Consider the following 57,671-nt stretch of genomic DNA (forward strand, 5'->3'; position numbering starts at 1 on the left):
TTGAAAACGAAATTAAAAAGATTTTTAGAAGAAATTTCAGTTCATTTTAATGAAGCAAATTCAGAACTTCTAGATGCTTTTGTACATTCTATTGATTTCGTTTTTGAAGAAAATGATAACATTTATATATACTTCGAAAGTCCATACTTTTTTAACGAATTTAAAAATAAATTAAACCATCTAATAAATGTTGAAAATGCCGTTGTTTTTAACGATTATTTATCTTTAGAATGAAAAAAAATCATTAAAGAAAATAAAAGGGTCAATTTATTAAATAAAAAGGAAGCTGATACTTTAAAAGAAAAGTTAGCAACTTTAAAGAAGCAAGAAAAGTATAAGATTAATCCCTTATCAAAAGGTATTAAGGAAAAATACAATTTTGGTAATTACCTAGTTTTTGAATTTAATAAAGAAGCAGTTTATTTAGCTAAACAGATTGCAAATAAGACAACTCATTCAAATTGAAACCCAATAATAATAGAAGGTAAACCTGGTTACGGGAAAAGCCACTTATTACAAGCTATAGCTAACGAGCGTCAAAAATTATTCCCAGAAGAAAAGATTTGTGTGCTATCTTCAGATGATTTTGGCTCAGAGTTTTTAAAATCAGTTATTGCTCCTGATCCGACCCATATCGAGAGCTTTAAATCTAAATATAAGGATTACGATCTGTTAATGATCGACGACGTTCAGATCATTTCAAATCGACCTAAAACTAACGAAACTTTTTTTACGATCTTTAATTCCTTAGTTGATCAAAAGAAAACAATTGTTATAACTTTAGACTGCAAAATTGAAGAAATTCAAGATAAATTAACTGCAAGAATGATTTCAAGATTCCAAAAAGGAATAAATGTAAGAATTAATCAGCCTAACAAAAACGAAATCATTCAAATTTTTAAACAAAAATTTAAAGAAAATAATCTGGAAAAATACATGGACGACCATGTAATCGAAGAGATTTCAGATTTTGATGAAGGCGATATTCGTAAAATTGAAGGATCTGTATCTACCCTTGTTTTTATGAACCAAATGTATGGTTCAACTAAAACTAAAGATCAAATTTTAAAAAGTTTTATTGAAAAAGTAACGAACCGAAAAAATTTAATCTTATCAAAAGACCCTAAATACGTGTTTGATAAGATTAAATACCACTTTAACGTTAGTGAAGATGTCCTAAAATCTTCTAAAAGAAAAAAAGAAATTGTCCAAGCCAGACATATTTGTATGTACGTTCTCAAAAATGTTTACAACAAAAACCTTAGTCAGATTGGAAAACTTTTAAGAAAAGATCACACAACCGTTAGACACGGAATAGATAAGGTTGAAGAAGAGTTAGAAAACGATCCAAACTTAAAGAGCTTTCTTGATCTTTTCAAGAACTAAATACACAAAATATCTTTAATAAATAAAAAATAGATTACTAAAATTAATTAGATATTTCAAATAATTAATTAGTTGTTTAATTAATTTATCTTACTAAGTATAATTTCTAATTAGACTTTAAGACATGCTTAAAATTCTATTTTATAACACTACTAAATCCTTTAGACTGCACATGTCCATTGTGCCAATCTTTCTATTAATAGAAAGCTTGATCACTGTATTAGTGCCCTACTTTATTTCGGATTAATTAACTTTGGAATTATTGGAAGAGATAAAAACGCACTAACCCAATATTCACTAATCTTATTAGGTGTTGCAGCTGTTGGTTTCACGTTTGGTTATCTAGGAGGTAGATCAATCATAATTGCCTCTGTAGAATTCGCTAAACAATTGCGTGTTAACATCTTTGAAAGATACCAAAGTTTCTCAGTTAAAAACACTGATAAATTTGAAAAAGCAAGCGTTCTAACAAGAATGACAACTGACATTAACTTTATTCATCAGAGTATCCAATCTGGTCGAACGGCAATAAGAGGAATGTCAGTTTTTTTATTTTCACTTGTATTAATGTTTGTTACTAGTTAAAACTAGGAATTGCTTCAGTAGCAATTATGCCAGTAATCATTGGTGGGATCTTACTGGTTTATCGCTTTGTGATTGGTAACTATAAAAAACTATTTAAACAATACGATCAATTAAATAATTTAGCCAAAGAATCAATTGCTGGAGCTAGAGTAGTTAAGTCTTATCACCAACAAGATAATGAGATTCAAAAGTTTAATCGTGTTGCTGGTTTTATTTATAAAAATTTCACCAAGATTGAAAGAATTACTGCACTAATCTCACCAATTGTTTTATTCTGTATTTATGCTTTAGCAATAGCGATTGCTTGAATCGGCACCAACAATATTGTTGATGGTAAATTAGATATCGGAAGCTTAGCTTCGGTATTTGCTTATGCGTTTCAAATGTTAATAAACTTATTGTTATTATCTGTTGTTTACGTAACGATTATTACTGCCAAACCTTCAAAAGATCGGATCATTGAAGTGTTAACTGAAAAGATCGATATTAAAGATAAGAAATATGCAATTGATACTGTAAGTGATTATGAAGTTGAATATAAAGATGTCTCTTTTAAATATGTTGATACGAACCCACACCACAATTTAGAAAAGATCAACATTAAGATTAAAAAAGGTCAAACGATCGGCATTATTGGATCCACAGGTTCTGGTAAAACTAGTATCGTTAATTTACTTACTAGGTTATATGAATGTAATGAAGGCCAAGTATTACTAAATAATATTCAACTTAATAATTACAGTATTAAAGCATTAAGAGATGCAATCGCAATCGTTCCTCAAAAAAGTATTCTTTATTCAGGAACGATTAAAGATAATATTCTAATGGGTGGGAACTATTCTGATGAAGAAGTTGAAAAAGCAATTACCCAAGCTCAAGCAGCTGAATTCATCAATAAATTACCTAATAAATTAGATTCTATTGTAGAGCAAAAATGGAACTAATTTTTCTGGTGGTCAACGCCAAAGAATTTGCATTGCTAGAGCAATAATTCGTAAACCTAAGATCTTGATCTTTGATGATTCCACCTAAGCCCTGGATACGAAAACTGATGCTTTAATCCAATCTAGTTTTAACAACGACTTTAAAGAATCAAGCAAAATCTTAATCTCCCAACGAGTTTCGTCTATTAAAAACGCTGATCTGATCTATGTGTTAAACAACGGTCAGATTGTTGCTAGCGGAAACCATGATTATTTAATAGAACACTCAGAACTATATCGTGAAATTAACCAATCACAAACAGAGCAATAAAATTTATGAGTCACAAAAAAGAAAGAAACGCTCAAAAGAAAAAATATTTCAAAGAGCTATTAAGATTTATTTGAAAAAATAAAAAGTGACACTTACTTATTGCTTTTTTCTTGATCATCATCTCTTCAATAACCTTAGTATTAGTTAACAACTTTATTAAAGACTTAATTGATGATTATATCGCCCCACTATTAAGAGAAAAAAGTACAGGTAAACCCCTTGATTTTAGTGGTTTAATCAAATATTTATCGATCATTGGTTTGATCTTCATCTTAGGGGTGTTATCAAATATTATTTCTGGTCAGATTATGGCTAAAGCTACACATGCAACATTATTTAAACTTCGAAATAATATGTATGTTCATATGCAAGGGTTGCCAATCAAATATTTTGATACAACCAAACACGGTGATATCATGAGTTATTATACGAACGATGTTGATACCGTGCGTAATTTGATTGTGCAAATTATTCCCCAATCATTCCAAGCATTAGTCCAGATCGTTGTTATCTTCGTCTTTATGTTGCAAATCAGCATCGTCTTAACACTTATTACTGTATTGTTATTATTGCCGATGCTGATCTTCTTTGGTTTCTTTGGTAAGAAAACCAGAGTTAACTTTGTGGCTAACCAAGTTGAGATTGCTAACCTAAATGGTGTAATTCAAGAATATATAGAAACCCAAATGATCTCAAACTTGTTTAATTACTCAGATCAAGTTATTCACAAGTTTAAGCTAGCTAACAATAAGCAAGCTGCGATTATGAAGAAAGCTAATGTTCTAGCTTCAATCGTTTTCCCTGTGATATTTAACTACTCGAACGTAATGTACATCGTTGTTGCGATAGCCAGCGTCTTTTTATTTGAATCTTACCAAAATAAACCAATACTAGGTCAACAGATTACTTTAAGAGTAATTGTTTCATTTGTTGCTTTAGTTCGGGCATTTGTTGGGCCGTTAGCTAATATCTCTGAAAACGTTAATTTCTTTGCTAGATCAAAAGCTGGGGCTGAAAGAATTTACACGATGTTAGATGAAAAGCTTGAAGAAAACAAAGGTAAGATCATCCTTGATTACATTGAAAAATATGAAAATGGCAATTGAAGAATTGCTAACAAATGAACTAAGCAGATCGGTTGAGTAATCAATGGTGAGATCAAACCATTCCAAGGTAAAGTTGAGTTTAAAAACGTTAACTTTTCTTACGATGGTAAGAAACAAGTTTTAAAAAATATTAATATTAGTGGTTATCCAGGAGAAAAGATCGCTTTAATTGGTAAAACCGGTTCAGGTAAAACCACAATAGCCAACCTAATTAGTCGTTTTTATAATGTTAGTGATGGTGAAATTTATTTTGATGATATCCCGATCTCATCAGTAGATATTAATTCAATCCGTAAAACCGTGGGAATGGTTTTACAATCAACAGAACTATTCTCAGGTTCAATCCGTGATAATATTGCTTATGGTAATAAGGAAGCCAAGCTTGAAGATATTATTGAAGCAGCTAAATTAGCTAACGCTCATGATTTTATCATGGCCTTACCTAATGAATATGATACGTATATTACCAATAATGGTGAGGGATTATCCCAAGGTCAAAAACAATTATTAACGATTGCTCGTGTGAGTTCAATGAATCCAACAATCATGGTGTTAGATGAAGCAACCTCAAACATTGATAGTAGAACTGAAAAAGTGATTAAAGAATCAATGGATAAATTGATGCAAAATCAAACAACATTTGCAATTGCTCATAGATTGTCAACGATTAAGAATTTTAACCAGATTTTAGTAATCCAAGAAGGTGAGATCGTTGAGCGTGGTAACCATGAGCAATTGATGGCTAAAAAAGGTTTATACGAATCGTTCTATCATTCTTCGTTTAGCGATGAGATGAGTTAACAAAAAATTTATTTTTGGTTATAATTCGTTATAATAATTGAGATAATGTCAAGCCCGGCTTGGCGTTTTTGTTAATGTGTATTTGTAAATAGTTATGAAAAGAACATACCAACCTAATAAAAGAAAAAGAGCTAAAACCCATGGTTTTAGAGCAAGAATGGCAACCGCTTCAGGAAGAGCTGTATTAGCTGCTAGAAAAAGAAAAGGTAGACACATTCTAACCGTTTCAGACGAAGCGAGATAGTTTTTAACTTAATGAAACGAGAAAATAGTTTAAAAAAAATAACTAATTTTCTAGAGTTAGTTAAGTCTAAAAATAAATATTATTCTAATAATTACGTCATCTATGCTGAGAAAAACAGGGAGAACAAAATTAAGATTGGGATCTCTGTGTCAAAAAAACTCTTTGCTAAAGCAGTAATCAGAAACAAGATCAAACGCGAGGTTCGTAGTTTCTTTGACGATTTTACTGATTGAAGCAAGAGTTTAAACATATTAATTAAGATTAATAATGTTAACTATCTAACCAATAGTTATTTAGCTAAAAAAAAAGAATTTTTTGACACCTATAAAAAGGTAGTTCAGAAGTTCAAAACCATTTAAATCAATGAATAAAGTACATTCTGAGATTAAGACTCAGTCGTTTAATCCCTTCTGGAACGCAGCCACCCTAAAAGAAAAGTCTAGAATCGATTCAAATCTAAAAAAAGCTTTATCATACCTATGAAAGTTTTTAAAGATTTGTGTCTTTTTATTTCTAACTGTAATCGGTTTATGAGGCTGTACCCAAACTTACTCTGAACCATGAACAGTATCTAACCCTAGAATTGGTGTTGGTTTAGAGATCGGTTATAACTATGGAGTTACTGGTGACTATCGTTATGATTTAACATCAAGCAACATAGGTCCTTACTTTAGTTTTGCAAACTACCAATTATCTTATGGACCGTTTTTAGCTTGGTTTGTTTGACCAGCAAGTCAGATTATCTTACCAATCTTATACCAAACTAGAGTTCCTTTAACCCAAGGGATTGACTATGGTTTAAATACGATCTTAGCAATTTTAATCTTATTGTTCATTATTAGATTAATCACGATTGGAATTACCTTAAATTCGACTCTAAATACCGAACGGATGGGTGAGGTCCAAGGTAAGATTGCTGAAATTAATGCCAAATACAAGAATGCTACTGACACGCAATCTAAGAAGATGAAGCAGATCGAAGTAATGCACATCTATAAAAAACACAAGATTAAACCAGCTGCATTATTTGTACAAAGTTTTGTAACAATCCCGATCTTCTTGATCGTTTATAAGATGGTTTCTTTAACAAGACCAATTAAAGCTACAATCTTATTTGGAATCTGAGACCTATCAGTTACCCCAGGGACAGAAATCATCTCAGATATTAGTCGCAACTGAGTTTATATCTTCTTTGTTCTATTAGTTGTGCCAATGCAAATTGTTTCGCAATGATTACCTCAGTTCTGAGCAACTAGACGTAACCGTAATGCTAAAACAACATCACAAAAAGGATTAGAACAATTAAAGAAAACAAGAAGAATTCAATGAATCTTAATCTTCGTTTTCGCCCTATTCCCAGTGATCACTCCATCAGCTGTAGGTCTTTATTGGTTCTTAAACTCAATCTTCACAATCTTGCAATCTTACATAACTCACGTGTTCATTGTTAAACGTAGACAAAGAACAAAAACAATCTCGCGTTTAGACCAGATTCTTAACCGCGAACTTGATTAATGATCAACAAGATTAATAAGTTTTTTAAAAACAACGAATTTTCGCCTTCTAAACAAAGAGGGCAAAATTTTTTAATTGACCAAAATATTATTAATAATGTTGTTGAAGCAGTAAGCAAGATTAACCCTTCCAAAGTCTTAGAGATTGGCCCTGGGCTAGGTGCTATTAGCGAACAATTAATTAAAAGGTTTGCTGATAATTATTACGCCATTGAGTTAGATAAGAAGTTATTTCATCACCTAAATGAAAGGTTATTAAAAGATCATATTTTACATGCTGATGCTTTAGAGATTGATTGAAAATCAATCTTTGATAATTTAGGTGATAATCCCACAATGGTGGGAAACTTACCTTATAATATCTCATCTAAGTTGATTAAGAAGTTTATCTTATCAACTTATCGTTGTGCAATTATTATGGTGCAAAAAGAGATGGGATTAAGGTTGTTAGCTAAGATTAATTCCAAAGATTATTCAGCATTTAGTGCTCTGTGTCAATACTCTTTAAGTGTTAGCAAGATTATTGAGATTAATGAAACTGCTTTCATTCCCCAACCAAAAGTAAGATCTACTTTGTTGTTTTTAGAAAAAAAAGACATAGCTTTTAATGAAGGATATGAGAAGTTTTTAAAATTGATCTTTTTATCTAGAAGAAAAACAATCTTAAATAATCTTAAAAATAATTATGATCCCAAGCTAATAATACAAAGTTTAGTCAGTCTTGGTTTTAAAAAAACATCCAGAGCTCAAGAGTTATCACCTACCCAACTGTTTAGCTTATATGAATCATTATCGAAGTTATGCTAAAGTTAATTTTTATCTAAAAATTAAGGAATACTGTCCAAAAGTTAAAAAGCATAAACTTGAGTCCAAGTTAGTTCTTGTTAAAGATCTTTATGATGATCTTTATTTAGAAAAATGGAACCAAACTAAGATTAAGTATTTTGATCAAAATAACAACTCTTTAACTTTTAGTGATGATATTTTAGTTAGGACTAAAAAATTTTTAGAAGATAAGTTAAATCAAACTTTTGAATTTAAAGCGAAGGTGATTAAAAGAATTCCGACCCTTTCTGGACTTGGCTCAGCTCCAAGTAATGCTGCTGTTTTGATTAATTGAATTTACCAAGAATTTGGAATCCTTAACCCGGTTAGTTATTATGAAATAGCTACTGAACTAGGTAGTGATATTCCCTTTTTCTTATCCTTACACGATTGTGCAATTATTAAGAATTTTGGGGATCAAGTAGAGCAATCTATTTTGGATGGGTATGAAACAGAAAAGATCATTTTTAACAAACAAAAACCTAGCACAAAAAAGATCTTTGAACTCTTAGATTATTCTCAAATTAAAAAAGAAAATCTTAATGATTTAGAACAACCGTTTTTTAGTTTATTTCCCGAATTATTACCTTCTTTTAACCAATTAAAAAATGACAGCAATCACGTTGTGTTAGCAGGAGCTGGAAGCTGCTTTGTCGTATTTAGAAAGCTAAATGAAATATAATCAAATATAACTATGGTTTTTAAAAAAATTAAAACGCAGATTGATCACGCCTTAAAGCAACTAAATTTACCAACTGATGTTGAATATTTAATTCAACAAACTAAGAATATACAGTTTGGTGATTTTAGCTCTAACGTCGCTATGGTTCTGTCAAAACGTCAGAACAAAAATCCTCAAGAGATCGCTAAACAAATAATTGAACAACTAAATCCTAATGAATTTGAAAAAATCACTTTTTCAAAACCAGGATTTATTAATTTTTTCTTAAGTAATCAAGATAAACTGGTAGTTCTTAAACGATTACAAGAAACTAATTATTCAGTCGAAAAACTACCTAAAGAAGAACAAGAATCAATTAACATTGAGTTTGTTTCAGCTAACCCAACAGGTTTCTTACACTTAGGTCACGTAAGAAATGCTTATACTGGTGATGTTTTAAGTAATATTTTAAGGGCAGTAGGTCATAATGTAACTAAAGAATATTGAATTAATGATCTAGGTAACCAAGTTTCTTTATTTGCTCTATCAACAATAATTAGATATTTACAAGAATTAGGGATTAATAAATACGAATTACCAGATGATTCATATCATGGTAAAGAACCAATTTTTGTTGCTGAAGAAATGATTAAAGATTTTGGTAACAAATACCAAGATATTAAGATTGAAGATAACAAAATTGTTGATTCAAAGATTGCTAACGAATTAACCCAATATTGTACTAATAAAATGCTTCATTTTATTAAGCAAGATCTTGAATCAATTGGGGTTAAGATGGATGTTTGAACTAGTGAAAAAGTAGTTTATCAATCTAATACTTTAACTGAATTGTTAAATAATCAATTAAAAGATCATATTTATGAACAAGATGGTGCTGTTTGATTAAGAACTACTGACGGCGGGGATGATAAAGATCGGGTAATTATTAAAGAAAACAAACAGCCGACTTATTATGGGACTGATATTGCCAATCACTACCTAAAACATAAACGTGGTTTTGATCGCCTAATTAACGTTTGAGGAGCTGATCACTTCGGCCACATTTTAAGAACTGCGTATGCAGCTGAACTAACTGGGATTAAAAAAGGTAAGTTTGTCGTAGTTCTAATTGAGATGGTTAAACTACTTAAGGACAACAAAGAGATAAAATTCTCTAAACGTTTAGGTAATGCGATTAGTATCCCTGATATGTTAGAGTTTTTATCTAAAGATGCTTCTAGGTGGTTTATGCTTAATCAATCTTGAACTAGCGGAATCAGGATTGATGTTGATTTAACGAATAAAAAAGATAGTTCTAACCCAGTTTATTATGTGCAGTATGCACATGCTAGAATTCATAAGTTGTTAACAAAAGCTGAACATATTGATCTAAATAAAGTTAATTTATCGTTACTAAACTCTGATGTGGAAAGAACGATGGTTAATTATCTAGCCAGCTTTGAACATTATGTTCATAATGTTGCAACAACTTATGAAGTTAATAAACTTTTAAATTTTGTTTATACCTTAACCCAGAGTTTTCACAGTTGGTATAACTCTCATGAGATCTTAAATCAAAAAGATGAGATCAAGCAAACAAGATTGTTATTGGCTAAAGCAATTAAAAATCTAATTAACTACTTACTTAGTTTATTTGGTATAGAAGCTGTAGAACAGATGTAATTTTAGATATGAGAAATAGAGTTAGAGACAAACAAAATCAAAACACTAGAAAAAAACAGGTTAATAATAAAAGATTAATTATGTGAGTTCTCTTGCTATTATTAATCATTTTAGGGGTGAGTGCTTACTTTGTAATTAACAAATTTCCCCCACCTAAAAATGATGTTCCAGATAGTGAAAGAACCAATGATTCGCAAGTAACTACTCCCGGTACACGAAATGAAACTATTCCACTAAATGAACAATATAAAAAAGTTGGGGATTTAAGATTAATGAGTTGAAACACCCTTAATTTTGGGAGTAGATCTGAACCAACTAGTAACAAGTTTATGAACATCATCAGAACGATTCAACTTTCTGATGCTGACGTTGTTGGTTTAAGTGAAATCAATTATGATGATCAACTTCTTGCTCAAAGACTAAACGACGCACTAGGTAGTTCTTGAAGTTACACATTTAGTGGTAAAAACTTTAACGAGAATTATCCTAGATCAAAAGAATCAATTTTAATCTTATATAAAAATCAGGTAGTTCAACCAGAAGTATCTAAAGCTATCAATCCTAATAATATTTATACAAGACCACTTTGATACACAAAATTCAAAATCATTGGTTTTGATTATAGCTTTATCACTTTCTTTGGTCACTTTGATGCGCCTGGGGTGAATGCTAATAATGGTGAAACAAGTGCTGCTGGTTTTAGCCGACAAGGTTCGCAAGAGATTAAAGAAGCACAAGCAATTGCTACAGTTTTTAGCGATCTTAAAACTCAATACCCTGATACTGATATCATAGGTGCAGCTGACACAAACATAAGAGAAACTAATAATAGAGTCTTCACTTCAGATCAATATTCTTTAAACTATATTAACTTTGATAATAATCGACCATATTATCGAACAACTCTAAGTGAACGAAATGGTTATGCTAATTCATATGACAAATGATTCATCTATGATGCAGATAGCCAAAACATCTTAAAAAAGAGCGATATCCCTTATAAGATTGATATCATCAATGCTTTTACAGATAAAATTTGGGATAAACAAAAAAGCTTAGCAGCTTGATTAGCATCACGTAGCGGGATGAAAAATCCTAATCCAAGTGATTTCCAATTAATCAGTAATGTATCAGATCACGCACCAATTCTTTTAGATATCGATTACAAACTTAAATAAAAAATAATATTAGGGTGATTCCCTAATATTATTTTTCTTATCTGTTTTTATCAATTATTGATTAATTAATAATGAGAAACCACCCATAATTAATCCCGCAGCAATTGGCGCTAATAATGGAACTAAACCATATCTAAAATCAGCTGACACTGGATTTTGTAATTTTTTATTAAACGCTTTAGCTGTTAAGAAGTAAATAACTCTTGGACCAAAATCTCTAGCAGGGTTAATTGCACATCCAGTTACAGAACCTAAGCTCATTACAATAGCCATAACAAAGAAGACACCTGTTAGTTTGTGATAGTCTCCAGCCATTACACCAGCTAAAAGAATCATAGTGCCTAACATTTCATATGAAATGTTTCTAAATCAAGCTTTACGGTGAGAAGGACCTGTACAAGAAGAGGCTTTTAGCATTTCAGCATCATTTTCAATGATGTGTTTTCAGTTAAGTGAATTAAGGATTATTTGCGCTATCATTGCCCCTAATAATTGCATTGCAATCATGGCAAATAATAAACCAATGTTAGCACCTTTTTGGTTAATCATGAAATAAACTGTCACTGCTGGGTTTAAGTTTGCATTACCTTTTAAAACTTGGATACTAATAACCACACCACAGAATACGGCAAACCCCCAACCCAAAGCAATTAACAACCAGTTAGCACCAACTTGTTTAGCAAACATATTCTTGTAGTTGACACTAGCACACACACCATTACCAAGAATAATTAATACCATGGTACCAATTAGTTCACCAAGGAGAATATTAACTGTTGTATTCATTATTTAAGATCCACCTCTTTCATTCAATTAAATGTTCTTTTTACCGCAACATTCAGCCATGAACTAATTTTTCGACTTTTTCTTTATCTAGTTTTGGTTTGAACTCTTTATCGACTTTAACTAGTTTTTCAAGCTCTTTTAGATCTTTTCAATAACCAACAGCTAAACCAGCTAAGAAGGTTGCCCCTAATGCGGTTGATTCAATATTCTTAGGTCTAATTACATTAACCCCTGAGATTGATGATTGGAACTGCATGATGTATTCAGATCTAGTTGCACCACCATCAACTTTAACAACTTCGATCTTTTTACCAACATCAGAAGACATAGCTTTAATCAGATCATTAGTTTGGAACACGATCGATTCAAGTGTTGCTTTAATAATATGTTCTTTTTTAGTTCCACGTTCAAGACCAAAGATTGCTCCACGTGAATAAGAGTCCCAATAAGGAGCACCTAATCCAGTAAATGAAGGAACTAAATAAACTTGGTGAGTATCTTGTTTAGAAGCTAAATTAGCATAAAAATCAGATTCAGCTGCATCATAAATTAATCTTAGTCCGTCACGTATTCATTGGACAGCAGCTCCAGCAATAAACACAGAACCTTCAAGGGCATAAACTGGTTTTTTCTTACCTAGTTTCCAAGCAACTGTTGTTAACAGTTTGTTCTTAGACATAATTGGTTTTTCACCAATGTTCATTAAGGTGAAGCAACCTGTTCCATAGGTGTTTTTAACCATTCCAGGTTTAAGACACAACTGACCAAATAAAGCAGATTGTTGGTCACCAGCAACACCTGTAATCGGAACTTTAGCAGTAGCTCGTTGAGATCACAAACTAGGTTCTACATAACCATAAACTTCAGAAGAAGATTTAACTTCTGGAAGAATCGACCGAGGGATTTCAAATAAATCTAATAATTCTTGATCCCAATCCATGGTGTGAATATTAAATAATAATGTTCTTGATGCGTTTGAGACATCAGTTGCGTGTACCTTACCACCAGTTAGTTTTCAAATTAATCATGAATCAATTGTTCCTGCTAGTAACTTGCCAGCTTTTAAAGTTTTTTGCGCTAAAGGAACATTTTTTAAGATTCAACGAATCTTAGTACCTGAGAAATAAGGATTAATGATTAAACCAGTTTTTTCTCTAACTTTATCAACGTGTTTAGTTAGGGTTTCGCAATATTCACTTGTTCTACGGTCTTGTCATACAATTGCATTATAAACCGGAAGTCCCGTTTCTTTATTTCATAAAACAACAGTTTCACGTTGATTAGTAATACCAACAGCCTCAACGTTTACTGATTTAATTTGAGCTTTGTTTTTAACCGATTGCATTGTAGATAGTTGGGTATTCCAAATTTCTAATGGATCATGCTCAACTCATCCACTTTGTGGAAAGTATTGCGTAAATTCGTTTTGTGCAACACTTACGATCTTAGCTTGTTTATCAAAAACGATTGAACGACAAGATGTAGTTCCTTCGTCTAATGTAATAATGTATTTCTTCTTGTCCATAATTTGTTTTTTTAAATATTAATTAATAGGTTTAGTTATTAGAAAATATCAATCTTGTAATCAGGTTTGAAGTTTTCACGTGGAGTTAATTTTAGGTTTAATAAGTTAGCAATTTCAGATGCGATTGCTGGAGCTGATGATAAAGCGGGTGATTGCATTCCGGCTGCTAAAATAAAGTTTGGATTTTTCTTGCTTTTTCTAATCACGAAATCATTTGTTTCCACATCGATTGGTCGTGATCCAGCAATCGTTTTAATTGTTCTTTCAATCTTTAATGAAGGAACAATATCTTTACCAATCTTGCCGATTAGATCGTATTTTTCTTTAGTTACTAAAGAAATATCTTCTTTTGGTACACCATCTTGTGCAGTTGGTCCAACTAGATAATGTCCATCTAAGGTTGGCGCAATAATTATTCCCTTACCGTGGATGGTGGGAACTTTAAATAAAACAGAGTTTATTAGGTTCTTATCGTAGTTATCTAAGATTCGATATTCCCCACGACGAGTAGTTTGTTTGAAGTTATCAAAACCAAACTTATTAGCCAATTTATCAGCATAATGCCCAGCGGCATTAATTACTTTTCTCGCATAGATCTTGTCTTTATTATTGATTGTAAGAGCAAACCGATCGCCTTCATATTTAATGTTGGTTACTTCAGAGTTAACTCTTAATCGTGTGTCATTTTGCTTAGCAGCACCCAATAAAGCTCTAGTTGCTTCTACTGGATGAATTGCCACTGAAGAGGTGCACAACAAACCACCTTTAACAGCTGGGTTAACATTTGGTTCTTTTTTAAGAACTTCTTGTGTAGTTAAGACTTTTAAGTCTTTTTTATTTAACCCGTTTGTTAACCCCCTTTCATATAACATGTGAACATGTTTCATCTCTTCTTCGTTGAAAGCAAGAATTAATGAATCTATTTCAACTCTAGGGAATTCTAAGTGCTTAAATCACTCTCTTCACTTCAAGTTACCTTGAAGATTTAATTTAGCCTCAAGTTTGTGAGGCTCAGGATCAAAACCACCATGAATTAAACCTGAATTACCCAATGAAGTTTCGTTTGCTACTTTTGGGTTTTTTTCTAAAACTACAACTTCTAAGTTGTATCTAGATAATTCGTATGCTATTGAAGCGCCGATAATTCCTGCGCCAATAATAGCCACATCAAAATGTGTTTTTAATATACTCATATTTTGTAATTTAATGGTTTGTCTATACCGACACATAACTATTATAAATTCAAGGTTTTTATAAATTTATGGAGATGAAAACAAGGAGTTGATTTCTGTTACTAAATTTTGCATTTTTGATCAAAATTTTTGGAAAACTTTTTTTGACATTTTTTAAGAAGATTAAAGAAAAAATGGTCTAGTTAAGACCCTGGTAAAAGGCAAAAAAATAACACCTTTTTGAGCTAAAGAAGGTGTTATAAATTTCGTTTTAAAAGTTTGTAATTTTCTAAATAAAATTAGAAACCGTTAGGGAAAATTGCTGTTACTTTAGAGTTACTTTGAGTAGGTGTACCAGATGTTGAAGGTCAGGTAAATCCGTTAGGGTAGAACAGACTTAAGTTACTTCGGTATGATCTAGTTTGGTGCGGGAAACCTTTATTGTCAATTAAGTTGTAAGCATAATTAGTAATGTTTTCATCAGATTGAACTTTAATGTTAGCAGCTTGTACTAAAGGTGCAAATGTTCCAAGATTTGAAACGTCACCAAAATTTGTGCTACTAGCAACCCCATCATAGATACCAACAATTTGACCAAAGTCATTGTAAGCTACAGAACCAGAAGCTCCATAGTATAGTGATGAGAATTTAGTGAAGTAATTAAATCCGTATCTGTCAATGAACGGTCTGTTTCAAAGTTTTGTATAAATTTGAATATTATTTATATCAGATCAAGTTTTTGATGTTGCCGAGTCTGTAGAACGAGTATAGCTTGGTACGTTAAATAGATCTTTATTAGGTAGTCAAGCTTGTTGAGGAATACGTAGTTGATTATTAACACTACCCTGTGTTATATCTTGATATCTTTCTGCTGGATTATTCTGCATTCAGAAAGTTTGACTTTGTAGGTCTTTAGGATAACCGGCTATATAGATATCTTTTGCATTATCAATACCATATGCATAAGAAGGTTTACAAGATGCTAATCCTAGATTTTTAGAGATGTAATCTAAAGTAGGGAAATAATTACCTGTTTCTGGATTATAGTTAGGTAAGTGTTGTGTAGTTTTTATTCTATTTACGTAAGAATCTACAGCTTTGGTTGAATTATTTATTCATTCCTTAAGTTTTTCATCTGCTTTTGATAGATCAACGTCTAATTCTAAAATCCCAAAGTCAGTATAGAATGAAATCTTACCATTGTATTCGGTTAATTTCTTTAATCTAGCTTTTTCTTCATCAGCAAATACAGTACCGTCACTTGAATTAGATCCGTTAATAGAACTTAAGGTTTTAGCTTTTCATTCTTTTCATTTTTCATCTATTTTAGATTTATATTGGTTTAAAGCGTGATCATCTAAATAGTCAACTGCAGCAAACACAATTTTAGGAGTGCTGAAAGCTTCAGTAGTTTTAACCTCTTCTATACCAATTTTGCCCCCTCCTTCTTTATATGAATAATAAAGCATGGTGCCTGCATTTTGTTTTAGTTGATCAACACTTTGATTGTTAGGTTGAGGAGTAAACGATGGAGTTTTATTAGATTTACCAAGAGCAAATCCGCTTGGTTTAACACCTGTTGGGTCTGAATAAGATAATAAATCGTCTAACTCTTTAGAGTTAGTATTTCCATAATTTCCAATAACGTGTAGGTTAGTTGCAATGAATAATTTTAGTTGATTGTTGTTTGACGAGTTCTTAGCGTAATCTAAAACTCATCCTGTACCTTGGTCAACTATTGGATGAGCTGTTCCGTTATCACTGGTAAAAGTCCCTGGCCTTATAGAGAAAGTACGGTCTCATATTTCTTTATATATTAGTTGTTTGTCTACAGTTTTGTATCTACTCGCTACATAGTCTGGATAACTATTTTGTTTTTGAACAAATTTCTTAGTAATATTTGATCCAGGGAATCCTGGAAACCCATTAGGAAAACTAGGTGGTTTACTACTATCACGAGGTTGTCTTTGGCTTTCAGTTGGTATAGTTGTATTAACTGTTTTTTCACTACTTGAAGTTTTATTAGCCTTACTAGTATCTGGTGGACAGTCATTTGGATCGTGCTCAGGTTGAGTTGTAGTTGACCCACTATTACCTGAACCTGATCCGCTACTAGCAGAACTTGACCCACTACCACTACTAGCTCCACTACCTGTCATCAGACCATCGATTCTAAAATCGAAATTTTTAATATCTTTAGGTCTGTCAACAACTGATACATCTAGATCAAATGATAAAGTACCCGATTGGTTATTAGGAACAAAGTTCTTCGCATCAAAATTAATGTGATCTAATTCTTTTTGGTCAACACTCTGACTAATTTGAAAGTAGAAATAATTAAAATAGTTCTTCTCATTAATTGCACTGGGAAGAATCTTGGTTTTATCCTGATTTTTATTAAATGCGATCGTAATATCGCCTTTAGTTAAAGTGCGAAATATCTCCTCTGCACTTTTTGTTGCTGGAGCTTGCATTTTCTGACATGAAGCAGATACAAAACTCACAGAACTTAATCCACATAACAAATTAAATCAGGCGCTTTTCTTAATCATTTGTAGTAACCTCTGATTTAATAATACTTAATTATAAAACATCTGGCAAAACATATGTAAATAACGTTCTTGCTTTTTAAAATTTTAGTTAAACACTTATTACGTTAAATTAAAAATTTTACCTAAAATCCGTTTTCACACCCCAAACAAAAAAATAAAAACGAAGTAAAGATTCAAGTAAAAATGACCTAAATCTCAACTTCATTGTTTATCTTTTATTAACTAGGTTTATTTATGACTTTTAGTGATATTAGCTAAATGTTCTTCTTTAATCTGCTTAATCTTCTCATCAATGATTAACAGATCTTCTGACATCTTAAATGTGTTGATTAGATCAGCACATTTTTTCTTTTGATATAGTTGGTTTTCAATAAAGAAACCAACGAAATTATAAGTGCCAAAATCTTTGTTAATTAAAGCCACTTCAGCGATCTCATCAAACGCAACCGCTGTAGCTCTTTGGTACTCAGATACTGCTTCTAAAATTCCTAACGGTTCAGTTGAATCAACTAATTTAGGTGTTGCCAACTAATTAGTTCTAATTCATTGTTCATTTAATCTTAAGTATCATTCAAGCTTTTGAGCATGTTCTAACTTCTCTTTTGCTCAATCATATAACAGCGCACTAAAGTGATCCATTCCGTATTCGTCAATCCGCGCAGAATACTCAAACATCATCGTGGCAGCAGCCATTTCGCTATTATATTGGTTATTTAATAACTTTCGAACATTACTATGCATTTGTTTATCCTAGAATAACAATAATCATATTGATATATTATAAATTAACATTTATAAATGATCAAATGGATAAAATATTCATATTAAAATTATAAATGGATTAGCCTTGAGAGATGCAAGCAAGAAAACTACAAGATTTTTTAATTAGCACAGTCACCTTATTAAGGGACACAATTAAAAATAAGAAAGCCATCATCCCTTTGAATGGTGGTGTGTTTTCTTTTGTATTAGCTAAGATCACCAAGATTGCTTTAAATAAAAATCTGATCTGCATTTATATTGATAATGGGATGATGCGTCATAATGAAGTGGCTAACAAGATCAATTTTTTTAGGGAAAAACTTGATCTTGAAGTATGACATATTGATGCTAAAGAGTTGTTCTTAAACAACTTAAAAGGTCATATTAGTTATGCCGATAAGAAGAAAGCAATTGATGATACGTTTTTAGAAGTGGTGATACAAACGATTGTTGATATTGGTGAAAAGATCGATTTTGCTTTACTAGGAACTTGTTTTGATGATCTTAACCAAGGGCTAAATATCTCAATGGCATTGACCAATGATGTTTACATCTTCGAACCATTAAAACAACTAACGATCCAACAAGTCATCGAGTTGGGAGAGTTATTAAGTATTGATCCCAACTTTTTAAAAGAACCAACTTTACCCTTATCAGGGTTTGGTTTAATGGTTGAAGATGAAGTAACCGAAGAAAAGATCGTTATTCTTAAAAAGGTTTATTATCTGATTAACACGATCCTAAACCAAGGTTTACAAAATAAATTTGAGATCTCAATCAGGGATGATTATAAAGATAAGAGTGCTTATAATCTCTATATCGAATTTAACCAACCGATCTCAGATCTATTGGTTAAAAAAGTAAAAGACCAAATTAATGGTCTTTTATCTAATATTAAGAAGATCTTTATTAAGGTTTAGATCTCTCTGATGTTTGATACCACTAGTGGGTTGCGGTGTTTGTTTCTCCAGATGTAGAAACGGCAACTTTCGTGGATAATTTTCTTTAATTCGTGCTCTGAGTAGTTTTGGTTTTTAGCTAAATACTCATTAGCATTAGTTATAATCTCATAAGCAATCTTGGTCATTAGACCATGACTTTCTTTGAGATAGAAACAACCACTAGATTTTAGTTTAGGTAAAGTCTTAATCTGTTTGGTTGCTTTATCAATTACGACAGTAATTGCAAAGATCCCCTCTTCAGATAACACCTGTCTAGTGTTCATAATTCTTTTAACGTTAGGTGAAACGGATTTACCTTCGATGAAGAGTGGTTCAGCATCGATCGTTTCTTTTGTGTAATACAGTTCACGATCGATTAGATAAACGATCTGACCGTTTTTATGTAGGGCTACGTTTTCTGGGTCAAAACCACACTTTTTAGCAATTCTTTTTAAAGAAGTAAACATCTTATATTCCCCATGGATTGGAAATAAGTATTTAGGTCTTAGCAAGCTTAACATTAGTTGAATCTCTTGCATCGTTGCGTGACCAGAAGCGTGCAACTTTAACGTCGGAGAATTTTCATAAATCGAGATCCCCTCTTCTTTAGATAGTTCGTTAAGTAGCCGTTCTACGGCTGCATAATTCCCCGGAATCGGGTTAGATGACATGATAATTGAATCGGTCTTTTTAAGTTGGATCCAAGGATGACGCCCGCTTGCTAACATATTAAGTGCAGCCAACTCTTCTCCTTGAGAACCCGTACAAAAGATCATGATCTCATTATCAGGGTGTTGTTCTACATATCTAGATTCAACAATATCATCATCTTTAAGGTTAATATACCCAACATCTCGAGAGATCGAAACGTTATTATCCATTGATTTACCCAATAAACAGATCTTACGACCGTGTTGGATTGCGATCTCGATTACTTCACTTATTCTGGTAACGTTTGAAGCAAACGTTGATAAGATCACCCGTCCATTAGCATTCTTGATAATATTTTTAATATTATCGTAGATCTCTTTTTCAGAGCTTGAAAACCCCGGGATCTCAGCATTCGTGGTTTCAGTCATAAACAGATCAATCCCACGTCTACTGATCTCAACGACTTTATGAATATCTAACTCTTCATTACCAGCATTAAAATCAAAACGGTAATCACCACTTTCAACGATATTACCATTTGGTGTTTGAACACAAACACCAAATGCATCTGGGATCGAGTGACACACTCGATAAAAATCAATTTTAAAGTGTTTGGTACTAAACTCAGATTTATCGTTATATGAAACGATCTTATATTGGTTTAGGTTATGGTGTTCATGTAATTTTTTCTCGATTAATTTAGTTGCCATCAACGGCGCATAAATTACAGGAACACTAACCTCTCTTAATAAATAAGGAATTCCCCCAATGTGGTCTTCGTGACCATGGGTAATAACTAATGCCTTAATCTTGTGTTGGTTTGCTTTTGCATAAGCAAAATTGGGAACGATCCCATCGATTCCTAATAGTTCAACAGAAGAGAACTTGATACCACAATCAACGATGATTAATTCATCGTCGTATTCGATACCATACATGTTTTTTCCTACTTCTTCAAGTCCACCAAAAGCAAAGATTTTGGTGGGTTTTTTATTAGGATTAATATCTTTAAAATCCTTAATCATTTTTAATATTCTTATATGTAAAGTTTTTAGTACTTAAAAATACTAATGTTTTTCTACTGTAAGATAGAATTAACATAATTATATAACGATTATTTGGGTTTTCAATTTATAGTTAATTTAAACGTTTAAATATAGGTTAAGAACTTAAACAAATTCACTTGGTTTAGAACTTGATTAAGTTCTTAATTTCTTGGGTTAACCAACTTAATAAACTGGGAAAACAATGATCGCAAGAACAAAAGTTGATTTTCTTAGGATCATCCAATCTAGAACAAATTGATATAAATATATGAACGCTAATAACTAAGAGTCTAGATAATTTAAAAATCTCAAAAAACTTCGCAAAAATCCCACTAACTAAGATTATGCTCATCCCCAAAAATAACGATTTGGTATTATAATAAGTAATATTTTTAGTTATTTAAATATAAGTGTTTAATTTAATTAAGAGTGTTATCCGGTCTTTTAAGAAAGCTAAAGTTGCTTTAATTAGTTTAACCTTTTTAATCTTCTTATCTTCTTTAACTTATTCATTACTAGATAACACGAATAAGAACTTAGAAAGCTCGTATGCTTATGTTAATCAAAAAGGTAATGCGGCTGATTTAGTAATCAACGAAAAATATGACTTTGGGACACTTCAATTTGACTCAGACCCGTCAATTGTTAATCCCAATGTAGATTTGACTAATACCAATAAGGTTCATATCTTTTTATCAGCTGAATCAATCACACCATATTTAAATACGATTATTAGCAACGATAGTGCTAATATCTATACCAATCTCATTAGTTATGAGATTAATTTAAATAGTAATCTCTCTAACCAACAACGGATTAATCTTGTGCAGAACGAGATTATTACTGCTTCTAATCGGTTAAGAATTCAATTACAATCAGATCCTAATGCTAAGATTGATAAGATCTTAAACGATAAAAATATCGAGTTTGAACGTTATGAATCATTAGATGTTAGTGAAGGTGATTTACAAAAAAAGATCGTTCGTACGAACAGCAATTATCAAGTTGATAAACTAGTTTTATATGATGGTCAGATGATTAGTAACTCTGGGCATAATTATCAACAGATTCTTGATCAGTTTATGAAACTAAAAGCTGATTATAATCAGCTTAGAATCGACCAAATCCCTGGTTTTATTAAAGATAATCAAGATTTAAAAACAATCTTAAACGTGGTTTTAACTGGGATTAATCCCAATACGAATAATCCCAATTTAGCTAACTTTGTTCAAGCAGCTACCAAAGTTGTTAACAACCAACCTTTAAATAATAACGAACAACAAAGAATCCAAGAGTTTATTGATACAGAAACCAACCCAATCAATAATAATTGGAGTATTAATTTCCAATGGAAATATCAGATCGTTCCTTTAAGTATTAGGTTAATTAATCCTAATAGTTATTTTGCGATCGTTTCAGCTAGTAACTGAAAACACGATCAACAGACTGATGGTAAAATGATCTTTCAAGATCAAGAGATGATCGATCAGTTAATGTCACTTAATGGTGATGCTTTCTTAGAAAGATTTAATACGATCAGTGATCGTTATAAGATCCAGATCGATCAAACTTCGTATTTAATTCTTGGGACCGGGGTTAGCCCAGAGTTTATTTATCCGATCTACAGTTTTACCAACTTTATTCCCAACCCGGTTAATCAAAGAATTTATTACGTTAATGATTATGGGTATTCACGGTTACGTGAAGCATTTAGTACCAACCCAATTGAGACAAACATCGTTGGTCGGTTTAAAGATCGTAATCTTAGTCAAGCTCAACGCCAGTTAGCGCTTGATAAGATCAATCAATGAGCTTCAATCAACATGGCGTGACCGCCAAATTTAAAATCAGCTTATTTTGCCAATGATATTAGCAACATTTTAAATTTAAGGGCTGCGCGCACAACCTTTATTCCTTCATTATTAAATACGATTAAAAATACGTCATTAATGTTAATGGCGATCATTATCTTATTAGCATTAATGGTGGGGATCTTAATTGTTAAGAGCTATATTGATAAGAATCGCCAAACCCTAGGGATCTTGTTAGCTAACGGGTTTAATAAAACAAAGATTAATTTATCAATGGCAATCTTTAGTTTTATTCCCTCACTAATAGGAGGGATGGCGGGTTATATCTTGGGATATATCTTACAAGAGGTTGCTATCAATGCTTTTAGTAGCTTCTGGTTTATACCCGTTGAACTAAGGCGGTTTAGTGCAACTGCTTTAGTTACTTCTTTCTTTTTACCTGTAATTATCTTTGGGGTTACCAGCTTTTTAGTATCAGTTTATTTGATGCGTAAAAACGTTGTTAACTCGTTAAAAAATGATAGTGAATACAAAGTAAGTAAGATCTCAGTTTATATTAAAAAACCAATCGCGATCCTATCGGTTATGAACCGATTTAGAATCTCGATTGCGTTTAACTCGATGTGGAAGCTGTTCTTATTATGTATCTTATCAGCAGCCACGATGGTTGTGTTGATCTTCTCATTATCAACGCTTAATGTTTATGATAAGGCTAAAAACGATACGTTTGGCGCTAATAATTATAAATATTACGTTGATCTAGCCACACCAACCCAACAATCAGGGTTAATTATGTACCAAGAATTCAAAGATCTTGGTAAAACTGATGCGGCTTTAGCTGGATGAGAAGATCATAAGAACTATTTCTTAGCCAACTCTAGAACTGATCCAAACCAATCAGGTTGAAGTAACTTACATATCGTTGGTTTAAACGATATTATTGACCAAAGTTCTAAAGTTACGTATCTTAAGAACTATGTGCAATCTAAGATTGGTTTGGACTACTTAATTGGTCTTGGGGTGTTGAGTGCTAACCCGTGAAGTTTATCAAGTTCATTAATGCCTTCTAACCAAGCAGCTGCTTCAGAAAAATCTTATGAGATTTTCTTGCAAGCAATCGCTAACAACGTTTATCGAAACCTAAAAACACCAGCTGATAACGATCCAAGTTATTACATTAGGATCGTATTTAACCCCCAACTAAACCGTAATGTGTATGAAATCAATCAAGATCAAGCACTAAGTGGTGGGATTTTAAAACCTGAATTTATTCATTTTTTAATCCAACAATTTGAGAATATCTCAAATAACACTTACGGTTTAGTTGACTATAAGATTACGTATAACGTTATTGGTCTAGGAGCTAAGACGATCGGTGATATCAAAGACAAAGAATCGCCTAAATTTGCTTACACAAGAATTGACACGGTTACAGATAATGATCAAAAATTCCAAATCAAAGGAATTAAGAACTGGATTAAAACAACTAATCTAGATGATGTTGATCGTAAGGATTATCTAGGACCGATCTTAATTGATAATAACAATAAAGTGATTAACCAAAAGTTGTTTAATCAGACTGATGATAATCCGATTATTATCAATGAGTTTGTTGCAAAAAACAACCACTGAAAAGTTGGTGACACAATCGATTTCACGATTACCAATCGTGTTGATCGGATCTCAGATAAATTAAATATTATTAACCACGATGAATATTTAAAAAACCAAAAAGTTAAGTTTAAGGTAATTGGAATCTCTAGCTCAGCTAGAGATAATGATCTTTACACATCTTATGATCTGGCTAACAAACTACTAGGGTTTAGTGATTTCGAGATCGAACATAAATTACCATTTAATGGTTATTACTCAGATGATCTAGATGCTTTTGAAAGATCAACACCCTTATTCTCAGAATCAGGGTTATTACCTTCAACTTCGAATTTCTCAGTTGATAATAAACAACTGCAAAAGATTATTCGTAATAGTATTCTTAACTATCAATCAACACTAAGTACATCAACACCTTATAATCAACTATCTAGTACAAGACAAGCTTATGTTGATGATTATAAGGCGTTATTAGTAGCACTTGGAGAAGTAAAAAACCTTGATGGCAACAACTTTCATCAATGAACTGAACTAAAAGCTGATAATCAATCTGTTAGTGACTACATTAAGAAACTAGTAAGTGTGTATGGTTCATTACCATACAACACGATGATCAACTTTTTATATAATAGTAGTTCTAATCGCGCGATCTTTGAGAATATCTCAAAAACTTCGTTAACGATTCAAAACGTGATTATTGCAATGATTGTGCCAATCGTTACTCTGATCGTGATCTTGATCTCAAATATGTTGATTGATGAATTAAAAAAGATCGCGATCAGAATGAAAGCTTTGGGCTTTTCTGATCGAGCGATTATCTTTTCATTCTTATCAATTTATATTCCCGTATTTATCTTTGGATTATTAGTGGGTGGACCACTTTCATTAATCTTGGTTAACATTTATAATTTAATCATTTTAAAATCAGCTTCAATTGCGCTATTCACGACAATTAGTATTACCCACATCTTGGGGGCACTAACTGGTGTTATGGGAATCTTTTCAATCTCATTCTTTACGAACTGATACACATTAAGAAAGATGAAGATCGCTCAAGAGATTAAGAATTATTAATGGATGATGATGTCAAACTTTCAGTTAACTAAACAGATTGAAGAAGTTAAAATTGCTAATGAACTAGATTATCTTAGTCTTGATTGGGATCAACCAGCAGTTTATTTTGTTGATAACTTTGGCGATTTTAATAATATCTATAACTCTTATATTGGTAATGTAATTTATTACATGCGTCAAAAGACAGAAGCAGTATCATTACTAAGACCTAATTTTCGGATCCAAGTTAATAACTTTTGTAATAACTTGCTTTATTTAAAGCAAACATTAGATAACACCTATGGGAAGATGTTTGCGAGTGAGAATTATCAGACCAAGCAAAAACAATATTTAGTTAAGAAATTTATTGATTACGTTAATGAGTTAAGCAATCGCTTAATCTATCATATTAATGATTTCATCTTTGAACTTAAGCAAAAGAAAAGACCTGTTGAAAGAAAACTCTCTGTTAGAACTGCGCAAGAGTATGAAGTGATTCTTAATCAAGAATCGGCTTCGATTATTGATTACTTCAAGAAGTTAGAAAACAATATCTCAGATGATAGTTATCTAGATCCTAGTTGGTTAAAAAAGACTGAAGTTTCGATCAAGCAAAGAGAAGATAAGATTAAAGATTTCTTTAAGGTTTTACACTTAAAAAACTTTGCGCGGGTTAAGTTGTCAAATATCTATAAAAAGATCGATAAGTTTAAGCAAAATTTGGAAACCGCGTTTTGAAATCTAGAAGTAAGTAAAGTTGAAATCCTAAATAAACCACACAAGATTAGACAAACCAACCCAATTAGACCTGACTTCGTTATTGATCTAAGAAACGTCACAAAATACTATTCTAATGGTGTGACGACTACCAAGGTTTTAAAAAACGTTAATTTGCAAATTCCATGAGGGGAATTTGTTGTGATCTTGGGACCATCTGGTAGTGGGAAGACAACCTTATTAAATATCATCTCAGGGATGGACCGAGCAAGTAGTGGTATCACTTTTGTTGCCAACAAAAATTTAATTGGGTTTTCTGATACCCAATTAACTAAGTTTAGGCAAGAAAATATCGGTTATATTTTCCAACAATATGGTTTGTTACCTAATTTAAACGTTAAAGAAAATATTGAAATAGGCGCGTTCTTGCAACGCGATGCTTCTAAACGTAAAGATATTGATGAACTATTAAAAAACATCGGGATGTATGAACAACGTAATAAGTTGCCTACTGAACTTTCAGGGGGACAACAACAAAGAGTGTCGATTGCTCGAGCAATCGCCAAAAACCCGACTGTGATCTTTGGAGACGAACCTACTGGTGCATTAGATGGTGAGATGACTCAAGTTGTTTTAGAAGAGTTCGTGCAAATTAATAAGAAAAACAAAACAACATTAATTATTGTTACCCACAATCCATTAATTGCTGATATTGCCACAATGGTGATCAGAGTGGGTGATGGAACGATTAAATCAATAACCAGAAATGAGAACCCTAAATCAGTAAAAGAGATTCATTGGGGTTAAGTTAAGAGTGCTTATTAAAACTGGTAGAACTAACTTTAAAATAATATTTTAAGAGCATATTTTCTTGTAAACTTATCTTTTTCAATAGTATTATTAACTTAAATAACTTACATTTAGAAGTTTGTAGGGTATTAAACCATATATTAAATAAATTTAAGGTTGTTAATAGATTATTTTCTTCTAATTACTTGTTTAGCTCAATATATATAATATAGGAACTAGTTAAGGTAAGAAATTGATCGATTAAGTCTAAATTTATCAAGATTAAAGTTAAGCGTTAGATTAAACCAAAAAAACTTTTAAATTAATAATACTTATAATCAAACAATTATATGAACTCTTTTAAGAAGAAAAAAACGATTGGAAAAATCTGTGGGGCACTTTTACATTTTCCATTCCAGCAATGTTTTTAAGTAGTTGTACTGGAATTACTTTAACCAGACAAAACTTTGTAGATACTAGCGTATCTAACAACCGTCAACCAAACAATTCAAATCCATCTAGCAACCAAGGGACAACTAATACTAGTCAATCTAATAACCAAGATTCAACACATCCTAATTTATACGGGGTATTAAACCCTAGTGTTCTAGGTCGGCCTGATAATCAAAGTGATCTAACTCAACACGAAGATCAAAATCCACTTTCAGCAAGTAGACCAAATATTAATGGTGTAAGATCAGCTCAACCAAACCAAGGTGGGTCTAATAGTCAAAATCAAGGGAATAATGGCAACACAAACAGTTTAATCCCAGATATTACTCAACCTGCTAGAGAACAAATACCTGCGCCTTTATATACAGTAAGAGTATCTAGTTACGAACTAACTAATACTGGTTTATTAGGTGCTGATAAATCAGAAGTAGTCATCGATATATTAGATAACAAGATTACATTAGGAAGTAAGATTCAAAACCACTTTAGTACTTCATTAGAAACATCTAAATTATTAGAGATCTTTGCTAAGAACGCTTCAACTTACAGTCCGAACTTCATCCTTACTGATAAAAAACCTTCAGACTGGCAAACATACACAAATACTAACTCGTTCTATGTAAGTAATGAACAAGAGCAAACAGAGCTGTAACGATCCTAAACTTTATTTTTAACAATATCGAATACACAAAGCTTAATAACCTAATTGCTGTTAATAGCTTAAAACCAACTGTTGTAACTAGAACTGATGCTACTGATCCTAATTTAGTACTATTCTCTTCACACGTTTCAAACAATTCATTAATTAACAACAGTTTCTTACAGTTCAAGGTAGTGGCAAACAATAACAAACCGCCTTACACGTTAGACGAAAAAACTCGTTCAGTTACTTTTCATAACCTAACTTTAGAAAAACGAGTTTATTTAGACAAAAATAGATCTCCAGAAACAGTAAGAAACTGAATCGTTTTATTAGGTAAGTTTACTGTCCTCAACGCCTTTTAATTAGTCTAAGATTGTTATTACCTTTTTCATCTAGGTCTTTATCTAACCTAGAATATCTCTAATATTAACGCACGTAATAGAAATTAAAAATTAATATTATATAATATTTATTAATTACATATGAATATTAGAATTGGCCAAGGCTTTGATAGCCACAAACTTAAAACTAAAAAAAACAGCCGGGTTTTTTTAGGCGGGATCCCCGTGAGAACTGATCAACAATTGATTGCAAATTCAGATGGTGATGTAGTGCTTCATGCTTTAAGCGATGCTGTGCTAGGGTGTGGTTCTTTTGGTGATATCGGTATGTATTTTGATGAAAACGATCTATCTAACAAAGGATTGGATTCAAAAACAATCTTAAATTACTGCTTAAAGTTGATTAAAAAACTTAAGCTGGAATTTGTTAATATCGATCTAACAATCTTTGCCCAAGATATTAGAATCGATCCAATCAGATTTGAAATCAAAAGTTCTTTAATGAAATTAACAGGTTGTAACTCTGTTAATGTCAAAGCTAAAAGTTACGAAGAACCTAAAAACGAAATTGCGTGTTCATGTGTAGTTCTAATGAATACTAATAAGTAAAAGATTATGTCTAAATTAAACTACACGATTGAAAAAATTCTAATAACTAACGAACAGATTAATGAAGCAGCGATTAAAGCTGCTAACTGAATTAATCAAACTTATAAAGATGATGAGATCATTTTAGTGGGAATCTTAAAAGGATGTATTCCTTTTATTGGTAAGATCATTGATAAGATCGAATGCGAAATGATTTTAGACTTTATGACCTTAAGTTCATTTAAGGGTGAAACCAAATCCCAAGGCACTCCCAAGATCGTTATGGACTTAGCTTATGACGTGATGGATAAGAACGTCTTATTGGTCGAAGATATCATTGACAGTGGTAACACAATTAAGATCGTTTTAGACTTATTAAAACAAAGAGGTGCTAAATCAGTTAGATTATTAACCTTTTTAGATAAACCTTCAGGTCGAGAAGTTGATGTTAAAGCAGACTATGTTTGCTTTGAAGTGCCACACGGCTTTTTAGTTGGTTTTGGTCTTGATTACAAAGACAAATTAAGAAACTTACCTTATGTTGCGCATATGGTATCAAATGACAAAAAATAAGATTTATAAAATATAATTATTTAATATGTCGAATACATCTAATTTTAACGAGCGGGTAACAGAAAATGCCAAACCGCCCAAAAATGTTAAATCGATTATTTGAAAAACAATAGGAATTATCATCGTGATGGCAATCATCATTGGTTTAATTCTTTTTTATGTTTTACCAAGAAATACGATTGCCAACATTTCAAATATTCAATACGTTGATGGGAATTTGGTGGCAACTGCTACGATTAATGGTAGAAGCGGACGATTTATCCTTGATCTTGAGAACTCAACTTACCAAACGAGTTACACATCTGGATTATCATTATCCATTAGTGTTTTTTTAAGAAACTTAAATAATGCTAACGGTCAGTCTTTCTTTGTTTCATTAATTAGACCAGCTACTTCTTCAGCTAATGATGCAGTATTTAATATTGCCAATTTATCAATCAACCAAACTAGAGGGGTCGCCACTTTAGTTACTGAAGGTGGTTCATACAGTGCTGTATTAACTACCACTTTAACAGCGTTACCACTAACTGGACAAAAGTTCTTACCAGAAGGGTTTAACCTTGACACAGCGAATACTGATGCTTATCGTGCTGCTGGAGCAATTCCTGGAATTCAAAGATTATTAGCAGTAGGTAATGTTCAGTTACCAAATCAAAGTACTGCAATCTTAACTCAGTTCTTAACAAGCATTATTCCGTTCGTGATTCTGATTGTGATCTATATTGTGATCGCAAGAAGATTCAGCAGAACAATGGGTGCTGGTGGTGCTATAGGTGAAGATGGTGAAAACGTCTTCACAATCGGAAAATCTCAAGCTAAGTTAGCTAAATCAACCTTTAAGTTTACAGATGTTGCAGGGATTGAAGAAGAAAAGAGTGAACTAATTGAATTAGTTGACTACTTAAAACGCCCTGGAAAATACGTACAGATGGGTGCTAGAACGCCTAGAGGGGTAGTTTTATATGGACCTCCAGGAACAGGTAAAACGTTATTAGCTAAAGCAGTAGCTGGTGAAGCTGGTGTGCCATTCTTCCAAGTTGCTGGTTCAGCGTTTGAAGATATGTTAGTAGGGGTAGGGGCTAAGAGAGTTAGAAACCTATTTGCTAAAGCTAAAAAAGCTGCTCCTTGTATTATCTTTATTGACGAAATTGACTCAGTTGGTTCTAAACGTGGGAAATATGAGATCTCTGCTGGTTCAGCTACCGACCAAACACTTAATCAGTTATTAGCTGAAATGGATGGGTTTAGTACTAGAACTGGAATCATCGTGATGGCTGCTACTAACCGTTTAGATGTATTAGATGATGCTTTATTACGTCCTGGTCGATTTGACCGACATATTCAAGTTAATCTTCCAGATATTAAAGAACGTGAAGCGATCTTAAAAATTCACTCAAGAAATAAGAATATCTCTTCTAAAGTAAATTTATTAGATATCGCTAGAAGAACCCCAGGGTTTAGTGGTGCTCAACTTGAAAACGTCTTAAATGAAGCAACACTATTAGCTGTAAGAGCTGATCGTACAAGTATCTCATTAACTGATATTGATGAAGCAATTGACCGTGTTATTGCTGGTCCTGCTAAAAAATCAAGAGTGATTAGTGATTTTGAAAAAAATCAGGTAGCACACCACGAAGCAGGTCACGCTTTAGTAGGATTACACCTAAAAGGAGCAGATGAAGTTCAAAAGATTACGATTATTCCTCGTGGTCAAGCCGGTGGTTATACTTTATCGACACCTAAAGATGCTGAACTAAACTTAAAGAAGAAATCAGACCTATTAAATATGATTGCTGGAGCTTTAGGTGGTAGAGCTTCAGAAGAACTGTTCTTTGGAAAAGACGCAATCTCAACAGGGGCATCTAACGACTTTTATAAAGCAACTAATATTGCTAAAACAATGGTAACCCAACTAGGGATGTCAGATTTAGGGATTACCCAATTCTTACCTTCTGAAGGCGGTATTAACCCTAATGCGCGTTACTATTCAGAAAATACAGCGCAAAGAATTGATGAAGCAATCGCTAAGATCTTAGAAGAACAATACCAAGTTGCTTACAATATTATTAAAGACAACCAAAACGAACTAAAACTAATTGTTGAAGCATTACTAATTCAAGAAACGATCGTTAAGAACGATATTGACTACATTCACGAACACTTGAAATTGCCTGAAGCAATTATCAAATTAAAAGAAGAACAACTTAAAGAAAAAGCTGCAGCTGAAAAAGAGGAACAAGCCGAAAAAGCTAAATTAGACCACCAATCTGATTCTGCTCAACCTCAAGAAGAACCAACAGCAAGTACAGCTAGCTCTAATTAACAGATTAGTTAACTAATCTGTTTTTTTGTCTTCAATCACAATAAGATGGAAAATCGCTCTGCTTTTATAAACCTATTAATTCGAATCATTGATAATTTCACTTATTCCGAACAGTTTCTTAATTTGATCGATAAGAAAGGATCAAATGGGGATTTTGTTGATTCATTAATCCCATTTATTAATAAGATCTCACAATTTGCTAACCGTGAAGATAACCAAATTAGTTTTTATAATTCTTTAAAGATTATTGCTTTATATATTAAAGAAACGATCAAAACAACGCTGGGAGCAATCCTATATGATCTCACCCACCAAGCAGCACATTATCTAGATCAAAATAAACTAAGTCGTAATCATCTAATTGAGAGTTTTTATCGAGCCTTATTAGATTGTAAAAACAAGTATCAATTGCGGATTGGGGCTAAAAGTTTTTATGATATCTTATACCCAGTACTTAAATACCTTTATTTAAATAATGATTTGTCAACTCAAGAGTTAATGGCAGAAAGCCAAAAAATTTTAGATGAAAATTTTAACAAATCATTATTATTAAAATCTAAAGTTGGTCGTGCTTCTTATCATGGCAAACGCTCAATTGGGATATATGATCCAGGAACGGTGTTTATTTATATAATTCTTGAGGGAATAATTAAAATTTATGATCAGTAAGATTCTTAATCCAAAACTAAGAAGAATAGTTGTTATTACTGCTTGAATTTTAATGATCATTCCGTTGATCGCTACTTATTTTTTTATCAACACTCCCGTAGTTTTATATAGTTTATATTTTAGTCTTTATCCGATTAGTTTAATCTTATATGTTGGTCATTACTATTTACATTTAAGATTAAGAAAAAAACTGAATGAGCAATACCAAGCAAAAGCAATCTTTGAAGGTTTAGAAAAAACTAAGAAACTAAAGATTAAGCGGGTTAATGATCAGTTTCTTAATAAAGAAACGATTAAACAGATTATTAAACTATCAGATGGTGAGGTCCAAAATTTAGATAAAAGATTTAGTCAACCTAACTTTTATCAAGAATATCAAGTTAATGATCATAATGATGAACTAAGAATTAGTTGTCTTGAGTTTTGTAAATCTAAGTATTCACTTAACTACCCTTATAAATATGATTGTTATTATTGGTTCGAACTAAAAAATCTTTCAGATCAACCATTTGTGTTGCTTAATAAAAAAGAAGCGCAAAACCCAGGGTTTAGCAAATATTTAGTTAATGGATTAAAACCTAGTTTTCAAGATAAATTCGTTTTATACACGAATCAAGAAAACTTTGATCTAACGAAAGTGATTGATGATGAGATCTTAAATGATCTCTTATTTAAAAAACCAGATACGAATATTAATCTGGTTAATAAAAATAACAAAACGTTTTTATTATTAAGAATGAGTTTCAACATTTTTAATCTTTATTATGGCTCAGATTACTTTGATGAAACAACCTATCACCAATTAGTTATCCAAAGAGTGGAAAACATCAAGCTGTTAATCGATTTATTTTATTCGCTACGCGAATGCATAAATGATTAATAAATAATTCATAATGCCTTATAATTATTAATAGTTAAATATTAAAAAATATCAAATATGAAAAGCTTTAAAGCAACTATTATTGATCCATTTGGATTACACGTTAGAACAGCTACTGTTCTATCTTCTAAAATGGGTGGTTTTAAATCAAAAGTTACCCTTAAGATCGTTGGCGGTGCTACTGCTGATGTTAAATCAATTATTAATTTAATGTCTTTAGCTGTTAAGCAAAACACAGCTGTTGAATTCATTATCGAAGGTGAAGATGAAGAGAAAGCTTACGAAGAGCTTCAAAAAGCTTTAAAAGACAATAAATTAATTTAATTAACTTTTAATATTTTATTTTATATATGTAGGATTGATTTAAAAAGGGTCAATCTGTTTTAATATGAACATCCAACAACAAACCATAAACACAATTCGCGTTCTGGGAATTGAGATGATAAACAATGCCAAATCTGGACACCCTGGCATGGTTATGTCAGCAGCGCCAATGATGTATGCTTTGTTTCATGATCACTTAAACTATGATGTTAGCGATCCCAACTATCTTAATCGTGATCGGTTTATCTTAAGTGCAGGTCATGGTAGTGCTTTGTTATATGCCACAATGTATGTGGCTGGGTATAAGACATTAAGTACAAAGGATTTAAAGAATTTTAGAAAGTTTTCATCTAAAACACCAGGTCACCCTGAATCAACAATGTTAGCGGGTGTTGATTTTGGTACAGGGCCATTAGGTCAAGGTGCAGCAACATCTGTTGGTTTTGCGATTGCTGAAGCTAATTTAAGCGCTCGCTTTGATAAGATCATTAACCATTATACTTATTGTTTAATTGGTGATGGCGATCTGCAAGAAGGAGTGTGTCAAGAAGCTTTAGCAGTAGCTGGAAGATATAAGCTTAATAAATTAATCTGACTATATGATTCTAATGATGTGCAATTAGATGGTCGGGTAGAAAACTCAACAAATTTTGATGTTGAGATGTTACTTAAATCTTATCGTTGAAACTACATCTTAATTAAAGATGGTAATGATTATCAAGCGATCTCAAATGCGATTGCTCAAGCAAAGAAATCTGATAAACCAACTTTTATTGAAGTTAAAACTAAATTAGGTTTTGCTAGTTCAGTTGAGAATACAAACAAAGCTCACGGTTCACCTTTTAGTGATGAAGAGATTAAAAATATTAAGGCTAAGTTTGATTATAAGAACAAACCATTTACATTAAGCACTGAGGTTAAAAACCACTTCGAATCAGCGATCTCTCGTGGACTTAAAGCAGCTGAAGAATTTAATCAACGGTTAGCTAAAGCTAAACCAGAATTAAAAGAAAAATTCATTACCCAAATAAAAGAAGAAAAGATTAACTTCCCTAAGAGTTTAATTAACGAATTTAATGTTGATCAGTACGATTCAACCCGTAATTTATTTGGGAAGGTGTTCAAAGAACTAACCAAGATTAATGACAATATCCTTGTTGTTAATTGTGATCTATCAAGCTCAACAAAAGTGGTCACGCACAATAATGCTAGATTTGATCACGGCCATTATCAAAACCAATTTGTTGATGTTGGTGTAAGAGAGTTCTTAGCAGGGTGTATTGTTAATGGGGTTGTGGCTCACAAAGGTTTAAAAGCTGTATCTTCAACGTTTATGGCTTTTAGTGATTACAACAAACCCGCTCTAAGATTAGGCGCAATTAACAAGCTAAGTTCATTATACGTTTATTCGCACGACTCATTTAATGTTGGTGAAGATGGTCCAACTCACCAACCAATTGAACAACTTTCAGCACTAAGACTGATCCCAGATGTTTTAGTTTATCGTCCAGCTAATTTTTACGAACTTTACATAGCGCTTAAAACTGCTTTTGATAAGAAGAATCACAAACCAGTTGTCATATCAACTTCTAGAAGTGAGTTTGATCTAACTAAGGTTAATCCAAAAACATTTGATGAGGGCTATTATTACCTAAATAAAACTAAGAGCCCTAAACTAAGATTAATCGCAACTGGTTCAGATGCTGGTACGGCTTTAAAGTTAGCAAAAATCTTTAAACAAGAAGGGATTGATATCGATGTTATCTCTGTAGCTTCATTTAAGAAACTAAAAGAAAAACTAGCTGATCTTGAAGTTCTTAAAGAATTTAAGAAATACAAAAACATCGTGATTGAATCAGGTGTAAGTAATATCTGGTTTCAATTTGTTAGTTTAGTAATTGGGGTTAATGATTTTGGTTTATCAGGTAATCCAAATGAAGTGGCAACTTACTTCAGTATGGATCTAGAATCATTAGTAAAATCATTAGCATCAATCTTACATAAGAATTACACACAACAAAAGATCGAAGAATTAATCAAAAATGCTAATTAATTGATTTAAATTAATCTCGCCTAAAAACCGTATTTTAAAAAGAGCAACACTAGCTGCTAAACAAGTTGATGCCCTTAAAGATGAGATGCGTGCTTTAAGTGATGAACAACTGTTTAATAAAACCGAATATTTTATTAACGAATTAAAGAATAACAAAACAACTGATGATATCTTAGTTGAAGCGTTTGCTGTAATTCGTGAAGTTGTTTATCGCGAAACGGGTAACTTTGCATATCTAGTTCAACTAATCGGGGCTTATGTCGTTCACCAAGGTGACTTTAGTGAGATGATGACTGGTGAAGGTAAGACCCTTACCTTAGTGCTAGCAGCATATTTAAATATGCTTGAGAAAAAAGGCGTGCATATCGTTACGGTTAATGAATACTTAGCTGAACGTGATGCTGAACAAGCTAGAAGAATATTTGCTCGATTAAATCTAACTGTGGGATGTAATAAGGCTAACTTAGCCCCACATCTTAAAAAAGAAGCTTTTGATTGTGATCTTACTTATACGACTAACTCTGAGTTAGGTTTTGATTATCTAAGAGATAATATGGTACGTAACTATAGGGATAAAAAGATCCGTGGGTTACATTTTGCGATCGTGGATGAAGGTGATTCAATTTTAATTGACGAAGCTAGAACACCCCTAATTATCTCAGGTCAACCTAAAAAAGATTTTAGGATGTACTTTGATGCTGACAAGTTCGTAGAAACCCTTAGTGAAAGCGATTATAAGATTGATCCCGAATCACGTAGCCCTTCGTTAACTGAAAAAGGAATCACTAAGGCTGAAAAGCATTTTAAGATTAATAATCTTTTTGATTTAGAAAACTCTGATTTATTCCATAAGATTGGTAACGCACTAACAGCTAGAAAGATCTTTCAAAACGGAAAAGAATATATCGTTCGCGACGATAAGATCTTAATCGTTGACCACTTTACGGGTAGAATTCTAGAAGGTCGAAGTTATAACGGTGGATTACACCAAGCAGTTCAAGCTAAAGAACGGGTTCCGATTGAAGCTGAAAACGTAGTGGTGGCGACTGTTACTTACCAATCATTCTTTAGAATGTATAAAAAGTTAGCAGCAGTATCAGGTACTGCTTTAACTGAATCTGAAGAGTTCTTAAAGATCTATAACATGGTTGTTGTGCCAGTACCAACCAACCGTCCAGTAATCCGTAAAGATCACCCTGATTTCATGTTTGGTAATTTAAAAACCAAATGAGAAGCAGTGGTTAACGAGATTGAAAAGATTCATAAAACCGGTCAACCGATCTTAGTGGGTACTGGTAGTGTGGAAGATTCTGAAACCTTACACCAGATGTTGTTAGAAAAAAACATCATGCACGAAGTGTTGAATGCTAAAAACCACGCTCGTGAAGCACACATTATTGCTAAAGCTGGTGAAGTTGGTTCGGTAACGATCTCAACCAATATGGCAGGTCGTGGTACGGACATTAAATTAGGTAAAGGCGCTAAAGAATTAGGTGGGCTTTATGTAATTGGAACAGAACGTCACGAATCGCGAAGAATTGATAACCAATTACGTGGACGTAGTGGGCGTCAAGGTGATATTGGTGAAAGCCGTTTCTTTATTAGTTTTGGTGACCCATTGTTCAAACGCTTTGCTCAAGATCGGATCCTTAAGGCTCAAGAAAAACTTGCATCAGATTATTTTGACTCTAAGTTCTTCTCAAGATTCTTAACAATGACGCAAAAGAAAGTTGAATCAGTTAACTTTGATATGCGTAAGAACTTAATTGATTATGACCACGTATTAGCCAACCAACGTGAATTAATCTATAAGCAACGTGACAAGATCTTAATTGCTTCTGATCTAACTGAAGTGGTTGATCGGATGGCGCAAAATTTCGTTGAAGGTTTTGTAGAAACCTTCAAAGATCAAGCTAACCAAACAATGGTTAACCCAATTGAGTTATCAATTGCTGTTCAAAAAGAACTGCTTCAAGGTGAAGAAGTAACCGCTTCACAGTTTTATAACCAAACTTTATTAGCCGCCAAACAGACTGTTTTAAAACTAGTTAAAGACGCGATCTCTAAAAAGATCGAAGTGATGACTGTAGGAATTGCTAATAACGTGTTTAGAGATATCATCATCCAACAGATGGATGATGCTTGGATCCATCACTTAGATCAGATGTTAAAGTTGCGTGAAGGGGTATCACTTCGTTCGTTAGAACAAACTTCACCATTAAACATCTATGTTGAAGAATCTAAGAAGTTGTTTGACCTTATGTTAAACAAGATTGCTAAAAATGTGATTTTAGCAGTATGTGCAATCATTAATCCAACAAGAAATGTTGATATTAATGTTGAACAAGAACATAGACGTCTAGAAGCACTAAAACGACTTGAAGAGATCAAAAAACTGGAAGAATTACAAAATAACAATAACGAACCAGCTAAAGTTCTTTTCAAATTCCCTGATCAACACGGTAATATGATTGAATGCGAAGTTCCTGTTGATAACTTAATCCAACTTGTTGATGGCCAAATCATTCAAGCGCAAGTAGCAGAAGAACCAAAACAAGAGCTTAATCAACTTGAAAAGGCAGATCAATTAGATCAAACTCTAATTGAAGCTAAGTTAGCTGAACAACAAGAACAGAAAAATAATTCTGCTACTGATAAATAAATAAAAATTTTTTTCAACAAAAATATTCAAATAAAAATTTATTTTCAATTTGTATTTGAATATTTATCTACGTTCTTAAGTAATTTTATTTACTTTCTTATCAATTTAATCCCTAACTTACTTTTATAATATTTATATACCACAGAAGTTAAGGATTTTTACATTTTTTCCTAAATAAAAATTAGCATAATTGGATCATGCTAAATATTAGTAACATTTATATTGATATTATTTCGATTTAACAATATAATCAAGCCGTAAGAACATAATTGAGGTAGATATGAAAGTAAAGTCTTTTAAAAAAGTTATAGGTGCATTAGGGATCTTCGCTAGTGCATCTTTATTTGTTGCAAGTTGTACAAAAGCAAGCACTAGATTTGATCAAGTTGATGATGGTAAATTAGTTTTAGCAAGCACATTCTCTTCTTCGTCTCCAATTGCGCTGTCACTAAATGATGTAATAGAACAATATAACAAAAATAAACCGGCAGGTAATTACCCAGTTGAAATCTTCTCGATTGCTGGTGGTTATAATGGTGGTCTACAAACTGTTAATACAAAACTTGCTGCAAAAGATAAGACTCAGTTCTTTAATATGATCTTCAATTATCAGGATGTAACTGCACAATTAGTAAGACACGATCTAGCATTAGAACTTAATAAGGGCGCAGAACCAGTTGATGTTTCTGCTTTCCCTGATCAATTCTTACAAGAAAACTACGATATTCTTGGTAACACTGATAGAGCGGTTTATGGTGTACCGTTTACAAGATCTACAGAAGTATTAGTAACTAACGTTCCAGTTGTTTATCAATTATTAAGTCAAGCAACAACTAATGGTGATCTAAAGATCTCTGATGATGAAGCAACTCAAAAGTTATGAGCTGAATGAAAAATGAAAGCTCAAACAAATTTAGGTAATAATAAAAGATCTACTAGACCTTCAAGAGATGCTGGTGAGATGGCAGTAACTGAAAATGGTATGCAAGCTGAACAACCTGCACAACCTGCTAATCAAGCACCTGTTTCATCTGAATTTATTAAAAAACTTTGAGGTAATTACACATCAGTAGAAGGTGGGTTAAAAGGTTATACTTTCTCTGCTTCAGCACTAGATACAACTACAAGTTTACTTGATTTATCTACAAGAATAGCGAAATCTTATCCAAACAACCTTAAACCTGTAAACGATCGTAAGCCAGCTAGCCCCCAAGGTGTTATAGGAATTGACTCTCCAAGTAACTACTTGTTCAATGCAACTTTCTCTCAAGTAAATGGGAACAAAGATAATTTCATGATCAGAAAAACTGCTGATAATAGAGCTTATGACTACAACGCGTTATTAAGTAACCAAGATAACCGTAACCAGCAATTAAAGAACGCGTTTAATGCTCTTTCGCCATTGATTAATGCTAACGGATTGTTCTTAAACAATGGTGGTAACTACTCTTCAAACTGAGGTAAATACCACCAATTAGGATTCTTCTTAAGTTCTACTTCAGGTTACTACCAAAGCTTTGTAGGAAATAGTGCAGCATTTAATTTAGTGTTCAAAGGAGTTGATCCTTCAGTAGGCACTTACCCATTCCCTAACTTTACAAGTAATCTTTATGCACCAACTAAGGCTGAATACGATGCAGGTGCATTAGGTGCTTTCACTAGTAGCCGTAAACGTTGAGTAATCTATAAGAAAGATAGCTTAACAGATGCGTTAAAACAAACTGAAACGAACGTTGCTATTACAGATGAAGCTAACCGTGCAAAAGCTGAAGAAGCCTTATCTAAAGCTTTAGAACCAATTAAAGATAATTTAAGTACTGAAAAAAACAAGAAATTAATTGGATACATTGGAACTGGATTTGAATTAGATAAATTTGATTCAGCAGTTAAAAACAAAGTTTATCAAGCAGGTAATTTAAATAACCGTAACTTTATGTCTGCATTTGTTTTAACTAGTGATGTTGACAAAAAATCTGTTCCAAGTGAACAAAGCTTACAAGTAAGTGAAGCTGATATCAGAATTGCGCCAACTAAGTTCCAAGCATCAGCTACCAAAAACACAATCATTACTCAAGGTCCAAGTTTAATCGGAATTCATGCTAATGAAAAAGAAGATTTACAAACTAAACGCTTTATTAACTGATTAATTAAAGGAAACATCAATATTCCTGCAAGAACTAATGCTGAAGGTAGAGAAACAAGCCCAGCTTATCAAGGAACACCTTTAAACTACTTAATAGCTAAAGCTTCATACATTCTACCTACAAGAGAATTCTTAAATAATCCTAAAAACGAACAAACTAATAATCCATACCAAAAGATTGCAACTCACGTGTTCAAATCAATATTAGATGATCCTAATAACTACGTTCCTTACACCGACGCTCCTGACTTTAGAAGTGGTTCATTCAGACAATCTTTAGATAGTACATTGGTTTCAGCAAATAGTTCTAAATCTAATTTTGATACCTTTATGAACAATTTAGATAAAGCAGTTCCTACGATCGTTAAACAAAACTAAAACGAAATAACTAAACAAAATTAACATCTTAGTTATTTTGTTTTTTCATTTATAGCGATAAAATATGAAATTTACTAAATTTTTACTTGTGGCTGGAACACTAGGACTATCTGTTAGTTTTGTTAGTGCTTGTACGAATAGTGCAAGCAATATTCCAGCTGATAGCAAACCGTTTTGAGAAAATTTATCAAACCAATATTCTGTTACCAAATTTAGTGATGAACAGATCAAGAACAATTTGCAAAAAGCTAAATTGTTAAGATGAACAGATGGTGATACACCTGTAATCCAGTTTTATCAAGCTGATAATCCTGATCAACTAAGTAATGAAACTAGTTCGATCAGAATTGAGGGTATAGATACTCCTGAAAAAACAAGGGTGGCTGATAATAACGTTCGGGTTCCTTCTGGTGAACCAGAACTAAAATATGCAGAAGCAGCAACTCAATTTGCTCAAAGAACAGTTCCTGAAGGTTCTGATGTTTATTTTTGGTATTCAGGATCTAAGAGTTTTAACCGTTTAGTGGGAACAATTTATTACGGGTTTGATCCAGCTAAAAAAACAGCAATCAACTATGGGGCTCAAGTAGTATTAAATGGCTTAGCGATCCCTTTAATCAAGTCAGTAACCAGTTTACTTGATCAGAATTCTGAGATCTATGTGTCAACTAGACCAATTGGGATTGCAGCAAATCTTGCCATTCTTAATAAAATGAATATCTGATCACTAGATAGTGATCTAAATAAATCATTAAAAGATATTTATAACGTTCGTGGAGTTGATAGTAGCTGAGTAAGTTATTTATACCCAGGGACAAATAACTACAAAACATATGCTAGAAAAGGACCTGATGCCAACGATTATGTCCAAACGATCTGGCCATTCTATGAATAAGTTGGCTTGTAGTTAAAATTTAAAAAATATTAAATCATAATTTGAACTGAATCAAAAAACAAAATGGAAAATTCTAAATCGACATTAGAAATACAGATTGATAATTATCAAAATAAGCATCAAGAATATGCAAAGCATAAAAATGAAACACCAGCAATCATAATTAATAATCTGGTTGTGGATTTTGGTGAAACATTAGCATTAGATAATGTTTCATTTGAAGTTAAGAAAGGTAAACTAGTTACCTTCTTAGGGCCTAGTGGTTGTGGTAAAACCACAACCCTTAATGCAATCGCGGGGTTATTAACACCAACAAGTGGGCAGATCTTATTCTCTGGATATGATGTAACTGATAAAAGCCCCAAAGATCGTAAGCTTGGGTTAGTGTTTCAAAACTATGCGTTGTACCCGCATTTAACGGTTTATGAAAATATTGCCTTTCCGCTTTATAATGATGAAGCGTGAAAAAAGAAAGCAGCATTTAAGTCGTTGATGTCTTTAACTCGTGCTGAATGTGTTGTTTTTAAAGCTAACGGAGCAACACAAGAAGAACTTGATGCTTGGAATAAATCTGGTGAAAATCGTTATTATATTCCGATTCAAATGCGAATGGACAGTGATAACAAAGAGATAAATCTTAATAAGAAATTAAGAGAATTAAATTCGCAAAAGCGGTTACTTGGCGTTAAGAAATATATTGAGATCTCAAGACTATCTAAGGATGTAGCTGAGAAATTAACTCAAGCTAAGAAAGCTAACGATAAGCAAGCAAGCGATCAACTAAAAAAAGATTATCAAAAAGAAGTTATTGAGATTAAGAAAAAATATAAGAAATTAATCTTAGAAAACCAACAAGAGATCGCTAAAGAAAAACAACTAATTAAGAACTCACCAGAACTAGTTGAGATTAGAAAACTTAAATCACAAATGTTTCGAATTGACCGTGAATTAACGGCGATTTATAAAAAATTAAGACAAAAACTAATTGAGAAATATTCATTAAATTTAAACAAATTATCTCCCGAACAAAAAGCTGAATACGATCTGCAAATGAAGAATAATATCTCATTAAAAGAAGCAGTTAACCAAGCAGTTTTAGAAGTTGCCAATCGGGTAGAGATTACCAAAAATCTAGCCAAATTCCCAACGAAACTTTCAGGGGGTCAACAACAACGTGTTGCGATTGCACGAAGTATTGTTCGTCACCCTAAGATCTTATTAATGGACGAACCATTGTCTAACTTAGATGCTAAGTTAAGAGTACAAACCAGACAATGGATCCGTTCAATTCAATCTGATTTACACATTACCACCATTTTTGTTACTCACGATCAAGAAGAAGCCATGTCAATTTCTGATGAAATTGTTTGTATGTCTAATGGTTCAATCCAACAGATTGGAACACCAACTGAACTGTTTAATAAACCAAAAAATGAATTTGTTGCCAAATTCTTAGGGTTACCTGAGATGAACATCTTAACCTGTGAATTAAAAAACAACAAGATTTATTTCAACAACAACGTTATTACACAAACTAACCTAACCAAAGATTATTCTAAGATTCGTGTTGGTTTTAGGGATGATACCGTGACAATTAAACCAGACGGAATTAACCAAGCAATCATTAAACAGATTGAAAATCTAGGAAAAATCACAGTTGCTAAATGTGAGTTTTATGATCAATTAATTAACGTTAAACTAAACCACCCAAATTATCAGATTGGTGACGTAATTAATTTTGATATCGATCATAATAAATTGCACTATTTTGACGCGGAAACAACTAATAGGATCTAATTATGTTTTTTAATTGATTATTAAAGAAAAGACAACAAAAGAAGGACACAGAGTTAGGAATCTTAGATAAAAAGGTTAAGATTTGGGTGCCATTAGCCTTACTGTTTCCCAGTTTTATTGCAATCTTTTTATTTACGATCTTACCATTTTTAATGGTAATTGAAAAAGCGTTCACTCCCCTAGCAGATATCTTTAATCTAAACTCAGCTACGTTTGGAATTAGAAACTTTGAACTATTATTTACAAGTCGACCGTTTGTTATTGGGTTAAGAAATTCGTTTTTATATTCAATCATCTCATTACCGGTAACATTAATGATTGCATTAATCATCTCATCAGCGATCGTTTTTGTTTATAACAAAGTGGCTAAAGGGTTTTGACAAACGATTTTCTTCTTACCTTATGTTACTTCATCTGTAGCTATTTCAATCGCATTTATCTACATCTTAGATTCATCAACAGGAGTATTAAATGCGATCATAGGTAAGAATATTCCTTGGTTGACTTCAGGTGAAATTGATGGGTATAAAGCCTTATTTGGGATCATAATTTATGGGGTGTGAAGAAATCTAGCTTTTAATGTATTAATCTTATCAATGGCGATGTTATCAGTTGATAAGACTTTATATAAGGCTGCTTCAATTGATAGTGCATCACCAATCAAGCAGTTTTTTAAAATTACCCTACCATCAATTAAGAAATCGATTAATTTCTTATTAACTTTGGGGATTTTAGGTGGGTTACAAGTGTTCCCATTAGCAATCTTCTCAAATAACCCAGATGCAGCAATTAGTAACGGGGCTTCAACAGTTCTAATCTTTATTTTTAGAAGTATTAGATCTGCTGATTATGGGATCGCGGGTGCTGCGACAATCATACTATTTGTTCTTGGAACTTTATACGGCTTATTCTTACGTAACACCGTTAACTTGTTCGACGCAATTATATTAAAGGTAAAAATCAGAAATGTTCGCATTAAAGCTAAAATTTAAGAACTGGATTTCTAATCTTAAGATTAAGAAAAACTACGAACGAGTTAGTTTAGAAATCAAAGACACAACTTGAAGAAGTATCATTCTTGGGTTTATCTTTAAGTCTTTAATCTTGTTGTTCTTTGGAATGATTATCATCTTTCCATTTTATTTCATGATCGTAGTTGCACTAGCACCCGATGCACAAGTTTTGGACCAAAGAAAACCGATTTTATGGCCTGATTCGTTTAATTTTGTTAACTTTGCTAGAGTACTAAGAGAAGCTGATTACTGATACGCTTTACTCGTTACTTCATTTATAACAGCGTTATCTGTGATCTTAAGATTATTCTTTACGATGACTTTTGGTTATGCCTTTTTATTAAAGAATTGGAAATTCAAACGCGCGTTTTGGTTGTTATATTTATCAATCCTAATCTTGCCAGAATCAGCTTTATTAATCGGTCAATTTAGAACAATCACATTATTACAATGAAATGATCGTGCTGATCCTAAGATCTTAATTTCATTAGTAACACCTTATGTTGCTTCAATCTTTTCTGGTTATATGTTTAAGAACGCATTTGAAGCAATTCCAGGCAGAATCAAAGAATCAGCACTAATTGATGGTTGTAGCGGAGCTAAATATTTCTTTAAAGTAGCTGTTCCTTTAGTTAAACCAACGATCTGAACTGTAACGATTCTAACGTCATTTGCTTCATGAAATTCTTATCTATGACCATTATTGTTATTAGATAGTCAATCAAAGGTATTTAATGTGATTAACCTGTGAGTTATCCGTCAAGGAATTGACCCTAATAGTGATCCAAGTGGACAACAGATCATCTTAACCAACTTAAGAATGGCAGCTACTATTGTTGCAATAGTACCGATGTTCATTGTTTACTTTATTTTTAGAAAACGCATTATGACTTCAGTTGGTAGACGTGGTAATAATACAAATTAAGGGTTAGAAATTAGATTATGAAATACAAAATCATTAATTTTTGAAGAACTACTTCTACAAAGATTAAAATTATCTTAACAACATTAGTAATTCTAGTGGGTTTAGCATTTGTTAGTTTATGTGTTTATGGGGCAGTTTTTGTTGTAATCTCAGCCATTCAAAACGGTAGTTTTTGATAATAAAAATAAAAAGGAGTTCATCATGGTTAAAGGTAATATTTTACAAGCAGTACAAACTATTGAAAAATACGATTATATCGTTATTTTTCACCATATTAGACCAGACGGTGATTGTTTAGGTTCACAATTTGGTTTAAAAGAACTAATTGAAACAAATTATCCAAACAAAGAAGTAAAAGTTGTTGGAGATAAAAAAGACTGTTTCCCGTTTTTAGAAATGAATCACGATCATATTGATCATGAGTGATTTAAGAATAAAAAAGTTTTAGGGATTGTTGTAGATGCTAATTTCAAAGAACGGATTGAATGTAGATCATTAATAGATGATCAACTGTTTGATGCAATTTTAAGAATTGATCACCATCCAAATGAGGATGATTTAGATGCTAAAGCATTTTTCATTGATTCAAGTTATATTGCAGCAGCTGAACAAGTGGCTGATATTGCATACCAATCTAAATGGAAAGTGACTCCAAAAGCAGCTAATTACCTATATTTAGGGATTTATACCGATTCTGGTAGATTTTTATTCAAAAACACATCTGCACGAACATATATGTTAGTTAGTTTTTTATCTGATGCAAATGCTGATCTGTTCTATATTAATCAGAATCTAAGTAAGGTTAGTCATAGTGATCTTAAGTTTAAACAATATGTATTTGCTAACTACAAAACAAAGGACCAAGTAATTTATTTTGTATGTTCAAAAGCTGTACAAAAAGAACTTAATCGAACATCTTTTGAATGTGCAAGAGTTAATATGTTGTCTAATATTGAGGACTTTAGAATCTGATTATTCTTTATTGAAGAAGATGATAATAAGTGAAGAATTGATTTTAGATCTAATGGCCCTTCTGTTAGAACAATAGCACTGAAATGAGGTGGTGGTGGACACGAGATGGCGTCTGGTGCGATCATTAATGGCGAAGAAAACATCATTAATGTAGTTAATGATTGTTCTGAACAAATTAAATCATTTTTAGAACATTAAGAAATAGGATGACGAACAAAATTAGTTCTTAACTCAGTTAAAGAACTAATTTTTTATTCTCTTAAAATTTGCAAATATTCGGCAAAAATCACTCATTTTTAAAAAAAGCGCTTTGTTTTTTAAGTTATGGAACCTAAGAATAGTTAGTTTTTATTCACCGAAATCCCATTAATTTAATTAGTTAATCTTTAGAGTAATTTTTCTTTATTGCCGTTAGCTTACTAATTGACTAAACATATCAAAGAGAATCTATCTAAATATACATTTAAGATTCTTGAAATTGCTACGATATTAACTTTTATAAAAACATAATTAGGCTTTTTATAGGACACAGTATTATTCTTGTTTCTAGCACAGTGATTGCAGTTAAACCAAATACTAGTTAATTTTCTGAGTTGTATTTCATACAGAATACAAAGAAATGTTTTTAAATTTTAGGCTTACTAATAAGTATCTATAAAAACGGTTTTCAGGCCGTGTCTATGATTGTAAAAATGAATTCAACCCCTTCCCTACTTATTTTTATAAAGGTATCGAGGTTAAAAAATTAATGTCGTTAAAATCAAAAACCTCGTTGATAACTTCACAAATTCTTTTAGAGATCATTACAAAATAAACACTTAAAGAAAAGTTAAAGTCATAGCATATTGATTTTCTATCTACATTCAAAGGTTATTAAGCTTTAACATTCAAAGAACTAATTATGTGTTTGAATGTTTTTACTTCGATTATAAAAGCAAAAGAAGTATTAAAAAAAACTAAATTTTACCGATAAATTTGCAAATTTTATATTTTACAAGTACTTTTTTTTGAAATTTCAAATAAGTAGTCAAATTCGTAGCAATGTTTATCTTAGTGACATAATTTATTACTATTTTATAATGAACCTACCATCTGATGAATCAGATAAAAATCAATACATGGCAGAGAAAAAATTTAAACTAGTTTCTAAAAATAAACCAGCTGGACACCAACCAGAAGCTATTAAAAAACTTGTTGATGGGATTAATAAAAATAAAAAGTATCAAACCCTATTAGGTGCTACTGGTACAGGAAAAACTTTTACAATTGCCAATGTAATTGAAAAAACTCAAAAAAAGACGCTAATTTTAGCTCATAACAAGACACTAGCAGCACAGCTATATCTAGAATTTAAGGAATTATTTCCTAACAATGCTGTTGAATATTTTGTTTCTTATTTCGATTTTTATCAACCTGAAGCATATATTCCAAGAACAGACATGTACATCGAAAAAAGTTCAGTTACTAATGACGAAATTGAGATGTTAAGATTAGCATCATTAAACTCTTTATCAACTAGAAACGATGTAATTGTTGTTGCTTCTGTTGCTTGCATTTATCCTGCTGCTAATCCCGAAGACTTCGATATTTACCGCATAATTTTAAAAGTTGGTAACACTCTTAAGCTTTCAGATTTAAAAGAAAATTTAATTAGATTAAATTACGCTAGAAGCCCTGAATGTAACGAACCAGGAACATTTAGAATCAAAGGAGATGTTGTTGATATCTTTCCTGGTTATGTAAGTGACCATATTATTAGGTTAAGTTTTTTTGGTGATGAATTAGAAGAAATCAGAAAAATTCATCCAACTGATAGTAGTGTTATTGAAAAATATACTTCCTATGTATTAGGTCCAGCTAATGAATATATCTTAAATTTTGAACGTAAAGACACCGCGATTAAGAGAATTCAAGAAGAATTGATGTTCCGAGTTCAGGAATTTAAAAATCAACAAAAACTTGTAGAAGCACAAAGACTTCAACAAAGAACAGAATACGATATTGATGCGATTAAAGAATTCGGCTTTTGTAACGGGATTGAAAACTACGCTTTTCACTTAGAATTGCGTGAAAAAGGTTCTACTCCTTGAACGCTATTTGATTTCTTTGGTGATGATTGATTAATGGTAATCGACGAATCGCATATTTCTGTTCCCCAAGTTAAGGGTATGTTTAACACCGATAAATCAAGAAAAACTACTTTAGTTGAGTATGGTTTTAGATTACCTTCAGCCCTAGAAAACCGTCCTTTAAATTACGACGAATTTAGTAATAAATCTGATCAAGTAATATTTGTTTCAGCCACCCCTAATGATGAAGAGATCAAACTATCTAATAACGAAATAATTGAACAAATAGTTCGACCTACAGGTTTGTTAGATCCAACTGTTGAAATCAGACCAAGATTAGATCAAATTAATGATCTAATGAATGAATTGAAGAAACAAAAAGATAAAAACGAAAGGACTTTTATTACAGTTACAACGATTAAAATGGCAGAAGATCTAACTGAATATTTAAAAGAACGTAACTTCAAATGTGCTTATATTCACAACGAATTAAAAACTCTAGAACGATCATTAATTCTTAATGATCTAAGAAGAGGTAAGTATGATTGTGTTGTCGGAATTAACCTCTTACGTGAAGGATTAGATATTCCAGAAGTTTCATTAGTATGTATTTTTGACGCTGACAAACCTGGTTATTTCAGAAGTGATAAAGCTTTAATTCAAACTATAGGTAGAGCAGCACGTAACCAAAATGGGCGCGTGATTATGTATGCTGATGAGATGACTAAAGCGATGAAAATCGCTGTTGATGAAACTAATCGTAGACGTAAGATCCAAGAGAAATTTAACAAAGATCATAAGATCACACCTAAAACTATTATCAAACCAATCTATGATGATTTAAAAAACAAAGCATCACACAAACAGATTGAAGAAGTGATGCGCAAAACTAAAGCTAAAGGTGATAAGTTTATTAAGATGATTGAAGATCTAAGAAACGAAATGCTTGAAGCTGCTAAGAACCAAAATTATGAGCACGCAGCTAGTTTAAGAGATTTAATCATTGAATTAGAAACCCAACAACTAAGTAAGACTAATAAATAGATAATATTTTTTTGTTAGAATTCTTATAGAATTAATCAAAAGAAATGAAACCTCTTTTTCGGAAAAAAATATTATTATTTTTTTCAGCTGTTTCACTATCATATTTAATGAGTTCGTGTTCATTAAATTTTGTTGTCATTAATACAAGGGGTTCATCATCAGTGCAACCTTTTATGGATACACTATCAGCATTATATGCCAAGTATGAACCTGTTGAGATTTCAGTTCAAGCTGGAGGATCAACTTCAGGGATTTCTAGTGTCTTAGATGGTACATCTAATATTGGTAATGCGTCAAGAAGTCCTAGAGATCAAGTTTTAGTTAACCCTAGAACTACGCAACAATGAAAAGATCTTGAGATCAAGACCGTTACTTTAGCTAAAGATGCAATCGCAGTTATTTATAAAAAACCAGCAAATGCTTCAAGTAATGATTTTTATGTAGATGCAAATAATATCAGCAAACTTTATGATGCATTTGCTGGTTTTAATCACGTCTCGTTATCAGACTTTTACTTTGGTAATCAAGAATTACCAAACGATAATATTGTTCCCTTTGCACGATCAGGAGCAGCTTCAGTTTCAGGAACAGCCGAAGCATTCTTACATAACTCCGGGTTAATCAAACAAGATCAATTAACTAAGCAAACCCTAGATGCTCTTCAAGGTATAACAGATTATGGTATCAACACGATCACCACAGGTGAATCAAACGTTGAGACCTATAACTTTTTTAAAACTAATGCTAGATTAGTTGGTTCAATGACCTATCTATCATTAGGTTTTATCCTTAACAACCTAGAGATGATTAAAAACGATGGGTTTGATATCTTAAACTATAAGATTAATGATCAATTGATCATTCCATCGATTCAAACGGTCACTGATGGAACTTATCGTTGGGTTAGACCTTATAATGCGATCTTTTCATTATCAAATAAAGATGATAATAAGCTTAATTCGATTAAGCAATTTATTAAATTTACCTTATTTAATCAATCTGCTGATATTAAAAAGCAGATCGATAAGGTCTATGAATTACAAGGGTTAATTTTATTATCAGATAAAGAATTAAAACAGATGTTTTTACTTAATGATCAATTAAGAAATCAGTCTCCGCAAGAACTGATTGCAAATCATGAAAATTTATTCTGGGTTAGTGACTATTCGTTTAATCCAGTTAAATTTGGGGTTGAATTCTAATGTTAAACACGAACAAATTTAATCAATTTAAAAAAGCTAGAAGTAAGTTGTTTCATTCAATCTCATTTACTGCAGCATGGTTGTTTGCCATTACTTTTGTTGGGATCTTTGCTTTTATTTTTTATAAATCAATCCCTGGATGAGAGTCTTATGGAAAAAGTATTTTTAGATTAGATTTTAATCTGGTTCAAAATAAAGCCGGAATCTGAGCGCCACTATCTGTTACATTATTTGTTACGTTTGTATCGTTGTTAATAGCTGCACCGATTGGGGTTAATACAGCAATCTTTATTAAATTTAGATTAAAAGAAAGATGAAGAAAGACCTTCAGGATTATTATTAATATATTAGCGGGAATCCCTTCAGTTGTTTTTGGGTTGTTTGCTGCTAATTCATTAGGTTTTTTAGTTCAAGTAATCTTTGATACTAGAACTTCATGAAATCTGATTACAGCCATTATCATGCTAACGTTTATGATCATACCTACAGTTGTAGCTATGAGTTATAACTCGCTTGATAGTGTTGATATGAGCATCTTATCAGCTTCAATAGCTCTTGGTACGACCAAGACTAAATCGATCTATAAGATCTTTAAAAAAGAAGCTAAAAACGGGATTTATGTGTCATTACTAACAGCATTTTCACGTGCAATTAGTGAGTCAATGGCACTAAACTTTATCTTAACTTCTCAGAATTATAATATTGTTGGACATACTTCTTTTAATGATTTCATCCAATCTGGATTAAAAACAATTGGAGCGATTATCTCATATAACTTCTTTGCTGAAAACGGTTCAGAAAACCTAAGAAGCGTTTTATACCTATTTGGTATTATCTTATTCATCTTTACGATTATTATCAACATCTTAGTGTTGTTTATTAATAAGAGTTCAACCAAGAAAAAATACCCTTGAGCAATAAAGGTTGAAACCTTTATTGCTAACATCATTCTTTTTATTCCCAATAAGATTAGTCAATCAATTGTTTATTTAATTAACCTTAATAAAAGATCGGCTAGTTATTTTAAGGTTCATAAGAACGCGATCAGAGTAAAAGCTTATGATTATTGAAGACAAACAGTTGAATTTATCTGTATGACAATCTGTGTGGGGTTCATCTTATGGATCTTAATTTACACCTTTTATCATGGCTTTATTGCGATCTTTAGTCCTGATCAAACGATTACATCGTTTGCAGCTAACTCAACAGGAAGAGCTACTGTTAATACGTTAGTTATTATCTTTTTTGGGATCTTAATTGCGTTTCCGATCTCATTATTTATTGCGATCTACGTAAATGAGTATGCAAGAAATAATAAAGCTAAAACAACGATCTTATTCTTTATTGATGCGTTGAGTTCAACGCCATCAATCTTATTTGGGATATTTGGTTTAACCTTTTTTATCCAAACATTATGATTAGCAATCGGAGGAAGAAGTTCTAACTCAATGATTGCAGGTATTCTTACGATCTCATTGGTAATTATGCCAGCATTCATAAGAATGCTACAGCAAGCGTTAGCTTCTGTTCCCAATTCAACCCGTGAAGCTTCTTACGCTTTGGGAATCTCACGATCACAAACGATCTTAAAAATTATCTTACCCCAGGTAATTGAGCATATATTAAGTAGTATCATCTTATCAATCTCACGGATTTTAGCCGAAACAGCACCACTGTATATTACAGCTGGTTTATCATCATCTAACCACTTTAGTTTAGGTTTATGAGGACAAACACTAACCGTAAGAATTTATAGCCAACTGTTCTCAACCCAAGCAAACGCGCAGAACATTATGTTTGAATCAGCTTTCATGTCGATTTTTTTAATCTTTATTTTTATCTTAATAAGTAACTTATTAATTCCTTATTTATTTAAGAATAAATATAAGATTCTAATTTGGTGGGATAAATGAAAAACTAAAAGAAAGAATAAAAAAGATAACCTAAATTATGCATAAGAAAATTGATCCACAAACCAAAGAGTTATACCTTCAAAAGAAGGGTGAATATAAAGAAAAGATTAAAGAATTAGTTCAAAAGAAAAAAGAGTTGTTATCTACTGATAACAAAGATGAATTAATTAAGATCAATGAGAAGATTAAAAGATATAAGATCTTATATAAAAATAAAGATCCTAATTTAATTCATTTTAAAGATGACTATAATTTTGATAATATCTTTGAGATTGATAATTACAACTTGTGGTATTCAAATAAAGCTAAACATGCTTTAAAAGATATTAATCTAGGAATTAAGAAGAATAAAGTAACCGCGTTAATTGGACCAAGTGGTTGTGGGAAATCAACTTTTATTCGTTCGCTTAACCGGATGCATGATTTAACTGATGGAGTGTCTAAAACTGGTAGTATCTTTTTCTTATCTAAAAATATTTATTCCAAAACCCTACCAGAGTTGGAACTTCGTTCTAAAGTGGGAATGGTGTTTCAAAAGCCTACCCCGTTTTCATTATCAATTTATGAGAACATTGCTTATGCCTTAAAATCTCATGGAATTAAGGATAAAATTAAGATCGATCAGATCGTAAAAGAATCCTTAGAAGGGGCTGCACTATGAGATGATGTTAAGGACATTTTGTTCCAATCAGCTCATGGGTTATCAGAGGGGCAACAACAACGGTTATCAATTGCTAGAGCAATTGCACTAAAACCAGAGGTTTTACTAATGGACGAACCGACCTCAGCGCTTGACCCAATTGCAACAAACAAGATTGAACAATTAATTCATCAACTAAAAAAGAGTTATTCAATCGTAATCGTAACTCACTCAATGGCACAAGCCCAAAGAGTTAGTGATGAAACAGTCTTCTTTTATGAAGGTCGAGTGTTAGAACATGGAACAACCAAACAGATTTTCACCCAACCTAATAATGAGAAAACTAAAGATTACATTGATGGAAGGATCGGCTAATTATGTCAAGAAATTACAAATCACTAAAATACTCAGAACAAGAATTAATTAGCAAGTTTTATGAATATATTGATCATGGAATCAAGATCCATGAAAAATTATTACAAGCTTTGTGTAATTACAAAAACCACGAACCTTATCAAGAGATCTTAGATGAGATTTTTAAGATGGAAAAACATTCCAACATTAAACAAGCAGATCTTTTGGATGATTCAACTTGAATCATCTCAAAAGAACAACCTCAGACCTCTCATTTAAGATTTATTATTGCGATTATCTCTTCATCAAATGATATTGAAAGAATCTGTGACTATGCTAATAATGTGGCTAAATTCTTACTTAAGAATGATAATATCTCGTCACAGAAGTTAGATGTCATTATCGATCTACAAGAAAACTCACTAAACAACTATAAAGATGTTGTTGCCCATTTAAAAGAAAACAATGCTGAAGAGACTTATAAGTTTGCTGACATCAGACAACAAGAATTTGAATCTAAATACAAAAGATATCTTAAGAACTTTAAGAAATATGATCTGAATTCTGAAGATGAATTACAACTAAATTTATTAATTGATACGATCCTTGTGATTAAAAATATCGAAAGAATTAACGACCATTTAGTAAATATCGTCGAATACTTTGTATATATTAAAGAATCATCATTCTTCTTTGATAAAAAGATTTAATTAGATAAAAATTAAGCTTAAGAACAAACAAAAAAAAACAAGCCGGAATTCCGGCTTGTTTTTTTAAGTATTTATCTAGATTTGGCAAGCTTCACAATCAACGGTGCTAGCTTGATCTTTAGCTCAATCTAGGTTTTCAGAATCTTCTAAAACGTTTTGTCTTACACGAACATAATATACAGAAGCACATTTAGATTTATAAGCTCTGATGTAAGCTTTATTTAGATCTCTAGTAGTAGCAGTATCGTTCATAAATAAAGTTAATGAAATTGCTTGGTCTACGTGTTTTTGAGCTTGAGCACAGATATCAATATAAGGGTTAGGACCTAATTCGTAAGCACCATCCTTGTAGTATTTGTAGTTGTGTTCATTTAATTTGTAAGCTAAAGAATACACCCGACCAATTTTACCTTCTTTACGAACTTCAACTGGTGCTACAACTGGTTGGATAGAAGGTGTACAAGAAGATAGATAAGAGATACTACCAGTAGGAGCAATTGCTAGTAGATGAGCGTTAGCTAAACCAGTTTTTTTGATCTCTTCAGTAAGTGCTTGTCAATCAGCTTGAGTTGGAACTTTGATCTTGTAATTACTAAAGATCTCTTTAATCTTTGGATTTTTGATTACATAAGTGTTTGGATCACACTTAGTGTATTTATCAAAGTAAGAACCGTCTGCATACTTAGATGTTTTAAAGTTAGCATAAGTTTGTTTTTGTTCAACAGCTAAACGGTTAGATGCTTTGAAAGCATAATAAGCTAATGTATAGAAGAAGAAATCAGTAAATTCAAGTGCTTCTGGAGAATCATAATAAATCTCATGTGTTGCTAAAAATCCATGTAGATTCATTGCACCTAAACCTAATGCGTGGTTATTAGCATTACCATTTTTAACAGAAGGAGCACAATCTAAATTAGCACTCTTAGAAACGTGGTCTAATGATTTAATTGCGTAATAAACTGAATCTTCAAAACGTTCAGCTGAACGCATCATCTTATCAATATTAACTGAACCTAAGTTACATGAAATATCTTGTCCTAATTTCTTAATTGAAAAATCTTCATTATATTCAGTTGATGTTGAACTTTGGACGATCTCAGAACATAAGTTTGACATCACAATTCGTCCAGCATTAGGGTTACGGTTATTAACCGTATCATCAAATAATAAGTAAGGATAACCTGATTCAAAGTGTAATTCAGCGATCGTTTGGAAGAACTTGCGTGCTGAAATATACGTCTTTTTAATTCTAGGGTTATTAACCATATTGTGGTATTCTTCAGTTACTTTGATATCTGAGAATGGTTTACCATATTCTCTTTGAACATCATAAGGTGAGAATAATGCCATCTGTTCGTTGTTTTTAGCTAGTTCAAAAGTAATATCAGGAACAACTAATCCAAGAGCTAATGATTTAATGCGGATCTTTTCGTCAGCGTTTTCACGTTTAGAATCTAAGAACACCATTACATCAGGGTGATGAGCGTGTAAGTAAGCAACACCTACACCAGGTCTTTGACCTAATTGGTTTGCATATGAAAATGAGTCTTCAAGAATCTTCATTACTGGAATAACACCAGAAGCTTGACCTTCGATGTTCTTAATTGGTGCACCAAACTCTCTTAAGTTGGTTAAACAAAGTGCTACACCACCACCACGTTTAGATAATTGTAATGAAGTAACAATTGCGCGCCCAATTGATTCCATGTTATCTTCTACACGTAATAGATAACATGAAACGTATTCTCCACGTTGTTTTTTACCCGCGTTTAAAAACGTTGGAGTAGCTGGTTGGAAACGTCCTGATAAGATCTCAATTAAGATGTTCTTAACGTTTTGAAAATTTTTGCCACCTAAAAATAGCGCGTTCATTAAACAACGTTCGCTGTAAGTTTCATAGAACTCTTTACCATCATTACTTTTTAAACAATAAGAGTTATAAAACTTGAAAGCTCCCATGAATGAAGGAAATTCGTGATCAAATTCTTTGATCACACCATATAGTTCTTCAAGTTGTTCTTTGCTAACGTTCTCAACAACTTCTTTTTCATAGAAGTCGTTTTTAATTAAATAGTCCATTCGCTCATGGATCGAGTTAAATTTCTTAGTTCTTGGTTTAACATGCACTTGCATATAAAGTGCAACTGCTTTGGCATCATTAAGTACTGAGTTTTTACCCTCATCTAGTTTACTCATTGCATTGTATGCCAAATATCCATTAGCTTCTTTGAAACTATCGCTCATTTTCCGTTACCTTTTCTGTCTTATTAGTTTTTATTGTTTCTGTTATTAATTTATAAAAAATTTCAAATTTTTTATTCTTGGTTTATTAGTATATATTTATTCTTCCCAATTTCACAATTTATGTATTCGTTCACGAACTAATTCTTCGTCATATTTAGTTCCGATTAGTTCAAAAACGTGTAATAATGGGACGTGTAGCTTTGCTCTAAGAACATGACCTGCTAGTCCAAAGGTCTCACCAAAGTTAGTATTACCACTAGCTACAACTCCAACACAGTGTTCTCGGTTCTGTACTTTATTAAGAAATTTAATCACTTGTCTGGGTACAGACCCTTTAAAGTCGTCCAATCCTCCAGCATAGGTGGGGCAAATTAAAACGTAGTCGTAATCAACTTCGATCTCTTCGCTTAGTTTAATTGGAATTCTTGTCGCAGGCAAGCCTAATTTATCACAAAACTTTTTGGTATTTTCAGTAGTGCTTGAGAAATAAACAACACGCATTTCTCCAGTGGGTTTTCTTTTAGGAACATTTAGTTTCGGCGTGTTTTCCATAATTAGAACTCCCAGTCGTCGTCTTGAGTTTCTTCTGTTACACCCATGATGTACGAACTTCCATTACCACTAAAGAAATCGTGGTTTTCATCAGCTCTAGCTGATAATTGGGCAAAAACTTCTGGTGAGATTTTTGTTTCTTCTGGAGTGAACGGTGATTCGTAACCACAGTTTTGTAAGAACTTACCAGCATTGTATAAACTAAATGCGATTGCTTCATCAGCTAAACCAAAACCATCATATAGTTCTCTTAAGAAGTCTTTTTCTAATTCGATTAATTTATATAGGATTTCAAAAACGAATTTCTTGTATTCTTCTTGCTTTTCTTTAGGTAGCTTTTGTACTTTAAGACGGTACTTGTAACCTGAATAATAGTTATGAATTACCTTATCTCTTAAGATTAGTCGAATAATGTCGCTGGTGTTTGGCAATTTACCTCTAGCTGCTAGATAAAACGGCAAATAAAAACCACCGTATAGTAAAAATCCAGGCATTAAAGCTGCTGCAATTTTAGACTTTAAAGGATCGTCTGAAGTATAGTAAGGTACTAAAAATTTAGCTCTAGCTTGTAACTTTTCATTGTTAATTACTCACTCATGAGCTTCTTCGATCTCATCACTTGTATTAAGAGTTGAGAAGATAGTTCCATAACTACGTG

46 protein-coding genes and 1 pseudogene (1 of these 47 running past the window's edge) are annotated in these 57,671 nt (G+C 32.2%); 37 read left to right on the top strand and 10 right to left on the bottom strand.

Going from position 1 to position 57,671, the window contains the following annotated elements:
- The 12 genes from D2833_RS00005 (at window position 1) to D2833_RS00065 (ending at window position 11,237) form a co-directional block, all read left to right on the top strand.
- Window positions 1–1,386: a DnaA ATPase domain-containing protein gene (locus tag D2833_RS00005; RefSeq protein ID WP_011113232.1), complete on the top strand. Its 1,386-nt coding sequence runs from the start codon at window positions 1–3 to the stop codon at window positions 1,384–1,386.
- Between the two features lie 303 nt (window positions 1,387–1,689).
- Window positions 1,690–1,971, top strand: coding sequence for an ABC transporter transmembrane domain-containing protein (locus D2833_RS04310; protein ID WP_261974439.1), 282 nt, complete (start codon window positions 1,690–1,692; stop codon window positions 1,969–1,971).
- 26 nt (window positions 1,972–1,997) lie between these two features.
- Window positions 1,998–2,915 (top strand): ATP-binding cassette domain-containing protein, encoded by a 918-nt coding sequence (locus tag D2833_RS00015; protein WP_011113234.1) that lies wholly within the window; start codon window positions 1,998–2,000, stop codon window positions 2,913–2,915.
- 31 nt (window positions 2,916–2,946) lie between these two features.
- A complete protein-coding gene (locus D2833_RS04400) occupies window positions 2,947–3,003 on the top strand; it encodes a hypothetical protein (protein ID WP_408633952.1) in 57 nt (18 codons plus the stop codon).
- A 227-nt stretch (window positions 3,004–3,230) separates the two neighbouring features.
- Window positions 3,231–5,132, top strand: a complete 1,902-nt coding sequence (locus D2833_RS00030) for an ABC transporter ATP-binding protein (RefSeq protein WP_011113235.1) — start codon at window positions 3,231–3,233, stop codon at window positions 5,130–5,132.
- 94 nt (window positions 5,133–5,226) lie between these two features.
- On the top strand, window positions 5,227–5,376 hold the full coding sequence (rpmH, locus tag D2833_RS00035) for a 50S ribosomal protein L34 (RefSeq protein WP_011113236.1): 150 nt from the start codon (window positions 5,227–5,229) through the stop codon (window positions 5,374–5,376).
- An 11-nt stretch (window positions 5,377–5,387) separates the two neighbouring features.
- Entirely contained in the window at window positions 5,388–5,735 is a 348-nt protein-coding gene (rnpA, locus tag D2833_RS00040; RefSeq protein WP_014885776.1) for a ribonuclease P protein component, read from the top strand.
- 4 nt (window positions 5,736–5,739) lie between these two features.
- Window positions 5,740–6,891 (top strand): membrane protein insertase YidC, encoded by a 1,152-nt coding sequence (gene yidC / locus D2833_RS00045; RefSeq protein WP_117273905.1) that lies wholly within the window; start codon window positions 5,740–5,742, stop codon window positions 6,889–6,891.
- Window positions 6,891–7,697: a 16S rRNA (adenine(1518)-N(6)/adenine(1519)-N(6))-dimethyltransferase RsmA gene (gene rsmA / locus D2833_RS00050; RefSeq protein WP_011113239.1), complete on the top strand. Its 807-nt coding sequence runs from the start codon at window positions 6,891–6,893 to the stop codon at window positions 7,695–7,697. Before yidC ends, rsmA begins: the two co-directional genes overlap by 1 nt.
- Complete coding sequence (locus D2833_RS00055; protein ID WP_225306182.1) at window positions 7,672–8,397, top strand: 4-(cytidine 5'-diphospho)-2-C-methyl-D-erythritol kinase; 726 nt, start codon at window positions 7,672–7,674, stop codon at window positions 8,395–8,397. Before rsmA ends, D2833_RS00055 begins: the two co-directional genes overlap by 26 nt.
- Before the next feature lie 12 nt (window positions 8,398–8,409).
- Window positions 8,410–10,059, top strand: coding sequence for an arginine--tRNA ligase (argS, locus tag D2833_RS00060; RefSeq protein WP_011113241.1), 1,650 nt, complete (start codon window positions 8,410–8,412; stop codon window positions 10,057–10,059).
- Between the two features lie 8 nt (window positions 10,060–10,067).
- Window positions 10,068–11,237 carry an MnuA family membrane nuclease gene (locus D2833_RS00065; RefSeq protein ID WP_027333150.1) on the top strand — a complete coding sequence of 390 codons (1,170 nt, stop codon included), beginning with the start codon at window positions 10,068–10,070 and terminating at the stop codon, window positions 11,235–11,237.
- A gap of 54 nt (window positions 11,238–11,291) precedes the next feature.
- On the opposite strand, the gene D2833_RS00070 is transcribed toward D2833_RS00065, so the two are convergent.
- The 6 genes and pseudogenes from D2833_RS00070 to D2833_RS04130 all read right to left on the bottom strand — a co-directional run bounded on the left by D2833_RS00070 (window position 11,292) and on the right by D2833_RS04130 (window position 18,013).
- Window positions 11,292–12,023 carry an MIP/aquaporin family protein gene (locus D2833_RS00070; RefSeq protein WP_011113243.1) on the bottom strand — a complete coding sequence of 244 codons (732 nt, stop codon included), beginning with the start codon at window positions 12,021–12,023 and terminating at the stop codon, window positions 11,292–11,294.
- Window positions 12,023–13,548: pseudogene (glpK, locus tag D2833_RS00075) on the bottom strand (glycerol kinase GlpK). Before glpK ends, D2833_RS00070 begins: the two are co-directional and overlap by 1 nt.
- A gap of 38 nt (window positions 13,549–13,586) precedes the next feature.
- Window positions 13,587–14,777, bottom strand: a complete 1,191-nt coding sequence (glpO, locus tag D2833_RS00080) for a type 2 glycerol-3-phosphate oxidase (RefSeq protein ID WP_011113245.1) — start codon at window positions 14,775–14,777, stop codon at window positions 13,587–13,589.
- 242 nt (window positions 14,778–15,019) lie between these two features.
- Window positions 15,020–17,224, bottom strand: coding sequence for an MIP family Ig-specific serine endopeptidase (locus D2833_RS00085; protein ID WP_231992451.1), 2,205 nt, complete (start codon window positions 17,222–17,224; stop codon window positions 15,020–15,022).
- 276 nt (window positions 17,225–17,500) lie between these two features.
- Window positions 17,501–17,800: a ferritin-like domain-containing protein gene (locus tag D2833_RS04125; RefSeq protein ID WP_231992453.1), complete on the bottom strand. Its 300-nt coding sequence runs from the start codon at window positions 17,798–17,800 to the stop codon at window positions 17,501–17,503.
- Window positions 17,801–18,013 (bottom strand): ferritin-like domain-containing protein, encoded by a 213-nt coding sequence (locus tag D2833_RS04130; RefSeq protein WP_231992459.1) that lies wholly within the window; start codon window positions 18,011–18,013, stop codon window positions 17,801–17,803. It lies immediately after the preceding gene.
- A 113-nt stretch (window positions 18,014–18,126) separates the two neighbouring features.
- Here D2833_RS04130 and D2833_RS00095 point away from each other — a divergent pair, with 113 nt between their 5' ends.
- The gene (locus tag D2833_RS00095; protein ID WP_011113248.1) at window positions 18,127–18,954 is read left to right on the top strand and encodes an adenine nucleotide alpha hydrolase family protein; all 828 of its coding nucleotides are present in this window, start codon (window positions 18,127–18,129) and stop codon (window positions 18,952–18,954) included.
- On the opposite strand, the gene D2833_RS00100 is transcribed toward D2833_RS00095, so the two are convergent.
- On the bottom strand, window positions 18,951–20,651 hold the full coding sequence (locus D2833_RS00100; RefSeq protein WP_011113249.1) for a ribonuclease J: 1,701 nt from the start codon (window positions 20,649–20,651) through the stop codon (window positions 18,951–18,953). The two genes, D2833_RS00095 and D2833_RS00100, sit on opposite strands and share 4 nt — an antisense overlap.
- A 431-nt stretch (window positions 20,652–21,082) precedes the next feature.
- Here D2833_RS00100 and D2833_RS00110 point away from each other — a divergent pair, with 431 nt between their 5' ends.
- The 24 genes from D2833_RS00110 to D2833_RS00215 all read left to right on the top strand — a co-directional run bounded on the left by D2833_RS00110 (window position 21,083) and on the right by D2833_RS00215 (window position 54,217).
- Entirely contained in the window at window positions 21,083–25,168 is a 4,086-nt protein-coding gene (locus D2833_RS00110) for an ABC transporter permease (RefSeq protein WP_027333153.1), read from the top strand.
- Window positions 25,169–25,171: 3 nt separating this feature from the next.
- Window positions 25,172–26,671, top strand: coding sequence for an ABC transporter ATP-binding protein (locus tag D2833_RS00115; RefSeq protein ID WP_011113251.1), 1,500 nt, complete (start codon window positions 25,172–25,174; stop codon window positions 26,669–26,671).
- Window positions 26,672–27,074: 403 nt separating this feature from the next.
- The gene (locus D2833_RS00120) at window positions 27,075–27,758 is read left to right on the top strand and encodes a hypothetical protein (protein ID WP_027333154.1); all 684 of its coding nucleotides are present in this window, start codon (window positions 27,075–27,077) and stop codon (window positions 27,756–27,758) included.
- A 182-nt stretch (window positions 27,759–27,940) separates the two neighbouring features.
- On the top strand, window positions 27,941–28,111 hold the full coding sequence (locus D2833_RS04050; RefSeq protein ID WP_155242165.1) for a hypothetical protein: 171 nt from the start codon (window positions 27,941–27,943) through the stop codon (window positions 28,109–28,111).
- Between the two features lie 120 nt (window positions 28,112–28,231).
- On the top strand, window positions 28,232–28,699 hold the full coding sequence (gene ispF, locus D2833_RS00125; RefSeq protein WP_011113253.1) for a 2-C-methyl-D-erythritol 2,4-cyclodiphosphate synthase: 468 nt from the start codon (window positions 28,232–28,234) through the stop codon (window positions 28,697–28,699).
- 6 nt (window positions 28,700–28,705) lie between these two features.
- On the top strand, window positions 28,706–29,251 hold the full coding sequence (gene hpt, locus D2833_RS00130) for a hypoxanthine phosphoribosyltransferase (RefSeq protein ID WP_011113254.1): 546 nt from the start codon (window positions 28,706–28,708) through the stop codon (window positions 29,249–29,251).
- A gap of 25 nt (window positions 29,252–29,276) precedes the next feature.
- Window positions 29,277–31,574 carry an ATP-dependent zinc metalloprotease FtsH gene (gene ftsH, locus D2833_RS00135; RefSeq protein ID WP_027333155.1) on the top strand — a complete coding sequence of 766 codons (2,298 nt, stop codon included), beginning with the start codon at window positions 29,277–29,279 and terminating at the stop codon, window positions 31,572–31,574.
- A gap of 45 nt (window positions 31,575–31,619) precedes the next feature.
- The gene (locus tag D2833_RS00140) at window positions 31,620–32,243 is read left to right on the top strand and encodes a DAK2 domain-containing protein (protein WP_011113256.1); all 624 of its coding nucleotides are present in this window, start codon (window positions 31,620–31,622) and stop codon (window positions 32,241–32,243) included.
- The gene (locus D2833_RS00145) at window positions 32,233–33,123 is read left to right on the top strand and encodes a hypothetical protein (RefSeq protein ID WP_011113257.1); all 891 of its coding nucleotides are present in this window, start codon (window positions 32,233–32,235) and stop codon (window positions 33,121–33,123) included. Before D2833_RS00140 ends, D2833_RS00145 begins: the two co-directional genes overlap by 11 nt.
- 57 nt (window positions 33,124–33,180) lie before the next feature.
- Window positions 33,181–33,447 carry an HPr family phosphocarrier protein gene (locus tag D2833_RS00150; RefSeq protein ID WP_011113258.1) on the top strand — a complete coding sequence of 89 codons (267 nt, stop codon included), beginning with the start codon at window positions 33,181–33,183 and terminating at the stop codon, window positions 33,445–33,447.
- Window positions 33,448–33,511: 64 nt separating this feature from the next.
- Window positions 33,512–35,500, top strand: a complete 1,989-nt coding sequence (locus D2833_RS00155; RefSeq protein WP_027333156.1) for a transketolase-like TK C-terminal-containing protein — start codon at window positions 33,512–33,514, stop codon at window positions 35,498–35,500.
- Window positions 35,490–38,162 carry a preprotein translocase subunit SecA gene (gene secA / locus D2833_RS00160; RefSeq protein ID WP_027333157.1) on the top strand — a complete coding sequence of 891 codons (2,673 nt, stop codon included), beginning with the start codon at window positions 35,490–35,492 and terminating at the stop codon, window positions 38,160–38,162. The genes D2833_RS00155 and secA overlap by 11 nt, the downstream gene beginning before the upstream one ends.
- Before the next feature lie 280 nt (window positions 38,163–38,442).
- On the top strand, window positions 38,443–40,683 hold the full coding sequence (locus D2833_RS00165; RefSeq protein WP_117273909.1) for a P68 family surface lipoprotein: 2,241 nt from the start codon (window positions 38,443–38,445) through the stop codon (window positions 40,681–40,683).
- A gap of 64 nt (window positions 40,684–40,747) precedes the next feature.
- Window positions 40,748–41,578, top strand: a complete 831-nt coding sequence (locus tag D2833_RS00170; protein ID WP_011113262.1) for a thermonuclease family protein — start codon at window positions 40,748–40,750, stop codon at window positions 41,576–41,578.
- Window positions 41,579–41,641: 63 nt separating this feature from the next.
- The gene (locus D2833_RS00175) at window positions 41,642–43,375 is read left to right on the top strand and encodes an ABC transporter ATP-binding protein (RefSeq protein ID WP_011113263.1); all 1,734 of its coding nucleotides are present in this window, start codon (window positions 41,642–41,644) and stop codon (window positions 43,373–43,375) included.
- A gap of 2 nt (window positions 43,376–43,377) precedes the next feature.
- On the top strand, window positions 43,378–44,367 hold the full coding sequence (locus tag D2833_RS00180) for a carbohydrate ABC transporter permease (protein ID WP_011113264.1): 990 nt from the start codon (window positions 43,378–43,380) through the stop codon (window positions 44,365–44,367).
- A complete protein-coding gene (locus D2833_RS00185) occupies window positions 44,342–45,313 on the top strand; it encodes a carbohydrate ABC transporter permease (protein WP_027333159.1) in 972 nt (323 codons plus the stop codon). The genes D2833_RS00180 and D2833_RS00185 overlap by 26 nt, the downstream gene beginning before the upstream one ends.
- 17 nt (window positions 45,314–45,330) lie before the next feature.
- Window positions 45,331–45,492: a hypothetical protein gene (locus D2833_RS04055; RefSeq protein WP_155242167.1), complete on the top strand. Its 162-nt coding sequence runs from the start codon at window positions 45,331–45,333 to the stop codon at window positions 45,490–45,492.
- Between the two features lie 22 nt (window positions 45,493–45,514).
- A complete protein-coding gene (locus D2833_RS00190; protein WP_117273911.1) occupies window positions 45,515–46,483 on the top strand; it encodes a DHH family phosphoesterase in 969 nt (322 codons plus the stop codon).
- Between the two features lie 920 nt (window positions 46,484–47,403).
- Window positions 47,404–49,398, top strand: a complete 1,995-nt coding sequence (gene uvrB / locus D2833_RS00195) for an excinuclease ABC subunit UvrB (protein WP_011113267.1) — start codon at window positions 47,404–47,406, stop codon at window positions 49,396–49,398.
- A gap of 44 nt (window positions 49,399–49,442) precedes the next feature.
- Window positions 49,443–50,600, top strand: coding sequence for a phosphate ABC transporter substrate-binding protein PstS (locus tag D2833_RS00200; protein WP_011113268.1), 1,158 nt, complete (start codon window positions 49,443–49,445; stop codon window positions 50,598–50,600).
- Complete coding sequence (gene pstA / locus D2833_RS00205) at window positions 50,600–52,558, top strand: phosphate ABC transporter permease PstA (RefSeq protein ID WP_011113269.1); 1,959 nt, start codon at window positions 50,600–50,602, stop codon at window positions 52,556–52,558. Before D2833_RS00200 ends, pstA begins: the two co-directional genes overlap by 1 nt.
- Window positions 52,551–53,528, top strand: coding sequence for a phosphate ABC transporter ATP-binding protein PstB (gene pstB / locus D2833_RS00210; RefSeq protein WP_027333160.1), 978 nt, complete (start codon window positions 52,551–52,553; stop codon window positions 53,526–53,528). Before pstA ends, pstB begins: the two co-directional genes overlap by 8 nt.
- Before the next feature lie 2 nt (window positions 53,529–53,530).
- Window positions 53,531–54,217 (top strand): PhoU domain-containing protein, encoded by a 687-nt coding sequence (locus D2833_RS00215; RefSeq protein ID WP_011113271.1) that lies wholly within the window; start codon window positions 53,531–53,533, stop codon window positions 54,215–54,217.
- A 75-nt stretch (window positions 54,218–54,292) separates the two neighbouring features.
- Here D2833_RS00215 and nrdE read toward each other — a convergent pair whose 3' ends face one another.
- The 3 genes from nrdE to nrdF form a co-directional block, all read right to left on the bottom strand.
- Window positions 54,293–56,461: a class 1b ribonucleoside-diphosphate reductase subunit alpha gene (nrdE, locus tag D2833_RS00220; RefSeq protein WP_011113272.1), complete on the bottom strand. Its 2,169-nt coding sequence runs from the start codon at window positions 56,459–56,461 to the stop codon at window positions 54,293–54,295.
- A gap of 96 nt (window positions 56,462–56,557) precedes the next feature.
- The gene (nrdI, locus tag D2833_RS00225; protein WP_011113273.1) at window positions 56,558–57,013 is read right to left on the bottom strand and encodes a class Ib ribonucleoside-diphosphate reductase assembly flavoprotein NrdI; all 456 of its coding nucleotides are present in this window, start codon (window positions 57,011–57,013) and stop codon (window positions 56,558–56,560) included.
- Window positions 57,014–57,015: 2 nt separating this feature from the next.
- Window positions 57,016–57,671, bottom strand: the 3' portion of a protein-coding gene (gene nrdF / locus D2833_RS00230; RefSeq protein WP_011113274.1) for a class 1b ribonucleoside-diphosphate reductase subunit beta. It continues 364 nt past the right edge of the window; 656 of the gene's 1,020 nt are visible here — the last part of the coding sequence; the start codon falls outside the window, past its right edge — the gene reads right to left on this strand; the stop codon is at window positions 57,016–57,018.

The sequence above is a fragment of the Mycoplasmoides gallisepticum genome (assembly GCF_900476085.1).
Taxonomy (GTDB): domain Bacteria; phylum Bacillota_I; class Bacilli_A; order Mycoplasmatales; family Mycoplasmoidaceae; genus Mycoplasmoides; species Mycoplasmoides gallisepticum.